This is a genomic window from Rhizobium leguminosarum (assembly GCF_019798305.1).
GTDB classification, from domain to species: Bacteria; Pseudomonadota; Alphaproteobacteria; order Rhizobiales; family Rhizobiaceae; genus Rhizobium; species Rhizobium leguminosarum_U.
In genome coordinates, this window is sequence record NZ_JAAXDD010000006.1 from 227,388 (window position 1) to 283,914 (window position 56,527).

The 56,527-nt window shown below is 62.0% G+C and carries 56 protein-coding genes (2 of these 56 only partly in view); 32 read left to right on the forward strand and 24 right to left on the reverse strand.

Translation table 11 applies throughout. The annotated features are described in order from the left end of the window. Window positions 1-106, forward strand: the 3' portion of a protein-coding gene (locus tag HFO99_RS12880) for a CocE/NonD family hydrolase (protein WP_222361571.1). The gene continues 1,898 nt to the left of window position 1, outside the view; 106 of the gene's 2,004 nt are visible here — the last part of the coding sequence; its start codon lies beyond the left edge, outside the window; the stop codon is at window positions 104-106. A gap of 8 nt (window positions 107-114) precedes the next feature. Here the strand turns inward: HFO99_RS12880 and HFO99_RS12885 are convergent, their stop codons facing one another. Continuing rightward, entirely contained in the window at window positions 115-1,026 is a 912-nt protein-coding gene (locus HFO99_RS12885; protein ID WP_222361573.1) for an alpha/beta hydrolase, read from the reverse strand. Between the two features lie 224 nt (window positions 1,027-1,250). Here HFO99_RS12885 and HFO99_RS12890 point away from each other — a divergent pair, with 224 nt between their 5' ends. After that, window positions 1,251-1,775, forward strand: a complete 525-nt coding sequence (locus tag HFO99_RS12890) for an RNA polymerase sigma factor (protein ID WP_222361575.1) — start codon at window positions 1,251-1,253, stop codon at window positions 1,773-1,775. Continuing rightward, window positions 1,772-3,898, forward strand: a complete 2,127-nt coding sequence (locus tag HFO99_RS12895; RefSeq protein ID WP_222361576.1) for a von Willebrand factor type A domain-containing protein — start codon at window positions 1,772-1,774, stop codon at window positions 3,896-3,898. Before HFO99_RS12890 ends, HFO99_RS12895 begins: the two co-directional genes overlap by 4 nt. Before the next feature lie 64 nt (window positions 3,899-3,962). On the opposite strand, the gene HFO99_RS12900 is transcribed toward HFO99_RS12895, so the two are convergent. Beyond that, window positions 3,963-4,889, reverse strand: a complete 927-nt coding sequence (locus tag HFO99_RS12900) for an SMP-30/gluconolactonase/LRE family protein (RefSeq protein ID WP_222361578.1) — start codon at window positions 4,887-4,889, stop codon at window positions 3,963-3,965. 226 nt (window positions 4,890-5,115) lie between these two features. Between HFO99_RS12900 and HFO99_RS12905 the strand changes: the two genes are divergently transcribed. After that, window positions 5,116-6,192, forward strand: coding sequence for a LacI family DNA-binding transcriptional regulator (locus HFO99_RS12905; protein ID WP_222361580.1), 1,077 nt, complete (start codon window positions 5,116-5,118; stop codon window positions 6,190-6,192). A gap of 75 nt (window positions 6,193-6,267) precedes the next feature. On the opposite strand, the gene HFO99_RS12910 is transcribed toward HFO99_RS12905, so the two are convergent. Further along, complete coding sequence (locus tag HFO99_RS12910; protein ID WP_130817084.1) at window positions 6,268-7,299, reverse strand: L-idonate 5-dehydrogenase; 1,032 nt, start codon at window positions 7,297-7,299, stop codon at window positions 6,268-6,270. A 10-nt stretch (window positions 7,300-7,309) separates the two neighbouring features. Next, window positions 7,310-8,251 carry a 2-hydroxyacid dehydrogenase gene (locus HFO99_RS12915; RefSeq protein WP_018486096.1) on the reverse strand — a complete coding sequence of 314 codons (942 nt, stop codon included), beginning with the start codon at window positions 8,249-8,251 and terminating at the stop codon, window positions 7,310-7,312. A gap of 135 nt (window positions 8,252-8,386) precedes the next feature. Here HFO99_RS12915 and HFO99_RS12920 point away from each other — a divergent pair, with 135 nt between their 5' ends. From HFO99_RS12920 to HFO99_RS12980, 13 genes are all read left to right on the forward strand, one after another. Beyond that, window positions 8,387-9,151 (forward strand): SDR family oxidoreductase, encoded by a 765-nt coding sequence (locus HFO99_RS12920; RefSeq protein ID WP_018496302.1) that lies wholly within the window; start codon window positions 8,387-8,389, stop codon window positions 9,149-9,151. A gap of 13 nt (window positions 9,152-9,164) precedes the next feature. Beyond that, complete coding sequence (locus HFO99_RS12925; RefSeq protein ID WP_027688678.1) at window positions 9,165-9,722, forward strand: gluconokinase; 558 nt, start codon at window positions 9,165-9,167, stop codon at window positions 9,720-9,722. Continuing rightward, entirely contained in the window at window positions 9,712-10,605 is an 894-nt protein-coding gene (locus tag HFO99_RS12930) for an NAD(P)-dependent oxidoreductase (protein WP_222361582.1), read from the forward strand. Before HFO99_RS12925 ends, HFO99_RS12930 begins: the two co-directional genes overlap by 11 nt. Before the next feature lie 108 nt (window positions 10,606-10,713). After that, window positions 10,714-12,210: a sugar ABC transporter ATP-binding protein gene (locus tag HFO99_RS12935; protein ID WP_222334431.1), complete on the forward strand. Its 1,497-nt coding sequence runs from the start codon at window positions 10,714-10,716 to the stop codon at window positions 12,208-12,210. Between the two features lie 18 nt (window positions 12,211-12,228). Continuing rightward, a complete protein-coding gene (locus tag HFO99_RS12940; protein ID WP_222361584.1) occupies window positions 12,229-13,269 on the forward strand; it encodes an ABC transporter permease in 1,041 nt (346 codons plus the stop codon). A gap of 50 nt (window positions 13,270-13,319) precedes the next feature. Continuing rightward, on the forward strand, window positions 13,320-14,417 hold the full coding sequence (locus HFO99_RS12945; protein ID WP_018486091.1) for a substrate-binding domain-containing protein: 1,098 nt from the start codon (window positions 13,320-13,322) through the stop codon (window positions 14,415-14,417). Between the two features lie 96 nt (window positions 14,418-14,513). Further along, on the forward strand, window positions 14,514-14,852 hold the full coding sequence (locus HFO99_RS12950; protein ID WP_222287821.1) for a hypothetical protein: 339 nt from the start codon (window positions 14,514-14,516) through the stop codon (window positions 14,850-14,852). 325 nt (window positions 14,853-15,177) lie between these two features. Further along, a complete protein-coding gene (locus HFO99_RS12955) occupies window positions 15,178-16,203 on the forward strand; it encodes an ABC transporter substrate-binding protein (RefSeq protein WP_222361586.1) in 1,026 nt (341 codons plus the stop codon). A 34-nt stretch (window positions 16,204-16,237) separates the two neighbouring features. After that, a complete protein-coding gene (locus tag HFO99_RS12960) occupies window positions 16,238-17,137 on the forward strand; it encodes an ABC transporter permease (RefSeq protein WP_222361588.1) in 900 nt (299 codons plus the stop codon). Beyond that, a complete protein-coding gene (locus tag HFO99_RS12965; RefSeq protein ID WP_222361590.1) occupies window positions 17,113-17,862 on the forward strand; it encodes an ABC transporter ATP-binding protein in 750 nt (249 codons plus the stop codon). Before HFO99_RS12960 ends, HFO99_RS12965 begins: the two co-directional genes overlap by 25 nt. A gap of 37 nt (window positions 17,863-17,899) precedes the next feature. Further along, a complete protein-coding gene (locus HFO99_RS12970) occupies window positions 17,900-19,270 on the forward strand; it encodes an LLM class flavin-dependent oxidoreductase (RefSeq protein WP_222361592.1) in 1,371 nt (456 codons plus the stop codon). 63 nt (window positions 19,271-19,333) lie between these two features. Next, window positions 19,334-20,401 carry an LLM class flavin-dependent oxidoreductase gene (locus tag HFO99_RS12975; protein WP_222361594.1) on the forward strand — a complete coding sequence of 356 codons (1,068 nt, stop codon included), beginning with the start codon at window positions 19,334-19,336 and terminating at the stop codon, window positions 20,399-20,401. Window positions 20,402-20,842: 441 nt separating this feature from the next. After that, window positions 20,843-22,804, forward strand: a complete 1,962-nt coding sequence (locus tag HFO99_RS12980; protein WP_222334438.1) for a methyl-accepting chemotaxis protein — start codon at window positions 20,843-20,845, stop codon at window positions 22,802-22,804. Between the two features lie 142 nt (window positions 22,805-22,946). On the opposite strand, the gene mctP is transcribed toward HFO99_RS12980, so the two are convergent. The 5 genes from mctP to HFO99_RS13005 form a co-directional block, all read right to left on the reverse strand. Then, a complete protein-coding gene (gene mctP / locus HFO99_RS12985) occupies window positions 22,947-24,422 on the reverse strand; it encodes a monocarboxylate uptake permease MctP (RefSeq protein WP_222361596.1) in 1,476 nt (491 codons plus the stop codon). Further along, on the reverse strand, window positions 24,412-24,609 hold the full coding sequence (locus HFO99_RS12990; RefSeq protein WP_003555492.1) for a DUF3311 domain-containing protein: 198 nt from the start codon (window positions 24,607-24,609) through the stop codon (window positions 24,412-24,414). The genes mctP and HFO99_RS12990 overlap by 11 nt, the downstream gene beginning before the upstream one ends. A 271-nt stretch (window positions 24,610-24,880) precedes the next feature. Then, window positions 24,881-25,525 (reverse strand): response regulator transcription factor, encoded by a 645-nt coding sequence (gene mctR, locus HFO99_RS12995; protein ID WP_222334440.1) that lies wholly within the window; start codon window positions 25,523-25,525, stop codon window positions 24,881-24,883. Continuing rightward, window positions 25,522-26,907, reverse strand: coding sequence for a sensor histidine kinase MctS (gene mctS, locus HFO99_RS13000; RefSeq protein WP_222361598.1), 1,386 nt, complete (start codon window positions 26,905-26,907; stop codon window positions 25,522-25,524). The genes mctR and mctS overlap by 4 nt, the downstream gene beginning before the upstream one ends. A gap of 120 nt (window positions 26,908-27,027) precedes the next feature. Beyond that, the gene (locus HFO99_RS13005; protein WP_011654432.1) at window positions 27,028-27,492 is read right to left on the reverse strand and encodes an Lrp/AsnC family transcriptional regulator; all 465 of its coding nucleotides are present in this window, start codon (window positions 27,490-27,492) and stop codon (window positions 27,028-27,030) included. A gap of 163 nt (window positions 27,493-27,655) precedes the next feature. Here HFO99_RS13005 and HFO99_RS13010 point away from each other — a divergent pair, with 163 nt between their 5' ends. The 5 genes from HFO99_RS13010 (at window position 27,656) to HFO99_RS13030 (ending at window position 31,724) form a co-directional block, all read left to right on the forward strand. Beyond that, a complete protein-coding gene (locus tag HFO99_RS13010) occupies window positions 27,656-28,435 on the forward strand; it encodes an ABC transporter ATP-binding protein (protein WP_222361600.1) in 780 nt (259 codons plus the stop codon). Window positions 28,436-28,482: 47 nt separating this feature from the next. Further along, a complete protein-coding gene (locus HFO99_RS13015; protein ID WP_222251678.1) occupies window positions 28,483-29,256 on the forward strand; it encodes a transporter substrate-binding domain-containing protein in 774 nt (257 codons plus the stop codon). Between the two features lie 12 nt (window positions 29,257-29,268). Further along, entirely contained in the window at window positions 29,269-29,994 is a 726-nt protein-coding gene (locus tag HFO99_RS13020; protein ID WP_222334443.1) for an ABC transporter permease, read from the forward strand. 12 nt (window positions 29,995-30,006) lie between these two features. Further along, on the forward strand, window positions 30,007-30,696 hold the full coding sequence (locus HFO99_RS13025; protein WP_222334444.1) for an ABC transporter permease: 690 nt from the start codon (window positions 30,007-30,009) through the stop codon (window positions 30,694-30,696). A gap of 119 nt (window positions 30,697-30,815) precedes the next feature. Continuing rightward, window positions 30,816-31,724: a homocysteine S-methyltransferase family protein gene (locus tag HFO99_RS13030; protein ID WP_222361602.1), complete on the forward strand. Its 909-nt coding sequence runs from the start codon at window positions 30,816-30,818 to the stop codon at window positions 31,722-31,724. Between the two features lie 35 nt (window positions 31,725-31,759). On the opposite strand, the gene HFO99_RS13035 is transcribed toward HFO99_RS13030, so the two are convergent. After that, window positions 31,760-32,194 carry a MarR family winged helix-turn-helix transcriptional regulator gene (locus tag HFO99_RS13035; protein WP_222334646.1) on the reverse strand — a complete coding sequence of 145 codons (435 nt, stop codon included), beginning with the start codon at window positions 32,192-32,194 and terminating at the stop codon, window positions 31,760-31,762. Window positions 32,195-32,396: 202 nt separating this feature from the next. On the opposite strand from HFO99_RS13035, the gene HFO99_RS13040 reads away from it, so the two are divergent. Then, the gene (locus tag HFO99_RS13040; RefSeq protein ID WP_222334446.1) at window positions 32,397-34,211 is read left to right on the forward strand and encodes a chloride channel protein; all 1,815 of its coding nucleotides are present in this window, start codon (window positions 32,397-32,399) and stop codon (window positions 34,209-34,211) included. Between the two features lie 84 nt (window positions 34,212-34,295). Here HFO99_RS13040 and HFO99_RS13045 read toward each other — a convergent pair whose 3' ends face one another. From HFO99_RS13045 to HFO99_RS13065, 5 genes are all read right to left on the reverse strand, one after another. Further along, window positions 34,296-35,066, reverse strand: a complete 771-nt coding sequence (locus HFO99_RS13045; RefSeq protein WP_222361604.1) for an ABC transporter ATP-binding protein — start codon at window positions 35,064-35,066, stop codon at window positions 34,296-34,298. Between the two features lie 9 nt (window positions 35,067-35,075). Further along, window positions 35,076-36,059, reverse strand: coding sequence for an ABC transporter substrate-binding protein (locus HFO99_RS13050; protein ID WP_222334448.1), 984 nt, complete (start codon window positions 36,057-36,059; stop codon window positions 35,076-35,078). 41 nt (window positions 36,060-36,100) lie between these two features. Beyond that, entirely contained in the window at window positions 36,101-36,952 is an 852-nt protein-coding gene (locus HFO99_RS13055; protein WP_221974036.1) for an ABC transporter permease, read from the reverse strand. 10 nt (window positions 36,953-36,962) lie between these two features. Beyond that, window positions 36,963-38,315 (reverse strand): LLM class flavin-dependent oxidoreductase, encoded by a 1,353-nt coding sequence (locus HFO99_RS13060; RefSeq protein WP_222361606.1) that lies wholly within the window; start codon window positions 38,313-38,315, stop codon window positions 36,963-36,965. 408 nt (window positions 38,316-38,723) lie between these two features. Then, the gene (locus HFO99_RS13065) at window positions 38,724-39,509 is read right to left on the reverse strand and encodes an IclR family transcriptional regulator (RefSeq protein ID WP_012760654.1); all 786 of its coding nucleotides are present in this window, start codon (window positions 39,507-39,509) and stop codon (window positions 38,724-38,726) included. A gap of 217 nt (window positions 39,510-39,726) precedes the next feature. Between HFO99_RS13065 and HFO99_RS13070 the strand changes: the two genes are divergently transcribed. From HFO99_RS13070 to HFO99_RS13105, 8 genes are read left to right on the forward strand one after another with little or no spacing between them, the layout of a single operon-like run. Continuing rightward, window positions 39,727-40,800 (forward strand): ABC transporter substrate-binding protein, encoded by a 1,074-nt coding sequence (locus tag HFO99_RS13070; protein ID WP_222361608.1) that lies wholly within the window; start codon window positions 39,727-39,729, stop codon window positions 40,798-40,800. Between the two features lie 35 nt (window positions 40,801-40,835). After that, a complete protein-coding gene (locus HFO99_RS13075) occupies window positions 40,836-42,350 on the forward strand; it encodes a sugar ABC transporter ATP-binding protein (RefSeq protein ID WP_222361611.1) in 1,515 nt (504 codons plus the stop codon). Beyond that, window positions 42,347-43,309, forward strand: coding sequence for an ABC transporter permease (locus HFO99_RS13080; RefSeq protein ID WP_222361613.1), 963 nt, complete (start codon window positions 42,347-42,349; stop codon window positions 43,307-43,309). Before HFO99_RS13075 ends, HFO99_RS13080 begins: the two co-directional genes overlap by 4 nt. Next, window positions 43,306-44,247 carry an ABC transporter permease gene (locus tag HFO99_RS13085; protein ID WP_222361615.1) on the forward strand — a complete coding sequence of 314 codons (942 nt, stop codon included), beginning with the start codon at window positions 43,306-43,308 and terminating at the stop codon, window positions 44,245-44,247. Before HFO99_RS13080 ends, HFO99_RS13085 begins: the two co-directional genes overlap by 4 nt. Further along, entirely contained in the window at window positions 44,244-45,200 is a 957-nt protein-coding gene (locus tag HFO99_RS13090) for an amidohydrolase family protein (RefSeq protein ID WP_222361617.1), read from the forward strand. Before HFO99_RS13085 ends, HFO99_RS13090 begins: the two co-directional genes overlap by 4 nt. Then, window positions 45,193-46,503 (forward strand): alanine racemase, encoded by a 1,311-nt coding sequence (locus HFO99_RS13095; RefSeq protein WP_222334453.1) that lies wholly within the window; start codon window positions 45,193-45,195, stop codon window positions 46,501-46,503. Before HFO99_RS13090 ends, HFO99_RS13095 begins: the two co-directional genes overlap by 8 nt. A gap of 35 nt (window positions 46,504-46,538) precedes the next feature. After that, window positions 46,539-46,883, forward strand: coding sequence for a RidA family protein (locus HFO99_RS13100; RefSeq protein ID WP_029873569.1), 345 nt, complete (start codon window positions 46,539-46,541; stop codon window positions 46,881-46,883). A 31-nt stretch (window positions 46,884-46,914) separates the two neighbouring features. Next, window positions 46,915-47,928 carry a succinylglutamate desuccinylase/aspartoacylase family protein gene (locus HFO99_RS13105; protein ID WP_222361618.1) on the forward strand — a complete coding sequence of 338 codons (1,014 nt, stop codon included), beginning with the start codon at window positions 46,915-46,917 and terminating at the stop codon, window positions 47,926-47,928. A 15-nt stretch (window positions 47,929-47,943) separates the two neighbouring features. On the opposite strand, the gene HFO99_RS13110 is transcribed toward HFO99_RS13105, so the two are convergent. The 7 genes from HFO99_RS13110 to HFO99_RS13140 all read right to left on the reverse strand — a co-directional run bounded on the left by HFO99_RS13110 (window position 47,944) and on the right by HFO99_RS13140 (window position 53,899). After that, entirely contained in the window at window positions 47,944-49,128 is a 1,185-nt protein-coding gene (locus HFO99_RS13110; protein WP_222361620.1) for a hypothetical protein, read from the reverse strand. Window positions 49,129-49,265: 137 nt separating this feature from the next. Further along, window positions 49,266-49,940, reverse strand: a complete 675-nt coding sequence (locus tag HFO99_RS13115) for a 4-carboxy-4-hydroxy-2-oxoadipate aldolase/oxaloacetate decarboxylase (protein WP_222334456.1) — start codon at window positions 49,938-49,940, stop codon at window positions 49,266-49,268. Window positions 49,941-50,031: 91 nt separating this feature from the next. Then, window positions 50,032-50,868 (reverse strand): ABC transporter substrate-binding protein, encoded by an 837-nt coding sequence (locus tag HFO99_RS13120; protein ID WP_131664853.1) that lies wholly within the window; start codon window positions 50,866-50,868, stop codon window positions 50,032-50,034. A gap of 31 nt (window positions 50,869-50,899) precedes the next feature. After that, window positions 50,900-51,664, reverse strand: a complete 765-nt coding sequence (locus tag HFO99_RS13125) for an amino acid ABC transporter ATP-binding protein (protein ID WP_164053537.1) — start codon at window positions 51,662-51,664, stop codon at window positions 50,900-50,902. Then, window positions 51,661-52,419 (reverse strand): amino acid ABC transporter permease, encoded by a 759-nt coding sequence (locus tag HFO99_RS13130; protein ID WP_027667341.1) that lies wholly within the window; start codon window positions 52,417-52,419, stop codon window positions 51,661-51,663. Before HFO99_RS13130 ends, HFO99_RS13125 begins: the two co-directional genes overlap by 4 nt. Next, window positions 52,416-53,123: an amino acid ABC transporter permease gene (locus HFO99_RS13135; RefSeq protein WP_170277499.1), complete on the reverse strand. Its 708-nt coding sequence runs from the start codon at window positions 53,121-53,123 to the stop codon at window positions 52,416-52,418. Before HFO99_RS13135 ends, HFO99_RS13130 begins: the two co-directional genes overlap by 4 nt. Then, a complete protein-coding gene (locus HFO99_RS13140) occupies window positions 53,120-53,899 on the reverse strand; it encodes an SDR family oxidoreductase (protein WP_222361622.1) in 780 nt (259 codons plus the stop codon). The genes HFO99_RS13135 and HFO99_RS13140 overlap by 4 nt, the downstream gene beginning before the upstream one ends. A gap of 194 nt (window positions 53,900-54,093) precedes the next feature. On the opposite strand from HFO99_RS13140, the gene nac reads away from it, so the two are divergent. Further along, the gene (gene nac / locus HFO99_RS13145) at window positions 54,094-55,053 is read left to right on the forward strand and encodes a nitrogen assimilation transcriptional regulator NAC (RefSeq protein WP_222361624.1); all 960 of its coding nucleotides are present in this window, start codon (window positions 54,094-54,096) and stop codon (window positions 55,051-55,053) included. Window positions 55,054-55,067: 14 nt separating this feature from the next. On the opposite strand, the gene HFO99_RS13150 is transcribed toward nac, so the two are convergent. Both HFO99_RS13150 and HFO99_RS13155 read right to left on the reverse strand, forming a co-directional pair. Further along, the gene (locus HFO99_RS13150; protein WP_222361626.1) at window positions 55,068-56,270 is read right to left on the reverse strand and encodes a pyridoxal phosphate-dependent aminotransferase; all 1,203 of its coding nucleotides are present in this window, start codon (window positions 56,268-56,270) and stop codon (window positions 55,068-55,070) included. Between the two features lie 49 nt (window positions 56,271-56,319). After that, window positions 56,320-56,527, reverse strand: partial view of a 5-oxoprolinase subunit PxpA gene (locus HFO99_RS13155; protein ID WP_222361628.1) — the 3' end only. It continues 560 nt past the right edge of the window; only the last 208 of its 768 coding nucleotides appear in the window; the start codon falls outside the window, past its right edge; the stop codon is at window positions 56,320-56,322.

Consider the following 56,527-nt stretch of genomic DNA (forward strand, 5'->3'; position numbering starts at 1 on the left):
CCGGACCGACTGGGTCATCAGGGCTGTCGTCACCGCTTTCGAGGGCGACGTGCAGATCTTCGAAAAGGTCTTTGCGGAAAAGCGGATCGCGCGCGACCTGATGTGATCGTTAGACTAAGCCGCCGCAAAACGCCTTATGGCCTCGCAGACGGCGCGGAAGCCGTCGCGCGCGCCTTCGCTCATGTGGCGGGCACGGAGCCAGGCATGCACCATCTGCGGCTCCTCCCGGAACCAGACTTCGACGCCCTCCGCGGCGAGCCGGGCGGCATAGTGCCGGCCGTCGTCTCGGAGGGGATCGAAATAGGCGACCGTGATGAAGGCCGGCGGCAGTCCTGCAAGCGAGGATGCCTGCAGCGGCTCGGCGATCTCATTGCCTTCCGGCGCCTGCAGCATCTCGCGATAATAGGCGACATCCGTCGTCGTCAGTCCCGGTGCCGCGGCCATTTCGGCATAGGAGCCCGCATCGAGGTTCCCGCTGAGGGTCGGATAGATCAGGACTTGGCCGACGACGCCGGGCAGGCCCTCGTCGCGCGCGCGCAATGCAAGGCCCGCCGCCAGATTGCCGCCGGCGCTGTCGCCGATCAGCACGACCTTGCTGTTGGCGGAAAGCAGATGCTTCAACACAGTAAAGCCGTCATCCGTCTGCGCCGGCCAGCGATATTCAGGGGCCAGCCGATAATCGACGGAAACGAGTTCCGCACCGGCAAAATCGGCAATCTCGGCGCAGATGGCATGATGGCTTTCGAGCGAACCGACGACGAAGCCGCCGCCGTGAAGATAGAGCAGAATGGTCCGCGTGCTGATTTTGCGCGGACGGTAACGCCGGATCGGGATGCGCTGGAGCATGCCGTCCGCAAAGATCATCTCCGGGGGCAGTGGGCGGTCAAAGCGCGCACAAAGAGCGTCGTACCAATCTCGCTGCTGCTCGATCGACGCGTCAACAGCGTCTGGCGGATAGAAGGCATCGCAAATCGCGAGAAACTGCAGGATGCCCCTTTCGGTGGGGACAGACGGTTGAGCGGACATGGAGGTCCTTTCGCGATTTGGGACGATGTAGATCACGTCCTCGGCCGACTCTGTCCTCATCATGCGCCTTTGTGACGGGGACGATCTGTCTGGCCGCGACCCATGAATGTCGCCCCACTCAAAATTTCCGATAATTTTTTCGCCATCGACCAAAGGAACGCCATCCGAGAAACGTCTCAATCTCGAAATAGCATCTTGCTTGGTAGCATAGGGTAGGTGCGGAATTGGACGCAGAGCTCATCGAACGAGCGCAGGGCGGTGACCGGGAGGCCTTTGGGCAACTGGTCTCGCGCCATTATGATTTCGTCCATGCGACGGCATGGCGCTGGTCGGGCAGTTCCACCGATGCCGACGACATCGCCCAGGAGGTCTGCGTCAAGCTCGGCGCGTCCATCCGCAGCTTTCGCGGCGCCAGCCGCTTCAGGACATGGCTCTATACGCTAACGCTCAACGCCGCCCGCGACCATAGACGCAAGCTTGCGCGAGAGGAGCAGACATTTCGCGCCTACGCCGCCGAACCGCAGCCCGATGCGCCGGCCGGACATGACGACGAACTATCGAGCGAATTGTGGGCAGCCGTGCGCGCCTTGCCGGAAAGGCAATGCGACGCCGTGCTGCTCGTTTACGGCGAAGGCCTCAGCCATTCGGCTGCTGCCGATGTCATGGGCTGCTCGGAGGCGACCGTGTCCTGGCAGGTCCATGAGGCGCGCAAAAGGCTGAAGACCGTGCTCGGCAAGGAAGAGGTATGACCATGGACAAGGAACTCGAAAAGCTCTCCCGCCTGACACCGCCGGCAGCGACGCCGGAGGCGCGTGCGCGTGCGCTTGCTGCCGCGATGCAGGCCTTCGACACCGCAGAAAATAGTGCGCCGGCAGCCCAAGGAAATGCGAAAGGCTGGCGTCAAAGCTCCATCATCCACTGGATATGGAGCCCTGCCATGAACAAGAAATTTCTCGCCGGTTCAGCCCTTGCGACGCTGCTGGTCATTCCGGCCGCCGGTTATCTCGCGATCGAGCTGACCCGCAACGGATCGCGGATCGTCGACCAGACCGAGATTGCCGGCAATCTTTCGAAAAGTGAGGCGTCGAAACAACCGGCTGCAACCACCAGTCAGCCGGTCACGGTCGCGCCGCAAGCACCGGCCGGGAACAACAGCCTGGCCGAACAATCTGTTGCTGACGCGCAAGCCCCGCAGGACAAGGAGGCGCCGGCCCTCGCGAAACCCGATCTGTCGCAGACATCCGAATTCGATGCCAACGACGTCGCCGCCCTCACGAACAAGCCGGAGGGTTCTGCCGCGGCACTCGGGGCGGCCAAACGCTCGGCGCCGGCCGCTTCCGGCATCGTCCCCCAGCGGCAGTTTGCCGAACCGATGGCTGCCGTCGCTCCTTCGCCTGCCCCGCCTGCGGAGGGGCGTGTCCAGGTTCAGCTCGACCCCGATCGCGAGCGGTTTGCCAATGCTGCGACCAATCCGATCAAGAGCGTCGCGACGGATCCGGTTTCGACCTTCTCCGCCGATGTCGACAGCGCATCCTATTCCTTCGTTCGCCGGTCGCTGACCGGCGGGGCGATGCCCGATCCGCAATCGGTTCGCGTCGAGGAGATGATCAATTATTTCCCCTATGACTGGCCAGGCCCGGATAAGGCCGATCAACCTTTCAAGGCGACGGTGACTGTCATGCCGACCCCGTGGAACCACGACACGGAATTGATGCATGTGGCGATCAAGGGCTATGACATTGCGCCGGCGACCACGCCGCATGCCAATCTTGTCTTCCTGATCGACGTGTCGGGCTCGATGGACGAGCCGGACAAGCTGCCGCTGCTGAAGAGCGCCTTCCGGCTTCTGGTCAACAGGCTGAAACCCGACGATACCGTCTCGATCGTCACCTATGCCGGCAATGCCGGCACCGTTCTGGCGCCGACCCGCGTGGCGGAGAAATCGAAGATCCTTTCGGCGATCGACAGGCTGGAGCCCGGCGGTTCGACCGGCGGCGCCGAAGGCATCGAGGCGGCCTACGATCTTGCCAAGCAGGGCTTCGTCAAGGACGGCGTCAACCGGGTGATGCTGGCGACGGACGGCGACTTCAATGTCGGCCCGTCGAGCGACGAGGATTTGAAGCGCATCATCGAGGAGAGACGCAAGGACGGCATCTTCCTCACAGTGCTCGGCTTCGGGCGGGGCAATCTCAACGATTCGCTGATGCAGACGCTGGCCCAGAACGGCAATGGCAGTGCCGCCTATATCGACACCTTGGCGGAAGCGCAAAAGACGCTGGTCGAAGAGGCCGGATCGACGCTGTTTCCGATCGCCAGCGACGTCAAGTTCCAGGTCGAGTTCAACCCGGAACGGATCGCCGAATACCGGCTGATCGGCTACGAGACGCGGGCGTTGAAGCGCGAGGATTTCAACAATGATCGTGTCGACGCCGGCGATATCGGCTCCGGCCACAGCGTCACGGCGATTTACGAGATTACGCCCAAGGGAAGCCCGGCAGTGATGAATGACGACCTGCGCTACGGCGCTGCCGATAAGGCGCCGGCCGCGGCCGCTGACAGCGCCCATCGCGGTGAGCTTGCCTTCGTCAAGATGCGCTACAAAAAGCCGGGAGAGGACAAGAGCGCCCTCATCACCACGCCTGTCGACGACAACAACGCGGTCACCACCCTCGATGCCGCGCCGCAGGATGTCCGTTTCTCGGTGGCCGTCGCAGCCTTCGGCCAGAAACTGAGCCACGTTGCGGTCGTCGACACCTACTCCTATCAGGCGATCGCCGATCTCGCCGAGGCATCGCGAGGGGCGGACACCTTCGGCTACAGGTCGGATTTCCTCGGCCTCGTCCGGCTGGCGGACGGCCTCAGTCAACGATGAGGCAAGAGGCACAAAACCGCACCAAACAAGAGGCCGTCCCAAAAGGGCGGCCTCTGCTGAGTGATTATCCCAGTCTCGATCCGTTGGCGGTGAGATAAACAGCGTAGAGAGACGTGCTCGCGGTGATGAAGAGGCGATTCAATTTCTCGCCGCCGAAAGCGACGTTGGAGACGCCCTCAGGAATATGGATCTTGCCGATCAAAGTGCCATCCGGATCATAGGCGTGCACACCGTCGCCGGCGCTCGTCCATATCCGGCCTTTCCGGTCGACGCGAAAACCATCGAAAAGACCTGAGGTACATTCAGCGAAAACGCCGAGATCGGTCAGGCTCCCGTCAGTCGAGACTGCGAGCTTTCTGATGTGACGCGGACCGCCGGGCAGATGCGTTGCCCCGGTGTCGGCGACGTAGAGCAGCGTCTCATCCGGGGAGAAAGCCAGTCCATTCGGCTTGACGAAATCGGAGGTCACCTGATCGGTCGAGCCTGTTGCCGGATCATGCCGGTAGACGTGGCATCCGCCGATTTCCGCCTCACCATAGTCGCCCTCGTAGTCGTGGAGGATGCCGTAGCTCGGGTCGGTGAACCAGATGGTCCCATCGGACTTGACGGTGACGTCGTTTGGAGAATTGAGCCGTTTGCCTGCAATTTGATCGGCCAGAACCGTGATCCTGCCGTTGAAGTCCGTGCGCGTGACACGGCGCGTCAGATGTTCGCAGGTGATCAACCGGCCCTGATCGTCGACCGTGTTGCCATTCGAATTGTTGCTGGGCGAGCGGAATACCGATGTATGCCCGCTGGTATCGTCGTAGCGCATCATCCGGTTGTTGGGGATATCCGAAAAAACCAGATAGCGCCCGGCGGCAAACCAGGCCGGTCCCTCCAGCCAGCGGCCGCCCGTCCAAAGCCGCTCGACGCGGGCGTGACCGACGAAGCAGCTTTCAAAACGCGGGTCGAGAACCTCGAACCCCGGACCGTCAATTTGCCCGAACATGATGCTCCTCCGTTTCCTTCAAATTGTTATCGATATCATCTTGTCGCGTTTTGAGGGCTTCGTACAGATACCGATCTGCCGGCCTTTGCGAAAATGCCCCAGGAATCCTGGTTCTTGGGCTTTGGAATGGTGCATTCCTGCAATAATATCGATTGTACGATGATAGCGATAACTTTATCGTGTCTTAGACTACCCAACTCGGAAGCTTGTTTGAAAGCGGAGACCAGTGAAAAACGAGGAGGAGCCGAAAGACAAGCGTCTCAAGCCGGGAGACGCGCAAAAGCTGACGATGGCGGAGGTCGCCAAATATGTCGGCGTCTCTGCCATGACCGTTTCACGTGCCTTTCGCCAGGATGCGAGCGTTTCCGAGGAAACCCGGAAGCGCATCATGGAAGCCGTCGACGCGCTCGGTTATGTGCTCGATCTGTCTGCCGGCAGTCTTTCGTCAAGGCGGAGCGGTTTCATCGCCGCCCTGGTGCCCTCGATCAACAATTCGAATTTTTCCGACACCGCCCGCGGCATGACCGATGCGCTGCAGAATACCGGCCTTCAACTCCTTCTCGGCTATACCGATTATTCGGCGGAGAAAGAGGAAGAGCTGATCGAGGCGATGCTGCGCCGCCGCCCCGAAGGCATCATCCTGACCGGTGGTTCGCACACGGCGCGCGCGCGGCGCATGCTCGTAAAAGCCGGCATTCCCGTTGTCGAGACCTGGGAACTTCCGGAAGATCCGATCAATCAGGTCGTCGGCTTTTCCAACAGTGAGGCGATGTCCCTGCTGGTGCGGACACTTGCCGGTCAAGGGTATCGGAAGTTCGGTTATATCGGGGGAACGACGGCGCGCGATACGCGCGGCAGCCAGCGACGAAGCGGTTTCCAGAAGACTGTCGAAGAACTGGGCCTCGGACCGGGACGGATGATTTCCTTCGGCGTCCCGCCCATCACCATGGAACAGGGCGGCCAGGCGATCGTCAGCCTGCTGGAGCGCTGGCCGGACACGGAAGTGGTTCTCTGCGTCTCCGATCTTTCTGCCTTCGGCGCCATCATGGAATGCACGCGCAGGGGAATGCAGGTTCCGCGGGACATCGCCGTTGCCGGTTTCGGCGATTATGAGATCTCGTCCATCTGTCATCCGCGCATTACCACCATCAATGTCGATTGTTATGGCATCGGTCGCCAGGCCGCCGCCCGCCTGCTGGATACCCTCCATACCGGCGAGGCGACCGGCGATGAGATCACATTGACGGGCTACAAGGTCGTCTTGCGCGAAAGCACGGACCGGAACGGCGCGCCAACCGCTTGAGATTAAAGCGCCGCGCGTCTTTTCAGATGCGCGGCGATGCAACACTTTGAATGGCTGCAGGGATCATACAGTCGGTCAGAAGGCGATCTGCACTTTCATGGACTTGCTGCGGTCGCCCGCCAGCTCGAAGGCGGCAACGGCCTCTTCGATCCCGAAAACACCTGTCAGCAGCGGCTTCAGATCGACGCGACGCGCGTTGATCAGTTCGACGGCGAGCGCAAATTCCTCGTGAAAACGGAATGTCCCGCGCATCTCGATTTCCTTCGCAACGATCATGTTCTGCGGGATAGAGACATCCCCGCCAAGGCCGAGCTGCACGAGAATGGCGCGGGGTTTAAGCGTCTCCAGGCCGGCGCGCACCGCCCGCTCATTGCCTGACGCCTCGAACATGACATCGAAATATCCCTTGTCAGCGCTGTAAGCCGCAAGGTCGGCAGCATGGGTGGCAACATTGATCGTTCGATCGGCCCCGCTGGTGCGGGCAATCGCCAGAACGCTGTCTGTCACGTCGGTCGCGACGATTTCGCGGGCGCCGAGAACGCGCGCCGCGACGATCGCCAACATCCCAATGGGGCCGCAACCGGTGACCAGCACCCGTTTGCCGAGCAGCGAGCCGGCGCGGTTTGCCGCATGCAGCGTCACGGCAAAGGGTTCGGCAAAGGCAGCCTCGTGAATGGAAATGCCGTCTGCGACCTTGTGGCATTGCCAGCGCTCCGCCACCAGCCGCTGGCGAAAGCCACCCTGAATATGCGGCATCGGCATGGCGCTGCCGTAAAACCGCATGTTGAGGCAGTGGTTTTGCTGTCCTTTCAGGCAATATTGGCAATGGTTGCACGGCCGGCTCGGGGAAACCGCAACACGGTCTCCGACGGCAAGGTCGGCGACGCCGGAGCCGAGCGCCTTGACCGTTCCGGCGATCTCATGGCCGAGGATCATCGGTTCGCGCAGGCGAACCGTACCAAACCCACCGTGGTTGTAATAGTGCAGGTCGGAACCGCAGATGCCGCCGGCTTCGATGGCAATCTCCACCTGCCCGGCGCCAGCAACCTCCGGCTCGCGCTCTTCGATCCTCAGATCCTTGGCGGCATGAATGACGATGGCTTTCATATCGGGACCCTCACACGACGGGAGTTGGAAGCGGGCTACCTGCAAAATGTGCAGCGAGATTGTCTCTGACCAGTTGGCCCATGGCCTTGCGGGTCTCGACAGTGCCAGAGCCGTGATGGGGCTGCAACACGACGTTTTGCAACGTCAGGAAACGGGCATCAATCTTGGGTTCGTTCAAGAAGACATCAAGGCCGGCCGCCTGGATGGTGCGGTCTTGAAGGGCTGCGATCAGCGCTTCTTCGTCGACGGTCGTCCCGCGGGAGACGTTGACCAGGATGCCGTTAGGGCCGAGCGCTTTAAGCACCTCAGCATTGATGATCTTCATGGTCGCCTCCCCGCCGGGGACGATGACGATCAGAAAGTCGGCCCAATCGGCAAGCGCGATAAGGTCGGGCTCGTAGGTATAGGCAACATCCGTGTGGTCATGGCGAGCGAAATAGGAGATGTCGCAGCCGAACGCAGCAGCCCTTCTGGCGATTGCCTTGCCGATCCGGCCCATGCCGGCGATCCCCACCTTCTTGCCCGAGACGCGCGTCACCAGCGGCATGGCGACACTGCCCCACTGGCCGGAGCGAACGAGGACATCGGCCTGAGGGACCTGCCTTGCTGTGGCAAGCAGCAGTCCGATGGCGATATCGGCGACATCTTCGGTCAGCACATCGGGGGTATTCGTGACGCGAATGCCGTTGGCGCGGGCATAGGACAAGTCGATGGCGTCGGTGCCGACGCCGTAACAGGAGACGATTTCCAGTTTCGGCAATTGCGCCATCAGTTCTGCGGACGCTCCCAGTTCGCCGCGGGTCGCTATGGCGCGGATATCCTTGCCGACCCTGGAGATCAGCTCCTGCCGGTCTGTCGCTTCCCAGAGGCGATGGATGCGGTAGTTCGCCTCCAGATCCACCATGTCCCATTCCGGATAAGCTCCGGCCATCAAGATTTCTACCTCAGGCATTCCGTTTCCATCCCGCATTTTGACAGTTGATTATGTTATCGATAACATATAATTCGGAAAAGCGATGTCAAGTGAGTTTCACCGTCAGCGGCAGTTGAAGCCGTTGCCCGCGGAGAGACCGGAGGAGTGATTTGCATGAAGAACCTGTTTGATCTTACCGGACGGCGCGCCCTGATCACCGGCTCGAGCCAGGGGATCGGCTATGCCTTGGCCGAAGGCCTGGCACAGCATGGCGCCGAGGTGATCATCAATGGCCGGACGCCCGAAAGCGTCAAACGTGCGGTCGAGAGCCTCAAGGATCAAGGCCTGTCTGCCCATGCGGCGATCTTCGACGTGACCAGCAAGGACGCTGCCAAAGAAGGTATAGACGCGATCGAAACCGATATCGGGCCGCTCGACATCCTGATCAACAATGCCGGCATGCAGTTTCGCACGCCGCTGGAAGATTTTCCGGCGGACAAATGGGAGCTGCTGCTGACCACCAATATTTCGAGCGTATTCTACGTCGGCCAGGCAGCGGCCAAACCCATGATCGCCCGCGGACAGGGCAAGATCATCAACATCGCCTCCGTTCAAAGCGAACTGGCGCGCCCCGGCATTGCTCCCTACACCGCGACCAAGGGCGCGGTGCGCAATCTGACCCGTGGCATGTGCGCCGACTGGGCCAAGTACGGTCTGCAGATCAACGCGATTGCGCCGGGCTATTTCAAGACGCCGCTCAACCAGGCGCTCGTCGACAACCCCGAGTTCTCGTCCTGGCTCGAGAAGAGGACGCCGGCCGGACGCTGGGGCAATGTCGAGGAGCTGGTGGGTGCTGCCGTTTTCCTGTCGGGCCGCGGCTCGTCGTTTATCAACGGGCACACGCTTTATGTCGACGGCGGCATCACGACCTGCCTCTGATAGAGACGAGACCATGGGCTTCGAGCAAAAGGCATCGCCTCTGGCCATTGTCGTCATGGGCGTCAGCGGCTGCGGCAAATCCTCGGTTGGAGAGCATCTCGCCGCTCGAAACGGCATGCTGTTTCTGGAGGGCGACCAACTCCACCCCGCTGGAAATGTCGAGAAAATGGCGCAGGGCATACCGCTTGCTGACGACGACCGCCTGCCCTGGCTCGACCGGATCGGCGAAGAAATAAGGACCGCGCAAGAAACGTCGCAAGGATTGGTGGTTTCCTGTTCGGCGCTGAAGAGAAGCTATCGCGACAGGCTAAGACAGGCAGCGGGCGGGCGCCTGGCCTTTGTTTTCCTCGAAGGATCCCGCGACCTGCTGCTGTCGCGGATGCAGGCTCGCCAGGGCCATTTCATGCCGGCGTCGCTGCTCGACAGCCAGCTGCAGACGCTGGAGCCGCCGACCGGTGAAGCTGGTGTGGTGACGGTGGCGATCGATAATGCGTTGGATGATATTGTGGCGCTGGCTTGCCAGGGACTGAGCGGCATGGCCGTCAAGGGAGGAGATTATCATGCAGGATGACTACAGAGCAGATGTCGCCGTCATCGGTGCCGGCATCATGGGAACGGCGATCGTCACCCGATTGATCGAAACCGGGCATAAGGTATCGGTCTTCGACCTGGATACCGAAAAAGTCGCGGCTTTGCAGGCCAAGGGCGCACGCGCGGCCGGCTCCGTGGAGGAAGCGGTCTCATGGTCGGCGTTTTGTGTGCTCAGCCTCAATCACGCCAGCATCGTCCGCGCTGTCGTCTTCGGCGAAAAGGGCGTTGCGGCGGCGGCGAATGCCGACAAGGTGCTGATCGATATGTCCTCGATCGATCCGGCCGACACGGCCGACATGGCGATGCGGCTTCGTCGGGAAACCGGCATGGCGTGGGTGGATTGCCCGCTCTCCGGCGGCGTGCCCGGTGCGCTGAGCGGACGCCTAACGATCATGGCGGGCGGCAGCGCGGAGGATTTCGAACGGGCGCGCGTGGTGATGCGGCATCTTGCCGCCAATTACACGCTGATGGGTGCATCCGGCGCAGGGCAGACCACGAAGCTGATCAATCAGCTGTTTTGCGCCGTGCTGTTTCAGGCCGTCGCGGAGGCGGTCAAGCTCGCTGAAGCCGGCGGCGTCGATCCGGCCGCCATTCCTGCCGCCCTTGCTGGCGGCAGGGCTGATAATCGCATAATGCAGGAATTCATGGCAAAATTCGCTTCCCGGGATTTCTCGCCGACAGGCAGAATCGACAACATGTTGAAAGACCTGGATTCGCTTCAGTCCTTCGCGCTGAAGACCAAGACGCCATTGCCGATGACCGGCTCCGTGGTCGAGATTCACCGTCTGCTCTGCGCTGCCGGCCTCGGGCCGAAGGACTCCGCCGAGATGATGCGTCTTCTCGACGGATTTCAGGCCGGCTGACATCAATCTCGCCGAGAATTTCGAGATCGTCATCTTTCCGCTTGACCATCCTTAAATGTTATCGATAACATACGATCAATGACAACCGCAGCTTTGGGAGGAGCCACAGTGGAAGCCAAGAGACTGCTGGAGTTCCAGTCGATCACCAAGAGCTTTGGCGGCACGCAAGCGCTGCGGGACGTCTCGATCGACCTGCGCGAGGGGGAAATCCTCGCGCTGCTGGGGGAAAACGGCGCCGGCAAATCGACGCTCATCAAGACGCTTGCAGGTATCTACAAGCCCGATAGCGGCGACATCCTTTTTCGCGGCCAGAGCTACCATCATCGTCCCCCGAAGCCGAACGAACGGCAACAGGTTGCCTTCATCCACCAGGATCTCGGTTTGATCGAGTGGATGACGGTCGGCGAGAACATGGGCCTGTCACAGGGCTTCTCGATGCGTCGCGGCCTGATCGATTGGAACAGGACCCAGGCGCGCGCCAAGGAAGCCTTGAAACTGGTCGGCTGCGATTTTGACCCCACCACGCGGGTCTCGGCGCTGTCGCGCACCGAAAAGTCGCTTGTCGCCATTGCCCGTGCGCTTGCCGTCGAAGCCGACGTTCTGGTGCTCGACGAGCCGACGGCGAGCCTTCCCGCCGATGAAGTCGATCGGCTGTTCAATGCAATCCGCCCCTTAAAGGATCGCGGCGTCGGGATGATCTACGTCTCCCACAGGCTGGACGAGATTTTCCGGATTGCCGATCGGGTCGCCGTTCTGCGCGACGGATGCATGGTAGGACAGAAGCCCGTCAGCGAGACCACCCCCGACGAGCTGGTGACGATGATCATCGGCCGCAGCGGCGACAGCCTCTTTTCCAAGACGGCGATTACGCCCGGCAAGGCGATCGTCAAGGTTCGCGATCTCGTTTGCGCCGGCACAGGCGCGATATCGTTCGATATCCGCGAGGGCGAGCTTCTGGGCCTGGCTGGATTGCGTGGCGCCGGTCAGGAACGGATCGGCCGCGCGCTGTTCGGTTGCGAGCCCTTCCACGGCTCGGTTCTGCTGCATGACCATGCCCCCGACCTCTCCAGCCCGCGGCGCGCCATGGCGTCGGGCATCGGCTTAATCGCCCGTGACCGGACGGAGGAGTCCGTGGCGCTCTCACTTTCCATTCGGGAAAATACCTACCTCAATCCGGGCGCCGTCGGACGTGGGCTCTTGTCCTTCCTGTCCCCGCGCGGCGAAGCTGATCTTGCCCATAAGATCGGTCATTCCGTCGGCCTGCGGCCGAACGACCCGGATCTGCCGGTGGAGGCCTTGTCGGGCGGCAATCAGCAAAAAGTCGTCGTCGGCCGCTGGCTGGCGACCGGCCGCAAGCTGCTGGTCGCAGAAGATCCGACCGCCGGCGTCGATATCGGAGCGCGTGCGGAGATCTACCGTCTGATCACCCAGGCGCTCGAGGCCGGCCTCGCGGTTGTCGTGGTGTCGACGGACTTCGAGGAAATCGCCCATATCTGCCACCGCGCGCTGGTTTTCTCGCGCGGCAAAATCGTCAGCGAACTGACTGGAAGCGCTCTGACGACGGAGGCGGTCATCACGGCCGCATCCGCATCGGAAGCCGCTTGAGCCACCGGGAGAACAGCCATGCAATCCATTGAATCCACGGCCCTGGAGCCGACCAAGAGCGAAATGGCAGGTCTGTCCACAGGACAGAAGATCGGACGCCTGATCCCGGTCTACGGGCTGGTGATCCTGACCGTCGGCCTGATCGTGATCTTCTCGATCCTTCTGCCCGATACCTTCCCGACCCTGTTGAACGTCCGCTCGATCGTGTCCGACAAGGCAATCATTGCGCTTCTGTCGTTGGCTGCGATGATCCCGATGGCATCGGGTCGCATCGATCTGACCGTCGGCTATGGCATCGTGCTCTGGCACATTCTTGCCATCAGCCTGCAGACCGCCTACGGCCTGCCCTGGCCGGTCGCGGTCGTCATCGTGCTCGCGCTCGGCATCCTTACCGGCTTCATCAACGGTCTGCTGGTCGAGGTTGCGAAGATCGACAGCTTCATCGCGACGCTCGGCACCGGAACGGTTCTATACGCGCTTGCGCTTTGGCACACCGGCGGGCGGCAGGTGGTCGGCGTCCTGCCTGATGGTTTCTATGCGCTGAACGGCACCATGCTGTTCGGCCTGCCGATCACCGGCTTCTACGTGCTCCTGATCGCGGTCTGCATGTGGATCGTGCTCGAATACCTGCCGATCGGCCGCTATCTCTACGCCATCGGCGCCAATCCGAAGGCGGCCGCACTCAATGGCATTCCGGTCCGCAAATTCGTGATCGGCGCCTTCGTCACCTCGGGGCTGCTTGCGGCTCTGACCGGGGTCCTTCTCGCCTCGAAGCTGCGGATCGGCCAGGCGAGCGTCGGCCTCGAATATCTCCTGCCGGCGCTTGTCGGCGCGTTCCTCGGATCGACGACGATCAAGCCGGGCCGGGTGAACGTCTGGGGCACCTTGATCGGCGTCATCATCCTGGCGGTCGGAATATCAGGAATTCAGCAATTCGGCGGGTCGTTCTTCGTCGAACCGCTGTTCAACGGCGTGACCCTGCTGATTGCCATCGGCATAGCAGGTTACGCCCAGCGCAAGCGCGGAGCTGTGAGGAGGATCACACCCGCATCCAAATGAGGATGCCGGCTCACCCGGCATTTCATAACAAACAAAATGGAGGAGTGAACATGAAGCGCAGAACATTATTGCAGGCAACTGTCGCAACCGTCGCCGTTATGCTCAGCATGCCGGCATTGGCCGATTCAATGGCCGATGCCAAGGCCGTGGTCGAAAAGTATGCTTCCAAGGTGAGCGCCTGGGATGGTCCGACGAGCGGCCCGAAGGGCGCTGCCGGAAAGAACATCGTCATTCTGGCCGCCGATATGAAGAACGGCGGCATCCTCGGCGTGGTCAATGGCGTTCAGGAGGCTGCAGGCGCGCTCGGCTGGACGGTGAAGGCGCTTGACGGCGCCGGCTCGATCGGCGGGCGGACGGCGGCGTTCGGCCAGGCCATGGCGCTGAAGCCGGATGGCATCATCATCAACGGCTTTGACGCGGTCGAACAGAAGCCGGCGATGGAAGCGGCCAAGGCTGCCGGCATTCCGATGGTTTCCTGGCACGCCGCCTCGGCGGTCGGTCCGGTTCCCGAGGTCGGTGTCTTCGCAAACGTGACCACCGATGCGATGGAAGTGTCGAAGTCCGCGGCGGATTGGGCCTTTGCCGATGCCGGCGGCAAGCCGGGTGTCATCATCTTTACCGACTCCACCTATGCGATCGCGATTGCCAAGGCCGATCGCATGAAGAAGGAGATCGAGGATCTCGGCGGCACGGTGCTCGAATATGTCGACACGCCGATCGCCGAAACCTCTCAGCGCATGCCGCAGCTGACCACATCGCTTCTGCAGAAGTATGGCGCGAAGTGGACGCATTCGCTGGCGATCAACGACCTCTATTACGACTTCATGGGACCTTCGCTCGCCTCGGCCGGCATTGCAGGCGACGGAAAACCGGTGAACGTCGCAGCCGGCGACGGTTCGGAGAGTGCTTATCAGCGTATCCGTGCCAAACAGTTCCAGGCCGTCACGGTCGCCGAGCCGCTCAACCTTCAGGGCTGGCAGCTCGTCGACGAATTGAACCGCGCCTTTGCGAAAGCGCCTTGGTCCGGCTATGTGTCGCCGCTCCACGTGGTGACCAGCCAAAATGTCGAGTTTGACGGTGGACCGAAGAACAGCTTCGATCCCGACAACGGCTATCGCGATCAATACAAGAAAATCTGGGGCAAATAACCCTTTCCGATCGGGGCGTATCGATCGATACGCCCCGATCTCACGACAACACTCCAACATCGATCCAGCTCCGGCGAGTTTTGGAAAAGAGAACCTATGATCATTCGTTATGCTTTGTTTGAAGGCGAAATCCATCCCGGTAAAGAAGGGGAATTCCGCGAATTCGTGCGGCAGCGGCTCGTCCCTCTCTGGACGAAATTTCCAGGCGCCGAGGAAATCCGGGTGCTGGACGGGATGGAGCGCGACGAAGGCGCCCCGATCTATGCCATGGCGCTCGCCATTCGCTATCCCGACATGGATGCAGTGAACGCGGCACTTCTCTCCGACGTGCGGTCGCAGAGCCGCGAGGTCACCGGCGAACTCCTGCAGCTCTTTACCGGCAAGGTGCACCATCACGTATTCGCGGCCAACGAATACGCTCCGCATAGCGCCTGACACAAGGCGATCTCGACGTCCGCGACGGCTTGGCGTCTGAAGGGCGGTCACTGCGGTTTGCTGCCAAGCCTTTATCAAGAGCAGGGTTAAACAAGGCCCCGTAAAGCGCCGTGGACGAACGTCCCAGGCGCTTTTTTCACGCCTGGATACATCGACCCTCGTGCCGACGCGCCGAATGCGATCGTTCCGGTTGCCCGACTTTTGAGGACATTTTTCCCTCAGCGCCACCTTCATTAAACTAAATAGTCTATCGATTTTGTAGATTATATTCCATCTTACCGTGCATCGCTCCTGCAATCACCAATCGGAAACGGGAAGATCGACGATGACATTGGCAAAGACATTCAAAATTGCGTTGTTCAGTCTGCTTGGTCTCAGTGCCATTCACGGTCCGGCGGCAGCCCAGGCACAGGCTCCCCTGCTTCCCAAGGTGCCGCCGGGCACGGTGCTGACAATCGGCGATCCGGTCACGCAGAAAGCGCTCGAAGTGTCGGGCCTCGGCAAGGAGCTCAGTTTCGAGGTCAAATGGGCCAATATCAGCGGCGGGCCGCAGACGTCGGAAGCTTTCCGCGCCCATGCGCTCGATGTCGGGTCGGTGGCCGAGATCCCTTCGATCTTCGCCAACTGGAACAATCTGCCCGTCCGCAACATCGCCTATCGCGAACGCCGTGACCCGATCGCCAATCCCATCTACCGCTTCGGCATCGCGCCAGGCGCGGCCGTCAAGACGCTCGCGGACTTCCGCGGCAAGCGTATCGCCTTCAGCCCGGGTCAGGCACAGGGCACGCTCGTTCTACGCGCGCTGCACGCGGCAGGTCTGAAGAGTGGTGACGTCACCCTGGTGGAACTGCCGAGCACCAGTGACGTCTACCCGAAGGCATTGGCGAGCAAGCAGGTCGACATCGCGCCGCTCGGCGGCGTCTACATCAGGCGCTATATCACCCAATACGGGCCTGATGGCGCGACCCTCGTGGAACATGGCCTGCGCGATGATCCGAGCCATCTTTATGCGCCGCAATGGGTTCTGGACGATCCCGCCAAGGCGGCAGCTCTCGCCGAATATGTCGGCCTGTGGGCACGCGCCACCGAATGGGTGAACCGGAACCCGGATCTCTGGATCAAGGAATATTACGTCGGTCAGCAGGGGTTGAGCCAGGAGGACGGGGAATATCTCGTCAAGTTGACCGGCGAACAGGTCGTTCCCAGCGATTGGAGCGAAGTGAAGAAGCGCCACCAGGAAACCATCGACCTGCTGGCAGGCGAGCTCGGCTACAAGCCCTTCAGTGTGGAACAGATTTTCGACAATCGCTTCGAGAAGCTCGGCGCCGCGGCTTTGGCCAAGGGCCAGTAACGTTCGACACCCCTTCGGAGAGGAGATTTGAAGCATGGCAACCACTTGGTATGCAGATGAGGCGAAACTGTCGCGGTCGTCCGGCGGTGGAATTGCGCATGCAGGTTCACGCGCGACAAGGCCGGTTAGTTCTGCTGGCTTAGCCGGCCCCCGCGCCCGGCGCAGGCTGGGCCCCGGACCCGCGATCCCTTTTGGGCTGCAGATCGGGCCGGCATTGCTCGTCTTGACCTGGGTGGTCGGCTCGGCGCTCGGATGGATCGACCCGCGTATCCTGTCGGCGCCGTGGACGGTGGTCGAGGCTTTCGCAAGGCTCATAGAGCAGGGTCGCCTGCAGGACAATTTCGTGACGTCGGCGACACGCGCCCTGCTCGGCCTCAGCATCGGATTGCTCATAGGCACGATCCTGGCGGTGATCGCCGGCCTTTCCCGGATCGGCGAAGCCCTGATCGACGGGCCGGTCCAGATCAAGCGTGCGATACCGACGCTGGCCCTGATCCCCTTGCTGATCCTGTGGTTCGGCATCGGCGAGAGCATGAAGGTCACGACCATCGCGCTGGCCGTCATCGTGCCGATTTACATCCACACCCACAATGCGCTCCGCAGCATCGACAGCCGTTATGTCGAACTGGCTGAGACCCTGCGGATGAGCCAGAAGGACTTCATCCTTCAGGTGGTGCTGCCCGGCGCCCTGCCGGGTTTCCTTCTGGGCCTGCGGTTCGCCGTCACCCTCTGCTGGGTTTCTCTTGTCGTGGTCGAGCAGATCAACGCCACCAGCGGGCTCGGTTACATGATCGATCTTGCCCGAAATTACGGGCAGACCGACGTCATTCTCGTCGGCCTTGTGGTCTATGTGCTGCTCGGTCTCGTCTCGGACGGTCTCGTCCGCCTGCTTGAACGGAGGGTCCTCTCATGGCGCCGCACTCTGGCAAACTGAAGCCCGCAAGCAAGGCCGTCCACGTGCGAAATCTCGTACGGCGGTTTGCGACGAAGATGATCCTCGACGGCGTCGATCTCGACATAGAGGAGGGCGAGTTCGTTGCTCTGCTCGGCCGCAGCGGCTCCGGCAAGAGCACGTTCCTCAGGGCTCTTGCCGGTCTCGATCATGGTGTCGAGGGAACCGGCACCCTCGAGACACCGGAGAGCCTTTCGGTGGTTTTTCAGGACGCCCGCCTGCTGCCGTGGCGCAGCGTGATCCAGAACGTCACGCTCGGCTTGACCGGCGCCTCCGGCCAGGAAGCCGGACGGAAGGCTTTGGCGGAGGTAGGCCTTGCAGGCCGGGAAACGGCATGGCCGAACCAGCTTTCGGGTGGCGAGCAGCAGAGGGTCGCTCTTGCCCGTTCGCTGGTGCGCGAGCCGGCCCTGCTTCTCGCCGATGAGCCGTTCGGCGCGCTCGATGCGCTGACCCGACTGAAAATGCACGATCTGCTGCGGGAGTTGTGCGCAAGACACCGTCCTGCCGTGCTGCTCGTCACCCACGACGTCGATGAGGCGATTTCGTTGGCCGACCGCATCCTGGTTCTCGACGAAGGGCGTCTCATCGAGGATCTCAAGATCGATCTGCCGACACCGCGCGACCATGGCGATCCGCGCTTTGCGCAATTCCGAACCCGCCTCCTCAGCCGGCTCGGGGTCGAGCTTCCGGGCCGCAAGGCCGCCTGACATCAGCAACAATTCAGCTTGATCTGGAGATAAGCCAATGAGCATATCGAAAAGGCAAATGCGGCTTGGCGCATTCATCATGGCCACGGGCCATCATATCGCCGCCTGGCGCCATCCGGATGCGCAGGCCGATGCCGGCCTTAATATCGATCACTACCGCGAGCTCGCGCAGACCGCCGAACGCGGCAAATTCGATCTCGTCTTCGTCGCCGACAGTCCGGCGGGATGGGACGGCGCCAAGGACCCGGAAGCGCTTCGCCGCACCGCCCAGGGCGCGCATTTCGAGCCCCTGACCCTTTGGGCTGCCCTTTCCCAGGTGACCAAACATATCGGCTTCGTCGCCACGGCATCGACGACTTATGAGGACCCCTACCTTCTGGCCCGCAGGTTCGCCTCGCTCGACTATATCTCCAAGGGTCGCGCCGCATGGAACGTCGTCACGACGGGCGCGGATGTTTCGAAGAATTTTTCGATCGCGGGCCATCCCGCCCATGCCGATCGTTATGAGCGGGCCGAGGAATTCGTCGACCTGGTCAAGGGCCTATGGGATTCCTACGAAGACGATGCCTTCATCCGCGACAAGGAAAGCGGCGTCTATCTCGATCCCGACAAGGTGCATCTCGTCGATCACAAGGGGAAGTTCTTCTCGGTAGCCGGTCCGCTCAACGTCGGCCGTCCGGTTCAGGGCTATCCTGTCATCGTCCAGGCCGGCGCATCCGAACCCGGGCGCGAACTTGCCGCCCGCACGGCCGAGATGATCTTTACCGCCAACCAGACCTTCGAGGATGCGCAGGAATTCTATTCCGACGTCAAAGGGCGGCTCGCCCGCTACGGGCGCCGGCCGGACGAACTGCTGATCAGTCCCGGCATATTCCCGGTTCTCGGCGGGACGGAAGCGGAAGCCCAGGCGAATTACGACCATATCCAATCGCTGGTCCATCCCTCCATCGCCTGGAATATCCTTGCCCGCCACTACAAGGGCATCGACCTTTCCGGCTACTCGCTGGATGATCCCGCCCCTCCCCTGCCTGATAATACCGAACTCAACAAGAGCCGCCTCAAGCTGGTTTCCGATCTGGTATCACGCAACAATCTGACGCTGCGCCAGTTCTATCTGGCGGTCGCCACCGCCCGTGGCCATCGGACGGTTGTGGGAACGCCCGAGCAGATCGCCGATGCGATGCAGAGCTGGTTCGAGAACGGTGCTGCCGACGCCTTCAACATCATGCCGCCGATCCTGCCGACCGCTTTGACCGATTTCGTCGATCAGGTCGTGCCGATCCTGCGCAAGCGCGGCCTGTTCCGGCACGAATACGAAGGCACGACACTGCGGGAAAACCTTGGCCTCCAACGCCCGCCGAATGGCTTTGTGGTTCAGGCGGGGCAGCAGGTGCAGGCGGCCGTATGATCTCTTGAGGGGGCTTCCCTCCCCCTCGTTTTGTTCCAATCACACACAGAACCGCAGCATCGCATGAGCAATAATTCCGAATTTCTCTGGTATATTCCCAACGACGTCAAAGCCGGCCATCGCGGCGATTCCGCCATAGAGAACCACAACAGCCTAGATACGCTGACCAGCCACGCAAGGGCGCTGGAGGAGCATGGCTGGAAGGGCGCGCTCGTCGGCACCGGTTGGGGCCGCCCCGACACGTTTACCGTCGCAACCTCGCTCGCCGCCCGGACGACCACCTTCGAACCGCTCATTGCGATCCGTCCAGGCTATTGGCGACCGGCAAACTTCGCTTCCGCGGCGGCGACGCTGGACCATCTGACCGGTGGCAGGGTGCGGATCAACATCGTGTCGGGCAAGGACAACCTCTCTGCCTACGGCGACAGCGAGGGCGATCAGGCACACCGCTATGCCAGGACCAAGGAGTTCATGCGGCTGGTCCGCAGATTATGGACCGAAGACAACGTCACATCCGCCGGCGAGAACTTCCGGGTCGCTGAATCCACCGTGGTGCCGCGCATCCAGGTCCGCGGCGACCGTCGGCACCCCAAATTCTATTTTGGCGGCGCTTCGGAGGCGGCAGAGCGGGTGGCCGCCACCGAGGCCGATGTCCAGCTCTTCTGGGGAGAGCCGCTCGACGGTGTCCGCGAACGGATCGCGCGGCTCAAGGCGTTGAGCCGGGAACTGGACCGCGACCTCCCGCCGCTGGAATTCGGCCTGCGAATAACGACGCTGGTCCGCGACACCTCCGAACAGGCCTGGGCCGACGCCGAGGCGAAGGTCGCCGAGATGGCCAGAAGCAACGGCAGCGGCTGGCACGATCACCAGCGCGCGCTCGCCGTCGGCCAGCAACGGCTCCTCGATCTGCATGAGCGCGGCGACGTCCTCGACGACAACCTCTATACCGCGCCGGGCAAATTCGGCGGCGGCGGCGCCGGCACCACCTGGCTGGTCGGGTCGCTGGAAGACGTCGCCCGCTCGCTGCGCAAATATCAGGATCTTGGCATCACCCACTTCGTGCTGTCCGACACGCCATATCTCTCCGAAATCAAGCGGCAGGGCGATCAGCTTCTTCCGCTGCAGCGCTGAAGCCGGAGCAGCGGCGCTCCGGTATCGCCTGCAATTCATGCCGATTGGCGAGCCCGTTCAGAGCGTCGCGCAGTTCGCGGGCAAGCCGCGGAACCTTGTTGTTTGGGCGAGGTAAGAGATTTCGCAACCATCGGGAGAGCGCCGGTCGAATTGTCCATCCGAAAAGCGCAAATGCTATCCAGATAGAGCGCTATAGCTTGCTCCGTCGGCTCCGTTTACACTCTCTAAAATATATTACTCTAATTTTTTAGGTATCGGGGCGACGTTCTTGAAAACTGTCACCTCCGCCATGATGGCGGGCCAGGCACCCGAATTTCGCATGAAATCGGCTTTTATTGCTTTGACGGATGTCCCGTTTCTCAAGCGCGATTCCGGGCACAGGGTGCCCGTCGGCTGCCGAGACATCCTTCCAACAAACCTCACCGCGAGGGGAGAGTGCATATGAAGAATATCATGAGTTTCGGGGTTGTGGCGCGCTTGGCGCTTGGCTTCGGCGTTCTCCTCTTGCTGATGGTCGGCTTGACCATCTATTCGACGGAAGAAGTTGCGCAGATCAACGATAAACTTGGAGCGATCAACGACGTCAACAGCGTGAAGCAGCGGTTTGCCATCAACTATCGCGGCAGCGTGCATGATCGGGCGATCGCCATCCGAGACGTCACTCTGGTGACGTCTCCCGAAGAACGGAAGGCCGCCGAGGCATTGATCGAAAAGCTGGCAGCCTCTTACGCCGAGAATGAAAAGCGCATGGCGGATATGGTTGCACCTCCGGCCGGTGCGACGGAACAGGAAAAGACCATTCTCGGTGAGATTGCAGACATCCAGGCGAAGACCAATCCTCTGGTCGCCCAGATCATTGCGCTGCAGGAGAAGGGCGACGGCGAGGCCGCCCGCAAGATCCTGCTCGAACAGGCTCGGCCGGCCTTCGTTGCCTGGCTCGGCGCCATCAACAAATTCATCGACTACCAGGAAGCGCTGAACAAATCGATCGGCGGCGAGGTTCGCAGCACGGCAAGCGGCTTCAAGCCATTCGCCCTGACAGCACTTGGCATTGCGGCTGTTCTTTCACTGGTTGCCGCCGCCGTGACCGCACGCACGATCGTCGGCCCGCTGGCAAAACTTCAGCTTTCGCTGAAAGCGATGGCCGACGGCAATCTTGATGGCGATCGTCGCCTCGAAGCGCGCGGAGATGAGATCGGCAAGCTCGCACGGGCGGTGGCAGGGCTGCGCGACGCAATTTCGGCGAAGGCGGAGCGGGAAGCTGACGCGGAGGCGAAGCGCGCCGTGTCGGAGCGGCATCGGCTCGAGCAGGATGCCGATGAACGCCGCACCCTTGCCGAGCAGACGGACAAGGCTGTCGGCCAGCTTGGCGATGCGCTGCAGGCGCTGGCGGACGGCGACCTTACACAGCAGATCGGCACGCCGTTCATTCCGTCCTTGGAAAAACTCAGAGCCGACTTCAATTCTGCTGTCGAAAAGCTCCGTGCCGCCATGCAGAAGGTCGCTCAGAACGCCAGCGCCATCGCGGCCGGTGCACAGGAGATCCGCTCCGCTTCGGACGATCTCGCCAAGCGGACCGAACAGCAGGCAGCCTCGGTCGAGGAAACCGCCGCTGCCCTGGAAGAGATTACGACCACCGTTGCCGACTCGAGCAACAAGGCTCAGGAAGCCGGCCAGCTCGTTCGCAAGACGAAGGACAGTGCCGAGCGCTCGGGCAGCGTCGTTCGGGATGCCGTCGACGCCATGGGCAAGATCGAATCCTCCGCCACCGAGATCGGCAGCATCATCGGCGTTATCGATGAAATCGCGTTCCAGACCAATCTGCTGGCGCTGAATGCCGGCGTCGAAGCCGCCCGCGCCGGCGAGGCAGGCAAGGGCTTTGCCGTCGTCGCTCAGGAAGTGCGCGAACTGGCGCAACGCTCCGCCAAGGCGGCAAAGGAAATCAAGGAACTCATCAACGCTTCGAACGGCCACGTCAAAAGCGGTGTGGCCCTGGTTGGCGAGACCGGAAAGGCGCTGAAGGAAATTGCCGAGCAGGTGCAGCAGGTCGACGGCAATGTGGGGGCCATCGTCGGCGCTTCGCAAGAGCAGGCGACGGGACTGAAAGAGATCAATACCGCTGTCAACAGGATGGATCAGGGGACGCAGCAGAACGCCGCCATGGTGGAAGAAGCCACAGCGGCCGCCCACAACCTCGCCAAGGAAGCCGACGCGCTGTTCCAGCTGCTGGGCCAATTCAACATTGGCGGAGTGGTAGTACCGAAGCGCACATCGCAGCCCGCAGCCGCGGCGCCGCATGCTCAACCGGGGCCCTCGCCTGCGCGCCAGATGATTGCCAAAGTGGGTAAGTCGTTCCAGACGAATGGGAATGCGGCACTGGCTGGCGATTGGGAAGAGTTTTAAGTCGCCCTGATCTCTTTCCAGCCTCCGCTGAGAAAGCAGCATAATTTTGCGAAGGGCAGCGTTTGCTGCCCTTCGCATTTTTGAATAAAAGAAGTGAGCATGATGTTGTCCGAAAACCGCTCACACTTTTCGGCATCATGCTCTAGGCCCGGACTGGAGCCTTGGCCGGAAGCAGGGCGTTGACCACGACCGCAACGGCGATGTTGGCGGCAAGCGCCAGCAGTCCGGTGTAGACGGTGAAGGGCTCGCCGCCGAGGCTGATCAGATGCAGAGGCTTCCAACCGGCATCCCAGACGAGGAAAGTACCGCCGCCGAAGCCGACGAACCAGCCGGCAAGCAGACCGGGTGCGCGGAACCAGTTGGTATAGAGACCGAAGACCAGGGCCGGAAGCGTCTGCAGGATCCAGATGCCGCCGAGTAGCTGCAGGTCGAGGGCGAATTGCGTCGGCAGGAAGATGATGACGAGAAGCGCACCGACCTTCACCACGAGCGAGGTGATCTTTGCGACCTTGGCCTCGCCTGCATCGCTGACATCAGGATCGACATAGGCTTTCCAGAAATTGCGGGTGAAGAGATTGGCAGCGCCGATGCTCATCACCGCCGCCGGCACCAGCGCACCGATGGCGATCGCCGCAAAGGCGAAGCCGGAGAACCAGCCTGAAAACAGCGTTTTGAACAGCGTCGGAACAACGTCATTGGCGCTGTCGAGCTTCAGGTTGGCGGCATGCCCCATATAGCCGAGCAGCGCCAGAAGGCCGAGCAGCAGCGTATAGGCGGGCAACATGATCGCATTCTTGCGGATCGTCTTGCCGCTGTTGGAGGCAAAGATGCCGGTCAGCGTATGCGGATACATGAAGGCCGCGAGCGCCGAACCCAAAGCGAGTGTGGCATAGGCGACATATTGGTTGCCGCCGAGCAGCAGGTTGCCGGAACCCTTGGCCTGGAAGGCAGCATCGGCCGAGGCGAAGACGTTGGCGTAACCTCCGAGTTTCGACGGGATCAGTGCGACGGCCGCGATCACGACGATATAGAGCATGATGTCCTTGACGAAGGCGATCAGCGCTGGCGCGCGCAGGCCCGCGGAATAAGTGTAGAGCGCCAGCACGATGAAGGCGATCGCCAGCGGCAACTCGCCATGCAGCCCGAGCGCCTTCAGCACCGCGGTCATGCCGACGAGTTGGAGGGCGATGTAGGGCATGGTGGCGATGACGCCGGTTGCCGCTACGGCGAGTTCGAGACCACGCGATCCATACTGACCGTGAACGACGTCGCCAGCCGTCACATAGCCGAAATCCTTGGCGCGCTTCCACAGGACAGGCATGACCATGAAGACGAAGGGATAGACGACGATGGTGTAGGGCAGCGCAAAGAAGCCGTAGGCTCCCACGGTATAGACCAGCGCCGGGACGGCGATCACGGTGTAGGCGGTATAGAAATCGCCGCCGACCAGGAACCAGGTGATCCAGGTGCCGAAATTGCGTCCGCCGAGGCCCCATTCATCGATATGGGCCAGTGTCTCGGGCTTGCGCCAGCGGCTGGCGACGAAGCCCATGACCGTGACCAAAACGAAAAAGAAAATGAAGACGGCAAGTGCCGTACCGTTGATGTCAGTCGTCATGGCGAGTGCTCCGATAGGCGATCCAGGTCAGCGCTGCGGTGATCGGCACCCAGAGAAGCTGATACCAATAGAAGAAGGGAAAGCCGAAAAGAGATGGCTCGCGGACATTGTAGAATGGCGGCCAGAGCAGACCTAGATAGGGAATGACAAGCAGCCAGAGCGCTGCCTTGCTACGTGGTTTTTCCATGTCGGAATACCTTTCAGGCACCGCGGGCGGCGGCCGCCATGTTCCAGTTGTCGGCGTGGAAGGCAGTCTGTCAGCCGGCGGCCGCGGCAGGCCCGGTTCGGGTCGCTCGAGGTTTTTCGACCGATCGGAAGCTGATGTAACGCATGTGAATTCCTCCCAACGGCTCGCACTTGGCCAGCCGTGGATGGAGTCCTATGGCGCCGATTTTAAGCTCGCAAGATCGAGGCGGCGGTGAAATGCCGAGGCCTACCCAGAAGTGGGTAGACGCGATTTATCCGACTTTCGAGACGATGCCATGATCGAGCGCATAGCGGATGAGGCCCGCTGTGGTGGCGATACCGAGCTTCTTCTTGAGGTTCTTGCGATGCGTTTCCGTCGTGGCGGAAGTGATCCCGAGCGTTTCGGCGATCTCCCGGTTGCTTCTGCCGGCAACGATCAGCCCGAGAATGTCGCGTTCGCGCGGCGTCAGGGGATCGCTGCCCTCCTCGGCGCGTTCGCCCATCAGCGCGTCGAACACGCCGGACGAGAAATATGTCCCCCCGCCCGCCACGGTCTCGATCGCCGAGACGATCTCGTCGGTCGAAACGTCTTTCAGGATGTAACCGGCAGCGCCATGCATGACCGAAGAGGAAATATACTCGCGGCTGTCATGCATGGAGAGCATCACGACCCGCGCCTGGGGAAGTTCGTTCCTGAACAATTCGATCGCATCGATGCCGCTCAGCTTCGGCATGTTGATGTCCATCAGCACGACCTGCGGCAGGACCTGCCGGCCGATCTCCAGCCCCGTTTGGGCGAGCCCGGCTGTGCCGGCAACTTCGATATGGTCGAATGTCTCGAGCACGGCCTTCAACCCGTCCAGCACCAGCGGGTGGTTGTCGATCAGGAGCACCCTGATTTTCGGGCGTTCCGTCATGCAGCTTCTGCCTGCTTGCCGGCGGGGAGATTGGCCGATTTCGGCAGCATCGCCGTCAGCGTCGTGCCGGCCTCGTTGCTGTTGATCAGTAGCAGGCCGCGGAAGTGGGCCATCCGCTCCTGCATGTTGCGCAGGCCGAGACCCGATCTGCCGGAGACGCCGTCCTTGACGCCGTCGAAGCCGGTACCGTTGTCGGTGATCGTCATGCGGGCTCGGCTGCCGTCGCTCCAGAGCTTGACCTCGAGCTTGGAGGCGCCCGAGTGGCGTTCGACATTGTTGAACGCTTCCTGTGCGACACGATAAAGCGCGGTATTGGCTTCGGCCTTCAGCGTGTCGGTGAAACCCGAAGCGTCGATCTTCGTCTCGATCCCCGTCCGCTCGGCAAAATGATAACAGAGTGCCTCCAGCGCGGCCGTCAGGCCGAGATCGTCGAGCACGCGCGGGCGGAGATCGTGCGACAGCCGCCTGATTTCCTTGATGGCGCCGTTCAACGCCTCGACACCGCGGTCGATCGTCAGCGCCGCATCGTCGACATTGGTCCTGACCTTGCGGCCGGCAAGATCCATCGCATAGCGCACACCGACGAGATTTTGGGAAATGCCGTCGTGCAACTCGCGTGCAAGCCGCGCGCGCTCTTCTTCCTGGGTATCGATGACCCGCTGCGTAAGGGCCTTGAGTCGGCTGTCGGCCATGCGACGCTCATGGAACGTCAGCAGCATGCAGGTGGTGAAAACGACGAGCACTGAAGGCACGGCGATCAGCGCGACGATGACGAAGGTCCGTTTTATGTTGGCACGCATTCCGGCGTTGGCGGCGGCACTTTGGGCAAAGACGTCATCCAGGTAAACGCCGGTGCCGACGACCCAGTGCCATTTGTCGAGGCTGACGACGAAGGAGAGTTTGTCGGCGATCTGTCCGGTCGATGGTTTCTGCCATTTGTACTGATGCAGGCCCCCGCCCGCTCTTGCCGTGGCGATCAGTTCGGCAATGACTTTGTCGCCATCCGGATCGGTGAGGTCGAGCCAATTATGCCCATGCCGGAAACTCTGGCGCGGATGGACGATGTTGTTGCCGTCGTAATCGTAGACGAAGAAATATCCGTCCTTGCCGTAGTCGAGCGAAGTCAGGATCGCCGCCACCTTTTGCTTGGCGGCTTCGTCGTCGGCACCGGCATTGTCATAGATCGTCTGGATGGCGGACACGGCAAGGTTGGTCAGATTGAGGATCTCGGCTTCCTTGGTCTTCAGCATGTTCTGCTCGAACGTGTCGATGCTGTTCTTGGCGAGGTTTGCCGATTGCCAGGTGATGAAGGTGGTGATCGCAAGGATCGATATGACGAGCGGGACGATCGCCAATGCGATGATCTGGTGTCGTAACGTCAACGATCATTCCTCCCGAGACTTTGCGCCGGGAATTATGCCCTTTGTCAAATGCGAGTCCAGCGGCTTGTCGGTGCCCGATACCTGGCGGCCGGAACCACTGCCGCCGGGGCATGGCGTGCGCTAGTCCAGGGGCACGAACAGGCCGAGCTTGACGTCCCGCAGCACCACATTCGTGTGCATGCGGCGGATCTGCGGATTGTCTGCCATGATCAGTGCGGCGATGTCGTCATAATGCTCGACGTCGCGGGCGGTGACGATTGCGATCAGATCGACTGCGCCGGTGACATAATAGACCTGCTGTATGTGATCCTGCTTTTCCGCCCAGAGGCGGAACTTCGCCAACGCGTCGTAATTGTCCCGCTCGATCTCCATTCCGACGATGAACACCATCGCTGTCCCCGTCGCCTTGCGGTCGACGACGGCCACCTCCGCCCTGATGATCCCTTCCTCGCGTAGCCGCTTCAACCGCCTCTGCACGGCCGAGACCGACAGTCCGATCCGTTCGGCGATCGTTTCGGCTTTCAGCTGGCAGTCGCGCTGAACGATATCGAGAATGTCACGGTCAAAACGATCCAGCTGTTCCATTGTCCAATCCCAATTCTCGCCGCAGCAACTCGCGCATTCTGCCGTACTTGCCGCACGAAGAAGATTATTTTGCATAAAATATGCAGAATAGATGAAAACTGCGCGAAAAAACCGCGTTATTTTATCATTATCCTTCGCAAATTCAATTCACCCGGAACCATGCATGCCAGATCAACCCTTTCCTGCTCTTCGCGTCGAAGATCTCCATAAAAGCTTCGGCTCGCAAGAGGTTCTCAAGGGTATCTCGACGCAGGCCGAGAAGTCCGATGTGATTTCGATCATCGGCTCGTCGGGCTCCGGCAAGAGCACCTTTCTCAGATGCATCAATTTCCTGGAAACGCCGGATCGTGGCCGCATTGCCGTAAACGGCGAGGAGATCGCGCTGAAGATGGGGCGGGGCGGCCGGCTGCAGCCGCGCAGTTGGCGGCAGATCGAACGGATACGGACCGGACTGGGGATGGTCTTCCAGAGTTTCAATCTCTGGGCTCACCGTACGGTGCTGGAAAACGTCATCGAGGCGCCGGTGCACGTCATGGGCATTTCGCGGCGCGACGCCATCGAAAAGGCTGAGGCCCTGCTCCACAAGGTCGGGCTGTTCGACAAGCGCGATGCCTATCCCGCTTTCCTCTCAGGCGGTCAACAACAGCGCGCGGCGATTGCGAGAGCGCTGTGCGTCGATCCTGCTGTCATGCTGTTCGACGAACCGACATCGGCGCTCGATCCGGAGCTGGTCGGCGAGGTCCTGAAGGTCATCCGCGATCTCGCGGAAGAAGGCCGGACCATGCTGATCGTCACGCATGAAATGCGCTTCGCCCGCGATGTCTCCAGCCGTGTTCTCTTCCTGCATCAGGGACGGATCGAGGAAGAAGGCCCGCCGGAGCAGATATTCGGGGCGCCCGTCAGCGCCCGCTGCCGGGAGTTCACCGGCCTCAGCGCCCACTGATGCGCATCGATCTATCATCGACAACACAAACCAGGAGAATCCTGCGAATGAAACTGCTCCCCACACTGTTCGCCGGCGCGGCACTCGTGCTTTCCGCCGTCACCGCACAGGCCGAAGTCCGCTTCGGTGTCATGAACGAATCCTATCCGCCCTTCTTCGCCAAGGACGCCTCCGGCCAATGGCAGGGATGGGAGATCGACCTGATGAACGTTGTGTGCGAGCAGATGAAGGAGAAATGCTCGATCGTCGAAATTTCCTGGGATGGTCTCATTCCGGCTCTCCAGAGCAAGAAGTTCGACGTGATCTGGTCGTCGATGTCGAACACCGCGGAACGCTCGAAGGTGATCGACTTCACCGATAAATATTACAACACGCCGAGCACCTTGATCGGCCCCAAGGACCAGAAGCCGGGCGCCACTGCCGAGGACGTGAAAGGCAAGACCATCGGCATCCAGGTGTCGACGATCCAGTCGGAATATTACAAGAAGTATTTCGCCGAGGCTGCCGAGGAAAAGACCTACCAGACGCTCGACGAAGCGTTCCAGGATCTCGCCTCCGGCCGTATCGACTATGTCTTCGGCGATTCACTGGCGCTTGACGCTTTCCTCAAAAGCGATGGCGGCAAGGATTGCTGCGCCAAGATGGGCGACGTTGCCGACGACAAGGAGATTCTCGGCGCCGGCGTTTCGGGCGGCCTGCGCAAGGAAGACACTGAGCTGAAGGCCAAGCTGAACACGGCGATCGCTGCCGTCCGCGCCAGTGGCCAGTATGACGCCATCAACAAGAAATACTTCGATTTCGACATCTACGGCGCAAAGTAAGCAGCCGGAACGATGGCGACCACGCAACAAGGTATTCTGGACCTGCTGTCTCCCTATCCTCCGGGATGGGGCGGCGTCCTTCTGGCAGGTGCGGTCTCCACGGTCGCCATCTCCGCTTGCGCCTTCGCGATCGGCCTGCTGCTTGGCACGGGCGGCGCGCTTGGAAAGCTTTCGGGCAACCGCATGCTCCGCCTCCTGCTCGATCTCTATACCACGCTGATCCGCGCCGTCCCCGAGCTGATCCTGATCGTCGGGCTCTATTATGCCGGCACCGATGGCCTCAACCGGCTGCTCGCCGCGTTGGAGCTGCCGCCGGTCAATGTGAATGGGTTCGTGGCGGCCGTTGCGGTGCTGGGTTTCGTCCAGGGTGCCTACATGACGGAGGTGCTGCGCGGCGCGATCCTCGCCATTCCCGTCGGCCAGATCGAGGCCGCCAAGGCCTTCGGCATGGGACCGGTACTGAGGTTCCGCCGGGTCCTGCTGCCGGCGCTCCTGCCAAACGCGCTGCCGGGTCTTGCCAATCTGTGGATGTCGGTCACCAAGGACAGCGCGCTGGTGGCGGTCGTCGGCTACCAGGAATTGGCGCTCGCCACCCGTCTTGCCGGGGCAAGCACCAAGCATTACTTCGTCTTTTTCCTTGCTTCGGCCCTTCTCTATCTCGCCATCACGCTTGTTTCCAACGTCGTCTTCAAACTGATCGAGGGACGGGTACGGCGGGCGCAGCCGCGCCTTGCCTGAAGAAAGCGCCCTATGAATTTCACCTGGATCTCTTCCTATTGGCCGCTGCTTCTCACCGGCGCCTGGCAGACTGTTTGCCTGCTGGTAATCTCCGTGGTGTTCGGCTTCGTCCTCGCCATAGGCCTCGCCTTCGCGCAAGTCGGCGGCGGCAGACTGACCCGGATCCTCGCGCGCAGCTACTGCACCTTCTTCCGCGGCACGCCGCTGCTGATACAGCTATGGCTTCTCTACTACGGGGTGGGCTCGCTGCTGCCCATGGTCCCCGGCATTCGCCAGAGCCTGTTCTGGCCGATCCTGCGCGAGGGCTTCTTCTTCGCCGCGGTCAGTTTTACCCTGAACTACGCAGCCTATGAGGCAGAGGTGTTGCGCGGCGCGCTGCTTGCTGTTCCCAAGGGCGAGCTCGAAGCGGGCCGGGCCTTCGGCCTGTCGCCCTGGATGCTGACCCGCCGCATCTGGCTGCCGCGCGCAATTCGCATCGCCCTGCCGACGATTGCAGGAGAGATCGTCATGCAACTCAAGGCGACGCCGCTCGCCTTTACGGTGACGGTCATGGATCTCTACGCCGTGGCAAACAAGGTTCGGCAGGACACGCTGCTCGTCTACGAACCGCTGCTGGTCGTCACCCTCTTCTATCTCGCCTTGACCGCAGTGATCGCCCACGTCTTTCGAGGTCTCGAAGCGCAGGTGCCGGTTCGCCGTTAGGCCGACGGAAAGGGACTGGCCATGAACTCGCTGGCGCACGAACCACGTACATCTCGCCCACTTTACGATGAAAAGCCCCGCGCCGCTGACGGCGCGACAGGTTGAATGGAGACCTCTTGATGAGCACGACACGAATTCTCGATGGCGGCATGAGCCGCGAACTGCTGCGGCTGGGTGCCGAGCTGAAACAACCGGAATGGTCGGCATTGGCGCTGATCAATGCGCCGGATATCGTCCGTAAGGTTCACCAGGAATTCATCGCCGCCGGCTCTGAGGTCGTTACGACAAACAGCTATGCGCTCGTGCCCTTTCACATCGGCGAGGATCGGTTCTGGAAGGAAGGACCAGCGCTGATCCGTCTCGCCGGCCGCTTGGCGCGCGAGGCGGCCGATGCCGTCACGGATCGGAAGGTGCTGGTTGCCGGGTCGCTGCCGCCGATCTTCGGCTCATACGAGCCGCAGAACTTTCAGCCTTCGCGGGTGCAGGACTATCTCGAGGTGCTTGTCGAAAACCTTTCTCCCTTCGTCGATATATGGCTTGGCGAGACGTTGAGCCTGATCGCCGAGGCAGAGGCTGTCCGCAAGGCGGTGGCAACGTCAGGCAAGCCGTTCTGGATTTCGTTCACGTTGGCGGATGACGAGGCGGCGATAAGGGGCGGCGAACCGAGGCTTCGCTCCGATGAAAGGGTCGAGGACGCGGCATCCTGGGTAGCTTCATCGGGCGCCGAAGCCCTCTTGTTCAATTGCAGCAAGCCTGAGGTCATGCAGGCGGCCGTGGAGACGGCGGCGCGCGTGTTCCGGAAGATGGACGCTCATATCGACATCGGCGTCTATGCCAATGCCTTCGAAGGGGAGCAAGGTGAGGCAGCCGCCAATGAAGGCCTGCACGAGACACGCGCCGATCTGAATGACGATGCCTATTCGCGCTATGCCTGCTCCTGGGCCGAGGCCGGCGCGACGATCATCGGCGGTTGCTGCGGCATTGGCGCCGCCCACATCCATCGCTTGAGGAAGACGCTTTTGGGTTAAAGCGGCACGTCTGGAACTCGGCTATTTCGCAATTGTCATTTGGCGTTCGACGCCGTCTTCTGGAGCTCGAGCAGAAGCTCAATCAACTTCGGGGCCATCTCCCTTATTTCTGAAAGGTGAACGGCGCTCAGTCTCGTCAGAAGCGCGTCGGCCTTATCCGTCAGAAGAATCGTCTGGCGGCGCCTGTCGGCCGGATCAGCGTGGCGTTCGACCAATCCGGCATCCGACAACCGCCCGACAAGCTCGGTCGCCGTATGCGGCGCGATGATCAGCCGCTCGGCAAGCATGCCGATGGTCATGGCTTCGCCGCGTTGTCCCTTGATCGCCAAAAGAGCCTGATGTTGCTGCGGGGGCAATCCCTCCGACTGGGCGGCAGAGGCGCTGAAGTCCATGAACTGGCGAAGCGCAAATCTGAGGTCGGCGAGAGCCTCGTAATCCTCTTGCCTCAGGAGCGGCGCGGTCTTCTTCAAAGCACTTCTCCTCTGCCGCAACGGCTGCCAGGATCGGCAGGCCATGCCGCCATCATCGAATAGATGGGCAGTCGCCAGCCGGTCAAGTGAGGCATCTTCATGGGACATTCTCGCCTTCATGCTTTCGCCCGTTGATTTATATCGCATCACGATATATTGACCCGCCTCAACCGTTTCCATTTCCGGCGTAGCAGAGGCTTCCATGGCGCAGCATCCACCAAGCAACCGGCCGCACGATTTCACCGGCGGTCTTTCCCGGCGCGAGGCCGGCGATTTCACCACCGACAGGCGGGTCCTCATCCTGGTCGGCATGTCCATCATTGTCGGCACGTCAGGCGCGTTTGCAGCCTGGTGTCTCGTCAGCCTCATTGCGCTGGTGACGAATGTCATCTGGTTCGGGGAGATCGGCATCCAGCCTGCCTCTCTGGCTGCGGTGCCGCGCTCGCTGTGGGTGGTGCTTGTTCCGCCGCTGGGTGGACTTGTCATCGGATTGATGGCCCGTTTCGGGTCGGAGAAGATCCGCGGCCACGGCATTCCCGAGGCGATCGAGGCCATCCTGATCGGCGGCAGCCGGATGTCGCCGAAGGTCGCGGTCCTGAAGCCGCTGTCCTCGGCAATCTCCATCGGAACCGGCGGCCCGTTCGGCGCCGAGGGGCCGATCATCATGACCGGCGGTGCGATCGGATCGCTGTTCGCGCAATTCTTTCACATGAGTGCGGCCGAGCGGAAAACGCTGCTCGTCGCCGGCGCCGCCGCAGGCATGACGGCGATCTTCGGCTCGCCGATCGCCGCGGTCATGCTGGCGGTCGAACTGCTGTTGTTCGAATGGAAGCCGCGCAGCTTCATTCCCGTCGCCGTTGCCGCCTGCGTGTCGATCTGCTGGCGTCCGCTGCTGTTCGGCGTCGGCCCGCTGTTCCCGACCCACTTCCAGGTGGCCTTGCCCTGGTGGGGTATTTTCGCCTGTGCGGCGGTGGGCATCATCTCCGGCCTGCAATCGGGATTGCTGACGACGCTGCTCTATCGGATCGAGGATCTGTTCGAAGCCTTGCCGATCCACTGGATGTGGTGGCCGGCGCTCGGCGGTCTCGTCATCGGTCTCGGCGGCCTGATCGAACCGCGGTCCATGGGCGTCGGCTACGACATCATCGATGGCCTGCTCAACAACCGGCTGCTCGCCCCGGCGGTGATGTCGATCCTGCTGGTGAAGACCATCATCTGGCTGTTTGCCCTGTCGTCGGGCACCTCCGGTGGCGTCCTCGCGCCACTTCTGATTTTCGGCGGGGCTCTCGGATGGCTGGTCGGCCTTGTCATGCCGGGCAATGATCCCGGCTTCTGGGCGCTGCTCGGAATGGCGGCGATGATGGGTGGAACCATGCGTGCACCGCTGACGGGCACTTTCTTTGCGATGGAGATCACCGGCGACGTCAGCACGCTCGTTCCGCTGCTTGCCGCAACCGTGGTGGCCTATGCCGTCACCGTCCTGCTGCTGCGCCGCTCGATCCTCACCGAGAAGATCGCCCGCCGCGGTCAGCACATCACCCGCGAATATGGCGTCGACCCGTTCGAACTGTCGCGCGCAAGGGAGATCATGATCAGCGATGTCGACACGCTTCCCGTCGCCATGACGGTGGGAGAAGCCTGCGATTTCTTCGCCTCGCAGCAGAAGACGCACCGGATTTATCCGGTGGTCGATGCGACAGGCAGGCTAGCCGGCGTCGTATCGAGAGCCGACGCTTTGCTCTGGCAGGGGAACCCGGACCTCGCCAGCCAGACGCTTGCGGAAAACGTGACGGATGATTCCGTTCCGGTGGGGCATCCCGATGATACGGTCGCATTCATCGCCGATCTGATGCTGTCGACCGGCGACGGACGCATTCCGATCGTCGATCCGACCTCAGGGAAATTGTGCGGCCTGATCGCCCGCAAAGATCTGCTGCGGCTGCGCAGTTCCTACAGGTCGGCGGAACTGGATCGGCGCCCGTATCTCACCGCCGGCTCGAAGAGCAAGTCGCGGTAGCGCCGCGGGCGTCCTCCGCATCGCTACTGCTACTGCCGCGCGCCGCATGGATCAGGTCCCATGCGGTGCGCGCGCTTCAAGACGTCAATGCAGCCCGAACAGGTTCAGCAACTCTTCGCGGTGTCGAACGAATTCCGGTGCGCTGCGGTCGCGGGGACGGGGCAGGTCGATTTCGATCAGACGCGGCTCGCCGCCCTTCTCCCGTGGCAGGATGAGGATCCGGTCGGCCAGATAGATCGCCTCCTCGAGATCGTGGGTGACGAGAATGGTCGTCACATCCTCATCGCGCCAGATCCGTGCGAGTTCCTGCTGCATGCCGATCTTGGTCATCGCGTCGAGCGCGCCGAGCGGTTCGTCGAGCAGCAGGATCTCCGGCTGGACGGCCAGAGCCCGGGCGATGCCGACGCGCTGGGCCATGCCGCCCGACAGCTGCCGGGGATAGGCAGCCTCGAACTGCTGCAGGCCGACGAGCTTGACATAATGGCGCGCCCGTCCCCTCGCCTGCTCACGCGGCAGGCCGCTAGTTTCCAGCCCGAAGGAGACATTGTCGAGCACGGTCAGCCAGGGCAGAAGGCGCGGTTCCTGAAAGATGACGGCGCGCTCTGCGCCGACGCCTCGCACCGCCTTGCCATCGACGAGGACCTCGCCCGTGTCGGAATCCTCAAGACCGGCCAGAACCCTGAGCAGGGTCGTCTTGCCCGAGCCGCTGGCGCCGACGATGGCGAGGCTTTCGCCGGAGCGGACGTGGAGGTTGACATCCCTGAGGACCTGCAGCGGTGTCCCGTTCAACCTGTAGGATTTGGAGAGGTGACGGATCGTCACCTCTCCGCGGCGCGTGTCCTCAGCGATGCTCATCACCATTCCTCAGTTGCTTGCCGGCTTGGCATCGGCGGTCAAGAGGATGTCCTTGGCGGCCAGCTGGCCCTGCTTCAGCTTGCCTTCGCGAACCAGGACGTCAATCCAGAACTGGATGTCGCGCTCGACCGGCAGACCGCCGGCACGCACCCCATAGCCTCGAAAGTACTGGGCGATATCAGCGTTCTCGCCGCGCTCGCTGAGTGCCTTGGCGAGGATCTTCTTGGTTTCCTCCGGATGTTCGCGGGCATAGTCGAGGGCGCGGGCCGACTGCTCGACGAAAATCTTTGCAGCTTCAGGATGTTCGCGAGCGAAATCACGGCGCAGGACCACGAAGCCCCCGGATATGTCTCCAAGCACGTCGGTATCGTCGAAAATCGGACGCAGGCCGCCATTCTTCAGCGCAGCCCCCTCGAAGGTCGTCTGCCAGTAGCCGAAGGCGGCAATATCGACCTGCTTGGAGCGCAGCACCTGTTCGAGCTGCGGCCCGGGAACGACAAGCTGATTGGCTGCGTCCGCCGGCAGGCCGACGGAATGCAAGGCTTCGCGGATGGTATAGTCGAGATGCGCGCCGAGTGTATTGACCGCGATGCTCTTGCCGGCAATGTCCTTGATACTCTTGATCGGGCTGTCTTCCAGCACGTAGAAGGTCGACTGCACCTCGTTATTGATGCCGTTCGAGGGATAGGCGGCGACGAAATCATTGCCGCCGATGATCGAATTCAGGACGGCGGAAGTTGCGGCGCTGCCGATCTCGACATCACCCGATGCCAGGGCGATCAGGGAGGCCGGGCCGCCCTGGGCGTAGCCGACATTTTCGAGCGTGATGCCCGTTCCGTCGAAATAGCCGAGTTCGGCGGCGAGTTCATGAGCGGCAAGACCACCCTGGCTGGCGAGATAGCGCAGCTTCACCGTGTCGGCGGCCGCGGCGGGTGAGGTTAGGCCGAGAGCGATCACTGCCGGCAGGAGGAGGTTGCGGGGATGGAATGTCATCTGGTGGTGCCTTTCGGAAGAGGAAAATCGGTGAAAGCAGGTCAGCGGCTCGGCTGAGACCAGCGGCAGAGACGGCGCTGCAAGAGAACGAGCAAGGCATTGGCGGCAAGCCCGAGGAAGGCGAGCAGAAGGATCGCCGCAAACATCAGCGGGATCTGAAAATTGTACTGCGCGTTCATCACCTGGAAGCCGATGCCCTTGTTGGCGCCGATCATCTCGGCGGCAATCAACAGCAGAAGCGCAGTCGTCGCCGAAAGACGCAAGCCGACGAAGATCGCCGGTACCGACGCCGGCAGGATGACGCGGCGGAAGATGGTCAGCGGTCCGGCGCCATAGGTCCGCGCCATCTCGATGAGCTTCTTGTCCACCTCCTTGACGCCGCCGATCGTGGCGAGCAGCACCGGAAACAGTGTCGCCCAGAAGATCACGAAGATCTTCGATGTTTCGCCGAGGCCAAGCAGCAGGATGAAGACCGGGTAGAGCGCCAGTGCCGAGGTCTGGCGGAAGAGCTGAAGGATCGGATCGAGCGCCTGTTCGACCGCACGAACCTGACCCATGAACAGGCCGAGCGGAATGCCGATCACCACGGCAAAGGCGAAGGCGGTTCCGGATCGCTGCAGGCTGATAGCGATATCATCGAGCAGCGCGCCGTTGGCAAGATTGGTCCAAAGAGCGGACAGGATCACGTCTAGGGGCGGGAAGATAGCGGGATTGACCCAGCCTCTGGTGCTCGACACCTGCCAGAATAAGAGGAAGCCGATGAGAAGGCCGTAGCGCGGCAAAAGCGATGCGAGCACCCCGCGCACTTGCAAGGCGAGAGTGGAAATATGGCTTTCGCTGTTTTTCAGGCGGCCGAAGCTTCTCGGAAGAACCTGGTTGATTTCATAGGACATCGACCGCTCCTCACTCTGCTGCCTGGAGAGCTGCTTGTTCTGCAGCCCATCGATTGGTCGGGAAAGGCAGGCCGAGGTTTTCTCGAAGCGTCTTGCCCTCATAGGCCGTGCGGAACAGGCCGCGGCGCTGCAGTTCCGGAATGACCAGATCGACGAAATCGTCGAGCGCCGTCGGCAGCCAGGGCGGCAGAATGTTGAAGCCGTCGGCAGCTTCGTTCTCGAACCACTTCTGCAGCGTATCGGCGATCTGTTCGGGTGTTCCGACGATGGTGTAGTGACCGCGGGCAGACGCGATCCACTGATAGAGCTGGCGGATGGTGAAGTTGTTTTCGTCGGCGATCTGGCGGATGAGGGCCTGGCGGCTCTTCATGCCTTCCGTCGGCGGCGCCGGTGGTAGAGGGCCGTCGAGGTCATAGCCGTGCAGGTCGAGCGTGCCGCCGGTCAGGCCATTGAGGAGGCCGATCCCGTCCTCTTCGACGATGAGCGACGTCAGACGGTCGTATTTCTCGCGCGCCTCTGCCTCGGTCCTGCCGACGAAAGCGGATACGCCGGGCATGACGAGGATATGATCGGGGTTTCGGCCGAGAGCGCGGGCGCGTGCCTTGATATCCCGGTAGAACTCCTGGGCGGTTTCGATATGCTGATGGGCGGTGAAGATGACTTCGGCCGTTGCTGCGGCGAGCCCGCGTCCATCTTCGGATTGCCCGGCCTGGACGATGACGGGATGCCCCTGCGGCGACCGCGACACGTTGAGCGGACCGCGCACGCTGAAATGTTCGCCGCGGTGATCGGTGTCGTGCAGCTTCGCCGGATCGAAGAACACGCCGGATTGCTTGTCCCGGATGAACGCGTCGTCTTCGAAGCTTTCCCAGAGCTTGCGGACAACGTCGACGTGTTCGGCAGCGCGGCGATATCGGTCGGCATGCGGAAGCTGGGTATCGCGATTGAAGTTCTGTGCCGTCAGGTCGCCCGTCGTGGTGACGACATTCCAGCCGGCACGGCCCTCCGAGATCAGATCCAGCGAGGCGAATTTGCGGGCGGTCGTGTAAGGCTCTTCGTAGGTGGTCGAGGACGTGGCGATAAAGCCGAGATGGGTGGTGAAAGGCGCAATGGCCGAGAACAATGTCACGGGTTCGAAGCCGGCCACGCGGGCGTTGCCGCCTTCACGCGCACCGCCGAAACCGACAGCCAGCCCGTCGGCGAGGAAATAAGCATCGAAGAGGCCACGCTCAGCCGTCAAGGCAAGACGTTTGTGAAACTCGAAACTGGTCGCGCCGTCGGCCGGTTGGTCGGGATGCCGCCATGACGCAACATGCTGTCCGCCACCGGGAAGAAATGCTCCAAGCCTGATTTTCCGTGTCATTTCGTGTCCTCTCCGTTTTCCGTCAACAGCCCGGTCTTCTCCAGGGCCAAGTATTCAATTGGCTGCTGGGTTGCTAAAATACGTTCTCCATAGAATTTATAGAGAAACTGAATTTCATAGTTTCGGAGGAAGGGTGAATAGATTTCCCGGTTTGCCGTGAAATCGGAAATCAACGGTCAGGGCGACTATCCCGGGGGTATGCGGGCGCGGACCGGCAGATGGGATCTGCGGGCGTGGCGAAGAGCCCGGCCGAGACGACAAATAGCAATAGGTCTTCTGAGCGTCTTATGCCCGCTTGCAGCCCCGCCGGAGCGAGCAGGATCCAGTTTGACGAGCATGCAAGGGAATGGCGGCTTTCGCACGAACGTCCGTGCTACCTGAGATCAATGCCTTCATGTGCTCAGGGCATCAGCCTCGTTTTGGCCGGGTCGGGGCATGGTCGAGGCCTGCGGCGGCCTTCTTCAGGCAGTCGAGGTAGCGGTCCCGGTTGGCGATGCCATCGTCGCGTGGCGTGACGAGGCAGAGCGTTGCGGCTGCATGGCCTTCCTCGCCCCGCACCGGTACGGCAAAACAGTGCGTGAAGCTGTCGACGATGCTGTTGAAGGTGAAGAGACCTTCACGCTCGGCCTGGCGCACCTCGGCGATGAAGGTTTGCGGCTCAAGCCATTCGCCGTTCGGCAGGCGAAAATCCTGCGGCGGAATGAAGTTCAAGATGTCCTGATCCGACAGGTGTGCGACGAGCAGGCGGCCCGACGCCGTCCACGGGATCGGCACCGACTGCCCGACATCCGTCGAAATGCGGAAGGGGCGCGCGCCTTCGCGCATGCGAACGACCGTGTATCTGTTTCCATCCAGCATGCAGAACTGCGCCGTTTCCCGCGTCTCGTCGGCAAGCTGTTCCAGCGCCGCCTCGCATTCGCGGGTGAAGTCGAAATGGTTCTCATAGGCTGCGCCGAGGAAATACAGTTTGCGGCCGAGATAGACACGCCCCTCGCCGCCGGTGAATTCCAGGATACCATTCTGCAGCAGCAGGTTTACGAGCTCGTAAACCGATGAGCGCGGCGCGCCGATCTGCGCGGCGATTTCATTCGGCTTCAGGGCCTGCCGTTTCTGGCGCAGGAAATCGAGGATCTCGAAGGCGCGGTCGAGCCCTCGGGCGCGTTTACCGGCTGCTTCGTCCTGAACTGCATCCATTGTTCTCGATCCTTTTTGCCCGGCCAAGCTTTTCAAGCCGACTGCCGCATCTGTCAATCGATCCCGTCATTCCTAGCGAATGAAATTTTCCCACCCCTCTTGCGAGGTAGAAAAATCGGCATAAGATCGCCTCGTCCGGTATATAGATCACATGTACATTATATTGGACATTGATGGCAAGCCGTCAACGCTGCCGCACACAAAAAAGGGGATCGACATGAAGAATCTTGAAAACGGCATTTCCGCTTCGCTACGCCGCCGCCTTCTCGCGGGTGCTGCCACCGCTGCGGCACTCCTCGTCTTTTCGGCCGGTACGGCCTCGGCCGCCGCCAATTGCATCAAGGGTGACAGGAAAGCGCCCTATACGATCGGCTGGGCGAACATCTATTCGGTGCCGACCTGGATGAAGCAGACCGAAGGCACCATCACGGCCGAAGTGGAGGAGCTGAAGAAGGCGGGCCTCGTCAAGGACCTGATGATTACCGACGCGCAGGGTAACGCCCAGACGCAGATCCAGCATATCCAGTCGATGATCGACGCCAATGTCGACGCCATCGTGGTGATCGCCGGTTCCTCCAACGCGCTTGACCGCGTCATATCAGATGCCTGCGACAAGGGCATCGCCGTCGTGAATTTCGACAGCCTTGTCAATACCGACAAGGTGACGGCGAAGATCAACACCGATTCCAACGAATGGGGCGCGACCGCTGCCAAGTGGATGGTCAGCCAGCTCGGCGGCAAGGGCAAGATCATCGTCATGAACGGCCCGGCTGGCATTTCGGTGAGCGACGACCGCCGCAAGGGCGCCCAGCCGGTCCTCGACGCCAATCCGGGTCTCCAGGTGATCACCGAGACAAACACCGAATATAATGTCGCCCCGGCACAGGAAGCGATGACCAGCCTGCTCTTCGCCAATCCCGAAATCGACGGCGTGCTGTCGCTCGGCGGCGCGCTATCGGCCGGCTCCGTCCTCGCCTTCGAGCGCCAAGGCCGCGACCAGGTGCCGACAACAGGCGAAAACGCCCGGCAGTTCCTGGAACTCTGGAAGGAGAAGGGCCTGAAGGGCTGGGCGACCATGCAGCCCAACTGGCTCGGCGCGCTTTCCGTTTACACCGCCGTGCAGGCGCTGGAAGGCAAGGACGTTCCGGCCTTCGTCAAGGTGCCGCTGCCCGTCATCGACGACAGCACGATCGGCAGCTATCTCGCCCGAGCCGACAAGTTCCCGGCTGATGGCTATATCTACTCGGACTACGACAAGGCGCTCTTCGACAAGCTGCTTGCCGCCAAGTAATCCGCCTCAGTAATCCCGGGTTGAGGAAAGCCGTCATGACGGAAGAAAGACCCCTGCTGGAAGCCCGGCAGGTGTTCAGGGGATTTTTCGGCAATCCCGTTTTGAAGGGCGTCGATATCGCCCTTCTGCCGGGCAGGATTCACGCCCTGCTCGGCGAAAACGGCGCCGGCAAGTCCACATTGATCAACCTCCTGTCCGGCGCTCTCCAGCCGGACGGCGGTTCCATCCTCGTCGACGGCAAGCCGGTGGAGCGCTTCAGCCCGGCGGCTGCGCGCGCGGCTGGTATTGCCGTCGTTCAACAGGAGCTGAGCCTCACGGCCAGTCTGTCGATTGCCGAAAACATCGGGCTCGGCGCGTTTCCGCGCCGGTTCGGCCTCATCGACTACAAAGCGCTCCATCGCGGCGTGTCAGACGTCTGCGACATGGTCGGGCTCACCGAGCCGCTCGACATGCCGGTCGTTGATCTGGCACTTGGCCGCCGCCAGATGGTGGAGATCGCCAAGGCCCTGTTCCGCAAGCCGCGTGTGCTCATTCTGGACGAGCCGACCTCATCGCTCTCCGCGCACGAAGCCGGCATTCTTGCCCGCCTGATCCGGACGCTGAGGGACCGCGGCACGGCACTTCTCTATATTTCCCACCGCCTCAATGAGGTGCAGGCGCTCTGCTCGCATGTCACGGTGCTGAAGGATGGCTTGGTCACCGCCGACCAGTCGCTGTCCGGCATCGACGGCGAAGGCCTGGTGCGCTTGATGGTCGGCCGCGAGACCGGCGACCTGTTCCCGCCGCGCCCGACCGCAGCACCTGGTGCGATGTGCATCAGCGTCGAAGGTTTTTCCGCCGGCATGGTGCGTGATGTCGGCTTCTCGGCCCGCGCCGGCGAGATCGTCGGCATCGGCGGGCTGGTGGGACAAGGGCAGGAAGACCTGCTGCTCGGCCTCTACGGCGCGATTTCGGCCGCGGCCGCTCGGGCGGAGGTATTGGGTAAACCCGCCCTGCCCGCCGATGTCGGCGAGGCGAACGCCGCCGGCATCGTCTATGTCCCGGCCGACCGCAAGCATGAGGGACTGGTGCTGCCGCATTCCATCGCCTCCAATCTCATCCTGCCCTCGCTTGGACGGCTCGCCCGCAAAGGGCTGCGCGACCGGCCGGCGGAAACCGGCCTGGTCGCCGATCTCGCCCGCCGGCTGACGATCAAGGGCGACACGGCCCGCCCGGTGCAGGCGCTTTCCGGCGGCAATCAGCAGAAGGTGGCGCTGGCCAAATGGCTGCCGCTCGATCCCTCCGTTCTGCTCCTCAACGATCCGACGCGCGGCGTCGACATCGAGACCAAGCGGGAAATCTATCTCATGCTCCGCGCTTTCGCCGCCGAGGGGCGGCTCGTGATTCTGGCCAGTTCCGATACGCCGGAGCTCGTGCATCTCTGCGACCGTGTCGTGGTTCTGCGCGAGGGGCGTGTCGCGGCGGTGCTGTCGCAGGATGAAATCAGCGAAGGGGCGATCGTCGGCGCGGCCATGGGCATCACCACCACGACGCAGGGAGAGGCGGCATGAGCATAAGTTCGTCATCCCGGCTCTACGGCTCGATCCAGCTTCGCCGCAACCGCGGCCTTGCCGGCCTCTATCTGGTCGTCGCCGCCTTTCTCATCCTCTATGCGCTGCTCTTTCCCGGCATCCTTTCGATCGGCGGCTTCTCCAAGTTCACGCAGAACTGGTTCCCGCTCGCGCTCGTCACCATGGCGCAGGCGCTGCTCATGCTGAACGGCGGCATCACGCTGGCGATCGGCCCGCTCGTCAGTCTTGGAGCGGTGATCGCCGCGACGACGATGGAAGGAGCGCTCGGCGTGCCGGGCGGCATTCTTGCGGTCTCGCTTGCCGGTCTTTCGATCGGCGCCGTCATCGGCGCCATCGTTACCTATCTGAGGCTTCCTGCAATCATCGTCACGCTTGCTGGCTCCTTCATCATCGGCGGGGTCGCGCTCATCCTGCTGCCCCGGCCGGGCGGGTTCATTCCCGATTGGCTGTCGACGGTGCTGGCCGGCCACACGCCCGTCGCCTTCCTGCTGCTCATCGTGATCCTGGCGCTTTGGAAGGCCTTTCTTGCAACGCCGCTCGGCCTCGGCATCTACGCGGCCGGCGACAATCCGGTCGGCGCGTTCCGCTCCGGTGTTCCGGTCGAACGGGTGAAGGTTGCAGCCTTCGCCCTGTCCGGCCTTCTCGCCGCCCTGACCGGTCTCTTCGTCGCTGCGCAGACCGGCTCCGGTGATCCCGTCATCGGCACGCCCTTCACGCTGAACTCGATCGCCGCCGCTGTGCTCGGCGGCGTGGGTTTCCTCGGCGGCAAGGGCACGATGCGCGGCGCGATCTGCGGCAGCCTGCTGCTTTCGGTGATGATCAACGTCATGTTCTTCCTGGGCTTCCCGCCGGTCGCGCAATATGTCGCGCAAGGGTTGATCATCGTCGGCGCGGTCGCCGTTCCGGAACTTCTTGGGTCTTGGAGGGCAAGGCGATGAACATCATCAGGTCCGCGTTCCGCAATCCGCCGCTCCTGACCTTCCTTCTGGTCGCGCTCGTCTGGATCGTCGCAAGCTTTACGTTGCGTGGTTTCGGCGCCTATGGCCACCTGCGCTACCTGCTCGAACTCGCCGCGGTGATCGGCATTGCCGCCGCCGGCCAGACGCTCGTCATCCTGATGGGCGGCATCGATCTTTCCGTCGGCGCGGTCATAACAGTCACGGCGATCCTGCTGCCGCTGATCTCGCCAGCCTGGGACCCGACCGGCCTCGCCGGCATCGCGGCGGCCCTTGCCATCGCCGCGGCTATCGGCCTGATGAACGGCGCCGGTGCTGCCTATCTTCGCGTGCCGCCGATCATCATGACGCTGGCTATGGCGACCTTCCTGCAGGGGCTGCTCGTCATCGTCGCCGGCGGCAGCGCGGTTACCGTCAGCAATCCGGCGGTCATTCTGCTCGGGCAGGCGCGGCCGCTCGGCATTCCCTCAGGCATTATTCTGTGGCTTGTCGTCTCGATCGTCGTCCTGCTGCTCGTCCACCGCATGCCGATCGGCGCGCGTTTCCTGGCGCTCGGGGCGAACCCGCTGGCGGCCCGGCTTTCCGGCGTCAGCGTCACCCGCAACACGCTGATCGTCCACACTCTGTCCGGCTTTTTCGCGGGGCTTGCGGGCATTCTCGTGCTCGGCATGAACCGGCAAGGGTATGTCGGCATCGGCGACCCCTATCTGCTGACCTCGATCGCCGCCGTCGTGCTCGGCGGCACCTCCATCCTCGGCGGCCGTGGCACCTATGCCGGGACCATTCCGGGCGCAATCCTGCTCGTCACGACGACGGCGCTGATCACCGTCGTCAACGCCTCGCCCGGCTGGCGCTCGATCATGTTCGGCGCGCTGATCCTTGCCCTTCTGCTCGTTTCCGGCCGCGAGGCGCGCCGATGACGGAGCTCTATAACCGGCCGGTGATCGATCCGCATCACCACCTCTGGGACCTCAGCCTGCAACGCCATCCCTGGCTGCAGAAGACCCGAGCTTCCGGCGAGGAGATGGTTTTCGGAAGCCTCGCGCCGATCCTGCGCGACTATGGCATCGACGATTATCGCGCCGATGCCGCCCGCCAGAACGTGATTGCAACCGTGCATGTGGAGGCCGGCTGGTCCGTTGCGTACCCGCTGGAAGAGAGCCGCTGGCTGGATGGCCTCGACCGCAGCTCCGGCGTGGCGCACCGTTATATCGCGCGCGTGCCTCTCGACGGGCCGGACGCCATGCGCCTGCTTGAGGCGGAAGCGGCAAATCCCAACGTTGTCGGCATACGCGACATCGTCAGCTGGCATCCGGACGCGGCGAAGAGTTTTGCTTCGCGCCCGAACCGCATGGGCGATCCCGTCTGGCGGGCGGGGCTTGCCCATGCCACGCGGCTCGGACTGGTCTTCGATCTGATGCTCTATCCCTGGCAGATGAGTGAGGCGCTCGAACTGGTGCGCGCTTTTCCGCAAACGCTTTTCGTGCTCAACCATGGCGGCAGCCCGGCAGACCGGACGGAGGACGGCATGGCGCTCTGGCGCCGTGGTCTGCGGGCGCTCGGCAGCGAGCCGAATCTGCGCCTGAAGATCTCCGACCTCGTCGCCTATGACAATAAGTGGACGCTCGAAAGCCTGCGGCCGGTGATCGACCATTGCCTCGATTGTTTCAGCCCGGCGCGCGCCATGTTCGCGAGCGACTTTCCGGTTGCGGGCCTGCATGCCTCTTTCGATGAGGTCTATCAGGTTTTCCGCACGGTCGCCTCCCAGCTCTCTTACGACGAGCAGCGCGCCCTGTTCTTTGCCACGGCCAACGACACTTATCGCCTCGGCATCGCCGACCCGGCCGAGATCAGGAGTGGCTGCCATGTCTGACCTTCATACTGCGACGGAAAACGTTTTGATCGACGAGCGGGTGCGCGGCTTTCCGCCGGGCAATCCGCCGCTTGCGCTTGCTGCAATCGGCAAGCAGGGATGGAAGCCCTATGACGGCAGGATGGCCCTGCCGCTGATCTCGCTCGACCGGCAGGCTTTCACCGGCAATGTCGAACTGATGATGGCCTATGTGAAGAGCCATGGCGTCGAAATCGCCCCGCATGCCAAGACACCTATGTCGACGGCGCTGTCGGAGGCACTTCTGGCGGCAGGCGCCTGGGGCACGACGGTCGCCGACATCCGCCAGGCCGCTGTCCTGCTCAAGGCGGGACAACGCCGGCTGATCCTCGCCAACGAGATCGGCGGGGTGGCCGCTGCCCGCCGGCTCGCGGCCCTGCTTGCCCATTATCCCGATGCGGAACTCCATATTTTCGTGGATTCGATGGCGCTGGTCGAGGCTCTTCATTCCGCATGGCATGAGCGTGCCGATCTACCGCCCCTCGGCCTGCTGGTGGAGTTCGGCGCCGGCCGCGCCGGTGCCCGCGGCGTCGACGCCGCGGAGGCAATTCTGGAGGCAATCCTTGCCGCGGAGACGCCGGCCTTCCGGCTGACCGGCATCGCCGCCTATGAGGGTGCGGCGGCGACCGCCGATGCGGAAGAGACGATGCGTCGCATCGACGCGCTGATGACGGTGACATCTGATTTCCTGCCGAAGGTGCGCGCCCGCATCGGTGACGAGCGGCCGCTCCTCGTCACGGCCGGTGGCTCGGTGTTTTTCGATGTGGTGATTGCCAGGCTTTCCGCCGCCATCGCAGCCGATCCCGCCTGCCGGCTGGTGCTGCGCAGCGGCGCGATCTTCTTCCACGATCACGGCATTTACGAACGCGGCCTGGCCGGCCTCGATGCACGCGGCGGTTTCCGCATCGGCGGCGAGACGGTTTCGGCTGCGGCAGCTTTCCGTCCGGCGCTGCGGGTCTGGGCCGAGATCCTGTCGCGGCCGGAGCCGCGGCTGGCGATCTGCGGCATGGGCATGCGCGATGTTGCGATGGATCAGGGCCTGCCGCGGCCGCTGGCGCTCTATCGCAATGGTGCGTATCTCGCCGATCTCGGAAACGCCGACGTGTTTCGCCTCAACGATCAGCACGCCTTCGTGGCCCTTGCCGACGGCAGCGACGTTGCGGTCGGCGACGTCATCGAGTGCGGCATCTCGCATCCCTGCACCTGCCTTGACCGGCATGCCATCCTCTACGGCCTCGATCCGGACCATTCGGTGACGACAGCCTATCTGACCAGCTTTGGCTGAACTCTCCCTCCAAAAGCAAGAAAAGGAAACCCGCCATGATCCAGCGTTATCAGAAAGGCTCGCGTATGAGCCAAGCCGTCAGCTACGGCGGCCTCGTCTATATTGCCGGCCAGGTCGCGGAAAATCGCAAGGCTGATATCAAGGATCAGACCCGCGACGTGCTCGGCAAGATCGACGCCCTTTTGAAAGAGGCGGGTATCGATCGCTCGCGCCTTATCGCCGTCAATGTTTTCCTGCCGGCGATCGTCGACTTCGAGGCGATGAACAGCGTCTATGATGACTGGATCGACATCGAAAACCCGCCGGCCCGCGCCTGCACCGAAGCTCGTCTCGCCGATCCCGATCTGCGCGTCGAAATGACTGCCGTCGCCGCCCTTTGACGGCATCGCAACCGTTCGCACTGGAGACATCATGCATAGCGGTCTCGTCAATCCGATCGACTTTTCGCGCGAGGGCCGGCAGGCCGGCCACCTCGCCATTCCTTATTCGATCGACCGTTCGCCCTATTATCAGATCCGCATTCCGATCCTTCGCCTGAAAAATGGCGAGGGGCCGTCTTTGTTGCTGATGGCTGGCAATCATGGCGACGAGTATGAGGGCGAACTCCAGCTCGGCCGGTTGATGCGGCTGCTGGATGTCGCCGAAATCCGCGGCGCCGTCACCATCCTGCCGATGGCGAACCTGCCGGCGGTGATGGCGGCCAAGCGCTGCTCGCCCTTCGACGGCGGCAACCTCAATCGGGCGTTTCCCGGTGATCCCAGCGGATCGCCGACGGCGCGGATGGCGCATTTCCTCGAACATGAACTTTTTCCGCGCCATGACGTCGTGCTCGACCTGCATTCGGGCGGCGCCTCCATGGCGCACCTGCCCTGCACGCTGATCGAGCGGCAGGCCGATACCGCTCGCTTCGAGCGGTCCGTTTCGCTGATGCGCGCCACGGGTGCGGCGCATGCCTTCATCGCCGATAACGGGCCGACCGCACCGACATCGATGGGTGCTGCGGCAAGGGCCGGAACCATCGGTCTTTCCGGCGAGTTCGGCGGCGGCGGTACCGTGACGCCTGAGACAATGGCTTTCACGGCGGCGGCGATCGACCGGCTGCTCGTCACACTCGGCATCGTGAAGCATCCGGTCCTGTCGCGCGTGCCGCTCGCCGAGCCGGGACCGTTGCAGCTGCTGTCGCTGTCTAGGCACAGCCAGGGCATCTATGCGAACCGCAGAGGCTGGTTCGAGCCGGCCGCAGCCATCGGCGCCATCGTTGCCGCCGGTGAGCTTGCCGGATGGTATTATGATCTCGAACGTCTGGAGCAGCCGGAGGAAGAACTGCGCTTTGCCGAGAGCGGCATTGTCATTTCCCACCGGCTGCACTGCGACAGCCAGGCCGGCGACTGCCTGATCCAGGTCGCCGAACCCATCGCATCCTAAGGAGCGCTGATCTGCTCAAGTGATTGCGTCGACCGCTGCCTTGACCCAGTCGAGGCGCTTTGCCGGTATCAGGCCGTAATTGTAGAAGTTCACGCCGTCAGCGCCGGCATCGACGGCGGCCTTGGCGCGTGCAGCGAGCACCGCCAGCCCGCTGACCTCGGGATAGAAGACGCGCAGGCCCACCCCGAGGAACTTGCCCGGTCCGATTGCCGCCCGGCCGGTCCGGATGACATCGCCGACGGCATCCGGTTCCATGTCGTAGCAGCAGAGGATCGCCCCGTCGCAGAGCTTACCGGCGGCGGCGAGATCGACGCCGCCGAGCCAGCCGTCCTTCAGGTCGATGAGCACGATGCGTGTCGCCGGATCGGCGGCCGCCTTGATCTCGCCGATCAGGCTGGTCACCGGTTCGCTGCGCCAGGTGAGATAGGCATGCAGATCAGGATGGTCGCGAAAGGCATCGATGCCGGCTGCCGGGAAGTCGGGGAATTGCCTTTCCGGGACAGCTCGTTCGCAAAGTTCGGCGATGAAGCGCGCGACCGACCGGCGCGCGCCTTCGACCGGCACACCGGCCGTTGTGGCACGCGCCGTGCAATGGTCGCAGAAGCAGAGCGACAGCAGGAAATCATCTTCGGCGTTCAGGCCGACACCGTCTTTTTCGTGATGATATTCATGCGCGAATCCCATGAAATTCGGGCTCTCGAGTTCCACCATAGCGGGCCGGTAGTTGGTCGTGATGTCGCGAACAAGGGTGACGGCATAGGCCCGCGCCGCCGGGCTGGACGGGCAAAGATTGTAATAGTTGGGATTGCCGAAGGCGTTCCGCGTCACATGATCGGGATGCAGCATGCCGAGACGGGTATTGTGCAGGCAGACCGTCCAGCAGGAGACCTTGAGACCCGTCGCCTCGCGTCCCTGAACGAGGGCTTCCAGCATATCGCCGCGCTCAGTGACGTTCCCAGCCATCAGCGGCCGGATCAGCTTGTCCTGCCACAGGCTTTCATCCGGCCGGAAGTAGACCGTCCCATCCTCGGGGAAATAGGCCTTCTGCTGCGGGCTCCGCGGCTGCAGGAACCGGCCGGCGTGATAGGAGGTTGCCAGGCTGACCGTGTTGAGACCGGCGCGGCCGCGAAGCTCGGCGGCAAAGGCGTCGAGTCCCTGGTCCTGAACGTCCCAAGGGTAGCTCCACATGGAAAGATGCATGGCGTGCTCCCGTCAAATCTGTCCATTTTATAGAACACGTGTCCATAATAGTGTCCAGACTGATCTTGGAGGCGTGGCGCCTGCCTGGTAGCGTTCTTGCATAAAGCGGCAGGGCTGATAGCTACTGCGCTGCCGTCTCACATTTCGACGACGAGGCCCTTGGCTTTCAGCACCGGTTCGAGATTGCTGATCTCGATGACCGATTTGCCCTGTTTATATGCGGCGATATAGCCGGCCTCGGCATCTTCGCGAGCCTGTGACAGCCTGGCGACGTCCTGCGCTTCCTGGCGGCGCACGACCACCAGGCCGTCGGCATCGCCGGCGATGATGTCGCCGGGATGGATGATTTCGCCGCCGACGATGATTGTGTCGTTCACCGCCGCAATGGTCTCCTTCACCGTCCCCTTGATGCAGACGCTGAGCGAGAAGACCGGGAAGCCAAGCTCCCTCAGCTGAAGCGTGTCGCGCACGCCGGTGTCGGTCACGAGACCGCCGATGCCCTTTGCCAGGCAGGCATTGGCCAGGACATCGCCGAAGGATCCGGCCTCCTCGTATTCGCCCGCCGATACGACGATGATATCGCCCGGCTTTGCGTAGGTGATGGCAAGCTGCAGCATGATGTTGTCACGCGGCGCGCATTTCACCGTAAAGGCCGGACCGCACAGTTTCATGCGGTAGTCGACGGGCTTGAGGCGGGAGGAAAGGGCTCCGCGGCGCCCTTGGGCCTCATGGATCGTCGCGGGTGAAAATTTGGAAACGGCGTTGATATCGGCTTTGCTTGGCCGTTCGGCAATATCTTTAATATGGATCATGGATGCCTCCCATCGTTGGCCGACGGCGGGCATGTCCCGCCGTCTCAATTTGTTTGGACGTTGTCAGTGGATGACGCCGAAGCCGGGCAGCTTACGGGATCGGGTCGAACTTCAGCTCCGAGAGCGATACGACCTTGTCGGTGCGGGTCATCTTGTATTCGGTATCCGGGCCGAGCCACTTGTCCCAGATCTTGTTGATCTCGCCCGATGTGTCGAGCTTGCGAAGGATCTCGTTGATTTTGGTGGTCAGCGCCGGCTGATCCTTGGCCATGCCGATGCCGATCGGCTGGTATAGCATCGGCTCCTCGATCATCCGCATTGCCTTGCCCTTGCTCTTCGATTCATTGACGAACTTGGTCGTCGTCATGGTGTTGGCCACCATGCCGCGCGCCTTGCCCTGCTGGACTGCGAGATAGGCCGAGGCGGTATCCTGGAAGGTCAGCGGGTCGGATTTGTTGAGCTTGATCGACATCTCTGAGGTCGAACCCTTGGTCGAAGCGATGCGCTGGCCTGCGTAATCGGCCTTCGTCTTGCCGGCATCGTCCGCCGGCACGATCAGCATTTCCTTGGCGAGATAGTAGGGATCGCTGAACTGGATCTGCTCGGCGCGGCTCAGAGTATAGGCGAGGTTGGCAACGGTGATGTCGACGCGGCCGAGCTTGACCTCGGGCACGCGCGCCTCGACCGAAACCGGCTTGATCTCAGCCTTGACGCCCAGTTCCTTGGCGATGGCGCCGCAGAGATCGACGTCGAAACCGGCCATTTCGCGGGTCTTCAGATCGGGTGAAGCGAAGGGAGGAACGTCGGCGAAAGTCGCGCAGCGCAGGGTTTTCGCCGACATGATGTTGTCGAGCTGATCGGCTTGTGCGGGCAAGGCGGCCGCCATGCCGGCAAATGCGGCGGTGAGGGTTAGGCATTTCCAGTTCATTGCTGTTCTCCTTTGTTTTTGGTGATTGGTATCAATGCCTGAGATCAGCGAGGAATCGCTGCGCCCGGGGATGACTTGGATTGTTGAAGAATTCCTCGGGGGTCGTCATTTCGAGGATCTGGCCGGCATCGATGAACCAGACCCGATCCGCGACGTCACGCGCGAAACCCATTTCGTGGGTGACGCAGAGCATGGTCATGCCTTCCGACGCCAGGCTCTTCATGACGGCCAGCACTTCGCCGACCATTTCAGGATCGAGCGCGCTGGTCGGTTCGTCGAACAGCATCACCGGCGGTTCCATGGCAAGGGCGCGGGCGATTGCCACCCGCTGCTGTTGGCCGCCCGAGAGTTGGCCGGGATAGGCCCGCGCCTTGTCGGCAAGGCCGACCCGATCGAGAAGCTTGAGGGCCTTGTCCTCTGCAACATCTGGCGCCACGCCTTTCACCCGGATGGGCGACATCGAGACGTTTTCTACCACCGAAAGGTGCGGAAACAGGTTGAAGTTCTGAAATACGAAGCCGATCCGGCTGCGAAGCGCATTGAGTTCCTTTGCCCGCATGGCGGCGTGGATGTTTTGCCCGTCGAGCGTGATCGATCCGCTGTTGATCTCCTCGAGGCGATTGATCGTGCGGATCAGCGTCGATTTTCCCGAACCGGACGGCCCGCAGATGACCACGACTTCGCCGCGTGTCACCTGCGCATCGATGTCCTTCAGGACCGGATAGTCGCCGTAGCTCTTGCAGACCTGCGAAAGCCGGATCGTCTGCAATTCCTGGGCTGAAACTGACATGGTCATAGCTGCTCCGATATGATTTTCGATGGCGCGACCAAGGCGGCGGCAGGAAGGTTGGAAAGTCCCGCACGCCGCCGCGTGATGCTCCGCTCGAGGCGATTTGCGAAGTAGGTGAGCGTCCAGCAGATGGCGAAGTAGACGATCGCCAGGATGAGGAAGACCTGGAAAGGCTGCGTCAGGAGCTGGTTGTTGACCTGGCTTGCGGCAAAGGTCAGATCCGGCACGTTGATCACGTAGCCGAGCGTCGTGTCCTTGATCGTCGAGACGAAGGTGGAGATGATGCTGGGGATCATGTTGTAGAGTGCCTGTGGCAGGATGATGAAGCGCATCGCACCTAAATAACCGTGACCAAGCGCACGCCCCGCGTCCATCTGACCCGGTCCAAGCGCGACGATGCCGGCACGCACGACTTCGCTCAGGAACGCGCTTTGATAGACCACGAGTGTCGTCAGCATCGTGACGAAGCTCGGCACATCGGCGCCGGTCAGCAGCGGAACGAGGAAATAGCTCCACAGGATGAGCATCAAGAGCGGCACGCCCCGGGTGAAATAGACCAGTGCCGTGACCGGCCAGCGCAGCAGCGGCGACTTGGAGAGCCTCGCCAGTGCGAACAGGATGCTGACCGGAAAGGCGAGAGCGATGCTGAGCGCCGAAAGGATCAGCGTGTTGGCGAGCCCGCCAAGCGGCCCGTTCGGATATTGGCCGATCAGCAGCAGCAGCCAGTAGTCTTGGACGATGGCGATCATGTCGTGGATCATGCTCGCGCACTCCTGGCAGGATCTGTGCGCATCGACAGATAGGCGCCGATGCCCATGATCACGAGCGAGAAGAAAAGGTAGAGAACCGTGCCGATCAGGTAGATCTCGAAGGTCCGGAAGCTGAGGTTTTCGATCTCCTTGACGGCATGCGTCAGTTCCGAGGCTCCGATGACGACGGCGAGACTGCTGTTCTTGAAAAGGGAAACGCTGTGATTGATGAGCGGTGGCAGCGCGTTGCGCACGCCCTGCGGCATGATGACGAAACGCATCGCCGAGACATAGCCGTGGCCAAGTGCACGGGCTGCCTGCATTTGACCGGGGCTGACCGAACGCACGCCCGACCGAAGATCTTCGCTGAAATAGGCCGCCTGGCAAAGCCCGAGCCCGATCACAGCGAAGATGGCCTCGGCATTATGGACGGCCAGCCATTCGGCTACCCCGCTCGGCATTAGCGTGAAGATCCCGAAATACCACAGCATCAGCTGAACCAGGGTGGGGACGTTCCGGTGGTAAGAGACGTAAGCGGCGACTAACGGATCGCCGAAGCGAAAGGGCGACAAACGCAAAGCCAGCAGCAGAAGTGCCAGCGCCATCGCCATAGACCAGGAGCCGGCATAGATGATGAAGGTCATCTCGATGCCATGCAGCAGCATGGCGGTATATTCTGGATTTCCGAGGATTGCCGAAAGGTCGAAACCGCTCACGGGTTTGGCTCCCCGGATTGATCCGGCTTCGCCGAAGGCTGGGGCTTTGCCGTCTGCAGCCCGCCCATGACCTGCAGCGTCGGTGTAATCTCCATGTGCCCGATGTTGACGGCGACGGGGGCTGCTATGGCGAAGGCAATCGCGTCGGCGATATCGGCCGCCTGCGGCAGTTCGAAGCCGTCGATGAACCGTTCGCGGATGCTGGGGTCATCGCCATGGACGTGATTGAAAATGTCAGTGGCGACCCGGCCGGGGCAGATTTCCGTGACCCGCACCCGCTTGCCGAAAGCGTCGATGCGCAGCTGGTTGGACAGCATGCTCACCCCGGCCTTGGCGGCGTGATAGGACGAGTTTCCGCCGAAATTGTAGGCGCCGGCGATCGACGAGATGTTGATGACATGTCCGCGGTCGCGCGCCACCATGCCGGGCACGACCAGCCGGCAGATGTGCAGGACCGCCCGGAGATTGACGTCGACGATGAGATCGATATCGCCCTCGTCGGCTTCCAGGAACTTCTTCGGCCGGTCGACGCCGGCATTGTTGACGAGAATATCGAATTCCACCCGACGCGTGAGCTCGGCCATGGCCTGACGGTCGGTCACGTCGATGACGTGGGCGATGCAGCCCGTCCGCGCAGCCAGCTGCTGCAGCGCTTCGGCGCTGCGGGCAACCGCATGGACCTCGATGTTCTCCCGGCGGAACCGCTCCACCACGGCTGCGCCGATACCGGAAGATGTGCCGGTCACCAGTGCGGTCTTGTAGTCGGAGAATGGCATTGTCGTTCCCTTGTTGTTGATCGAGACAGTAGCGAAGCTTAAACGCCTTGCCTAAGACCGATTATCTCTGGAGCAATAAGCAACGGTTATGGAGCCGGCGCAGGCTGCTGAAGAAGAGAAAGAGCTGATGCCGGGCATCACCTTGCGGCGTCCGGGCCTGAGGAAAGCAGCGACCGCGTCGCGTTGCAAAAGCAATGCGTGTCTGCAAACATGTAAGCCGCGCAGATCAGAACGGTACCCCGATCCTCATGGACATCAGACGCCTCAAATCTTTCATCGTGATCGTCGACAGCGGCAGCATCACGCGAGCGGCGGACCTTTTGCATATCGCCCAGCCGGCGCTCAGCCAGCAGCTTGCGGCACTGGAGGAGCATTTCGGCCACAAGCTGCTGATCCGCAGCCAGCAGGGCGTCAGCATGACCGATGCAGGACACGCGGTGTACCGCCATGCGCAGATTATCCTTCGGCAGATGGAGCAGGCGCAAGCGGATGCATCGGCAGCCGGCAATTCGCTTGCCGGACGCGTGTCCGTCGGTCTCGTACCCTTCAGCAGTGCCGCCACGCTGTCGGTCGACCTCCTGGCTGAGACGCGGAAACGGCATCCCGGTATCCTGCTGCACCTGACCGAAAGCGTCGGCCAGACCTATAGCCAGATGATCATGAACGGCAGGCTGGAGATGGCGCTTCTCCATGGAACAGGACCGATCAAGGGTGTCCGGTTCGAGCCGATCCTCAGCGAAGAGTTTTTTCTTGTCGCGCATCGGGACTTTGCGATCGAAGCGGATGTGAAACCCGTTCCGGTCAATACTCTCGACGGGATGCCGCTGCTGTTGCCGCCGGCCTATAATTTCGTCCGCCGCGCGATCGATACCGCCTTCACGCGCACCCGCACCAATTTGAAAGTCGTGGCGGAAGTCGAAATCGTCCGCACGCTGGCCCGCGCGGTGGGCAGCGGCCTCGGCGCGACGATCATGCCGAAAGCCATCGCCGACCGCATCGTATCGGAATCGAGCGAGCCGCTGATCTGCCGGCTCATCTCGCCGCGGATCGAAGAAACCCTGTCGCTGTGCGTTTCCGACCAGAATCCCCTATCGGAACCGGCCCTCGCCGTCCGGGACATCCTTCTTGAGTTGACCGCGCGCTTGAAAAACTAAAAGCTCGCTGCCGATCAGCGCATATCCTTACAAAACTGGGCTATGCGCGCGCATCCTTCGCCGAGTTTCTCCATGCTCGTGGCGTAGGAAATGCGAAAGAAGGGGCTCATTCCGTAAGCCGCCCCTTGCACGGTGGCGACATGATGTTCGTCGATGAGCGCCATAACGAAATCGACGTCGGTCTCGATCTTTCGCCCGCCCTTGCTGGTCTTGCCGATCAGCCCCGAGATATTCGGGTAGATGTAGAAGGCGCCTTCGGGTCTATGGCAGCGCAGTCCGTCCACCTCAGACAATCTGTCGAGGACGAAGTCGCGTCTTTCCTTGTAGATCGCGGCACGCTCCTTCAACAGATCCTGAGGCCCCTCCAAGGCAGCGGTCGCTGCGGCCTGCGTCAGCGTCGCGATGCCGCCGCCATTCTGGCCGTTGACGTTGCTGACGGCGGAGATCAGCTCTTTCGGCCCAGCACAAAAGCCGAGCCGCCAGCCTGTCATTGCATAGGCCTTGGAGACGCCGTTCATCGTCAGGACGCGTTCATAGAGTCTGGGCTCGACTTCCGCGATCGTGCAGAACTGAAAATCGTCATAGACCAGGTGTTCGTAGATATCGTCGGTCATGATCCAGACATTGGGATGGCGCAGCATAACCTCGGCGATCGCAGCCATCTCCGCCCGAGAGCAGGCGGCTCCGGTCGGATTGTTCGGGAAATTCAGGAAGAGCCACTTGGTGCGCGGCGTGATCGCCGCCTCCAGATCCTCGGGACGCAGTTTGAAGCCGGTCTGCTCGTGGCACGGAACGGCGACCGGCACGCCACCGGCGAATTTGACGATATCGGCATAGCTGACCCAGGAAGGTGTGGGAATGACGACCTCGTCGCCCGGATTGCAGGTCGCCAGCATGGCATTGAAGATCACCTGCTTGCCGCCGCCCGAGACGACGATCTGGCTGGCCTCATAGTCGAGATTGTTGTCCCGTTTGAACTTCCTGATGATGGCGGACTTGAGAGCCGGCGTACCGTCCATCGGAGGATATTTCGTATCGCCCGCAAGAGCTGCCGCGTGAGCCGCCTCGATCGCGTGCTTCGGGGTGGGGAAATCCGGTTCGCCGGACGAGAGGCTGACGACTTTGATCCCGTTGCCGGCCAGTTCCCTGGCGCGCTGGGTCATGGCGGCGGATGCTGATATGGTGACGTTTTTCAGGCGGTCAGCGATGACGGGCATCGACATGGTCCTTCGATGATAGGTTGAAATGGGGAGGATCAGGATTGCGTCAGTCGGCGAGTTCGGCGGCAGGCGCGAGTGTCGCGCCCGTGGCTTCGATCTCGCCGCGCACGATGCCGGCAAGCTCCAGGGCGCCGGGTGTGTCACTGTGGACGAGAATGGAGCGGGCCGGCATTGCGATCACCGCTCCGTCGATCGTCTCGACGCTTCCTTCGAGGAGGAATTGTCGTACGCGGGCACGCACCGCGGCTTCGTCC

Coding starts and splice junctions, on each gene's coding strand:
- HFO99_RS13020 (WP_222334443.1), top strand. CDS start 29,269: ATGGCGACCACGCAACAAGGTATTCTGGACCTGCTGTCTCCCTATCCT.
- HFO99_RS12990 (WP_003555492.1), bottom strand. CDS start 24,609: ATGGAAAAACCACGTAGCAAGGCAGCGCTCTGGCTGCTTGTCATTCCC.
- HFO99_RS13100 (WP_029873569.1), top strand. CDS start 46,539: ATGATCCAGCGTTATCAGAAAGGCTCGCGTATGAGCCAAGCCGTCAGC.
- HFO99_RS12920 (WP_018496302.1), top strand. CDS start 8,387: ATGAAGAACCTGTTTGATCTTACCGGACGGCGCGCCCTGATCACCGGC.
- HFO99_RS13030 (WP_222361602.1), top strand. CDS start 30,816: ATGAGCACGACACGAATTCTCGATGGCGGCATGAGCCGCGAACTGCTG.
- HFO99_RS13075 (WP_222361611.1), top strand. CDS start 40,836: ATGACGGAAGAAAGACCCCTGCTGGAAGCCCGGCAGGTGTTCAGGGGA.
- HFO99_RS12915 (WP_018486096.1), bottom strand. CDS start 8,251: ATGCCTGAGGTAGAAATCTTGATGGCCGGAGCTTATCCGGAATGGGAC.
- HFO99_RS12930 (WP_222361582.1), top strand. CDS start 9,712: ATGCAGGATGACTACAGAGCAGATGTCGCCGTCATCGGTGCCGGCATC.
- HFO99_RS13055 (WP_221974036.1), bottom strand. CDS start 36,952: ATGTCCTATGAAATCAACCAGGTTCTTCCGAGAAGCTTCGGCCGCCTG.
- HFO99_RS13005 (WP_011654432.1), bottom strand. CDS start 27,492: ATGGAACAGCTGGATCGTTTTGACCGTGACATTCTCGATATCGTTCAG.
- HFO99_RS13150 (WP_222361626.1), bottom strand. CDS start 56,270: ATGCCCGTCATCGCTGACCGCCTGAAAAACGTCACCATATCAGCATCC.
- HFO99_RS13125 (WP_164053537.1), bottom strand. CDS start 51,664: ATGACCATGTCAGTTTCAGCCCAGGAATTGCAGACGATCCGGCTTTCG.
- HFO99_RS12910 (WP_130817084.1), bottom strand. CDS start 7,299: ATGAAAGCCATCGTCATTCATGCCGCCAAGGATCTGAGGATCGAAGAG.
- HFO99_RS13060 (WP_222361606.1), bottom strand. CDS start 38,315: ATGACACGGAAAATCAGGCTTGGAGCATTTCTTCCCGGTGGCGGACAG.
- HFO99_RS12960 (WP_222361588.1), top strand. CDS start 16,238: ATGGCAACCACTTGGTATGCAGATGAGGCGAAACTGTCGCGGTCGTCC.
- HFO99_RS12970 (WP_222361592.1), top strand. CDS start 17,900: ATGAGCATATCGAAAAGGCAAATGCGGCTTGGCGCATTCATCATGGCC.
- HFO99_RS13115 (WP_222334456.1), bottom strand. CDS start 49,940: ATGATCCATATTAAAGATATTGCCGAACGGCCAAGCAAAGCCGATATC.
- HFO99_RS12885 (WP_222361573.1), bottom strand. CDS start 1,026: ATGTCCGCTCAACCGTCTGTCCCCACCGAAAGGGGCATCCTGCAGTTT.
- HFO99_RS12945 (WP_018486091.1), top strand. CDS start 13,320: ATGAAGCGCAGAACATTATTGCAGGCAACTGTCGCAACCGTCGCCGTT.
- HFO99_RS13065 (WP_012760654.1), bottom strand. CDS start 39,509: ATGGATGCAGTTCAGGACGAAGCAGCCGGTAAACGCGCCCGAGGGCTC.
- HFO99_RS13045 (WP_222361604.1), bottom strand. CDS start 35,066: ATGAGCATCGCTGAGGACACGCGCCGCGGAGAGGTGACGATCCGTCAC.
- HFO99_RS13080 (WP_222361613.1), top strand. CDS start 42,347: ATGAGCATAAGTTCGTCATCCCGGCTCTACGGCTCGATCCAGCTTCGC.
- HFO99_RS13025 (WP_222334444.1), top strand. CDS start 30,007: ATGAATTTCACCTGGATCTCTTCCTATTGGCCGCTGCTTCTCACCGGC.
- HFO99_RS12950 (WP_222287821.1), top strand. CDS start 14,514: ATGATCATTCGTTATGCTTTGTTTGAAGGCGAAATCCATCCCGGTAAA.
- HFO99_RS12980 (WP_222334438.1), top strand. CDS start 20,843: ATGAAGAATATCATGAGTTTCGGGGTTGTGGCGCGCTTGGCGCTTGGC.
- HFO99_RS13090 (WP_222361617.1), top strand. CDS start 44,244: ATGACGGAGCTCTATAACCGGCCGGTGATCGATCCGCATCACCACCTC.
- HFO99_RS13130 (WP_027667341.1), bottom strand. CDS start 52,419: ATGATCCACGACATGATCGCCATCGTCCAAGACTACTGGCTGCTGCTG.
- HFO99_RS13140 (WP_222361622.1), bottom strand. CDS start 53,899: ATGCCATTCTCCGACTACAAGACCGCACTGGTGACCGGCACATCTTCC.
- HFO99_RS12975 (WP_222361594.1), top strand. CDS start 19,334: ATGAGCAATAATTCCGAATTTCTCTGGTATATTCCCAACGACGTCAAA.
- HFO99_RS12895 (WP_222361576.1), top strand. CDS start 1,772: ATGACCATGGACAAGGAACTCGAAAAGCTCTCCCGCCTGACACCGCCG.
- HFO99_RS12900 (WP_222361578.1), bottom strand. CDS start 4,889: ATGTTCGGGCAAATTGACGGTCCGGGGTTCGAGGTTCTCGACCCGCGT.
- HFO99_RS12940 (WP_222361584.1), top strand. CDS start 12,229: ATGCAATCCATTGAATCCACGGCCCTGGAGCCGACCAAGAGCGAAATG.
- HFO99_RS13105 (WP_222361618.1), top strand. CDS start 46,915: ATGCATAGCGGTCTCGTCAATCCGATCGACTTTTCGCGCGAGGGCCGG.
- HFO99_RS12965 (WP_222361590.1), top strand. CDS start 17,113: ATGGCGCCGCACTCTGGCAAACTGAAGCCCGCAAGCAAGGCCGTCCAC.
- HFO99_RS13015 (WP_222251678.1), top strand. CDS start 28,483: ATGAAACTGCTCCCCACACTGTTCGCCGGCGCGGCACTCGTGCTTTCC.
- HFO99_RS12955 (WP_222361586.1), top strand. CDS start 15,178: ATGACATTGGCAAAGACATTCAAAATTGCGTTGTTCAGTCTGCTTGGT.
- mctP (WP_222361596.1), bottom strand. CDS start 24,422: ATGACGACTGACATCAACGGTACGGCACTTGCCGTCTTCATTTTCTTT.
- HFO99_RS13085 (WP_222361615.1), top strand. CDS start 43,306: ATGAACATCATCAGGTCCGCGTTCCGCAATCCGCCGCTCCTGACCTTC.
- HFO99_RS12925 (WP_027688678.1), top strand. CDS start 9,165: ATGGGCTTCGAGCAAAAGGCATCGCCTCTGGCCATTGTCGTCATGGGC.
- HFO99_RS13095 (WP_222334453.1), top strand. CDS start 45,193: ATGTCTGACCTTCATACTGCGACGGAAAACGTTTTGATCGACGAGCGG.
- HFO99_RS13010 (WP_222361600.1), top strand. CDS start 27,656: ATGCCAGATCAACCCTTTCCTGCTCTTCGCGTCGAAGATCTCCATAAA.
- HFO99_RS13120 (WP_131664853.1), bottom strand. CDS start 50,868: ATGAACTGGAAATGCCTAACCCTCACCGCCGCATTTGCCGGCATGGCG.
- HFO99_RS13110 (WP_222361620.1), bottom strand. CDS start 49,128: ATGCATCTTTCCATGTGGAGCTACCCTTGGGACGTTCAGGACCAGGGA.
- HFO99_RS13050 (WP_222334448.1), bottom strand. CDS start 36,059: ATGACATTCCATCCCCGCAACCTCCTCCTGCCGGCAGTGATCGCTCTC.
- mctR (WP_222334440.1), bottom strand. CDS start 25,525: ATGACGGAACGCCCGAAAATCAGGGTGCTCCTGATCGACAACCACCCG.
- HFO99_RS13070 (WP_222361608.1), top strand. CDS start 39,727: ATGAAGAATCTTGAAAACGGCATTTCCGCTTCGCTACGCCGCCGCCTT.
- nac (WP_222361624.1), top strand. CDS start 54,094: ATGCGTGTCTGCAAACATGTAAGCCGCGCAGATCAGAACGGTACCCCG.
- HFO99_RS13040 (WP_222334446.1), top strand. CDS start 32,397: ATGGCGCAGCATCCACCAAGCAACCGGCCGCACGATTTCACCGGCGGT.